50 protein-coding genes and 1 riboswitch (1 of these 51 cut by a window edge) are annotated in these 57,671 nt (G+C 42.1%); of the genes, 21 read left to right on the top strand and 29 right to left on the bottom strand.

What is annotated here, in order from left to right; genetic code table 11:
• On the top strand, positions 1-788 hold the final stretch of the coding sequence (locus TY87_RS05535; protein ID WP_100186302.1) for a methyl-accepting chemotaxis protein. 1,198 nt of this gene lie to the left of the window's left edge; only the last 788 of its 1,986 coding nucleotides appear in the window; the start codon falls outside the window, past its left edge; its stop codon occupies positions 786-788.
• Between the two features lie 82 nt (positions 789-870).
• Here the strand turns inward: TY87_RS05535 and TY87_RS22985 are convergent, their stop codons facing one another.
• Positions 871-1,173 carry a hypothetical protein gene (locus TY87_RS22985; RefSeq protein WP_440137617.1) on the bottom strand — a complete coding sequence of 101 codons (303 nt, stop codon included), beginning with the start codon at positions 1,171-1,173 and terminating at the stop codon, positions 871-873.
• A 168-nt stretch (positions 1,174-1,341) separates the two neighbouring features.
• Between TY87_RS22985 and TY87_RS05545 the strand changes: the two genes are divergently transcribed.
• The gene (locus TY87_RS05545) at positions 1,342-1,812 is read left to right on the top strand and encodes a hypothetical protein (protein ID WP_100186304.1); all 471 of its coding nucleotides are present in this window, start codon (positions 1,342-1,344) and stop codon (positions 1,810-1,812) included.
• Positions 1,813-1,919: 107 nt separating this feature from the next.
• Here TY87_RS05545 and TY87_RS05550 read toward each other — a convergent pair whose 3' ends face one another.
• From TY87_RS05550 to rarD, 4 genes are all read right to left on the bottom strand, one after another.
• Positions 1,920-3,299 (bottom strand): histidine-type phosphatase, encoded by a 1,380-nt coding sequence (locus tag TY87_RS05550; RefSeq protein ID WP_232617075.1) that lies wholly within the window; start codon positions 3,297-3,299, stop codon positions 1,920-1,922.
• A gap of 190 nt (positions 3,300-3,489) precedes the next feature.
• On the bottom strand, positions 3,490-4,296 hold the full coding sequence (locus tag TY87_RS05555; protein ID WP_072838596.1) for an ATP-grasp domain-containing protein: 807 nt from the start codon (positions 4,294-4,296) through the stop codon (positions 3,490-3,492).
• Between the two features lie 134 nt (positions 4,297-4,430).
• Complete coding sequence (locus TY87_RS05560; protein WP_084122171.1) at positions 4,431-4,868, bottom strand: hypothetical protein; 438 nt, start codon at positions 4,866-4,868, stop codon at positions 4,431-4,433.
• Between the two features lie 183 nt (positions 4,869-5,051).
• Entirely contained in the window at positions 5,052-5,966 is a 915-nt protein-coding gene (rarD, locus tag TY87_RS05565) for an EamA family transporter RarD (RefSeq protein ID WP_100186306.1), read from the bottom strand.
• A 172-nt stretch (positions 5,967-6,138) separates the two neighbouring features.
• Positions 6,139-6,320: riboswitch (FMN riboswitch) on the top strand.
• Between the two features lie 120 nt (positions 6,321-6,440).
• Between rarD and TY87_RS05570 the strand changes: the two genes are divergently transcribed.
• Positions 6,441-7,370 (top strand): DMT family transporter, encoded by a 930-nt coding sequence (locus TY87_RS05570; RefSeq protein WP_100186307.1) that lies wholly within the window; start codon positions 6,441-6,443, stop codon positions 7,368-7,370.
• Positions 7,371-7,410: 40 nt separating this feature from the next.
• On the opposite strand, the gene hsdR is transcribed toward TY87_RS05570, so the two are convergent.
• From hsdR to TY87_RS05590, 4 genes are read right to left on the bottom strand one after another with little or no spacing between them, the layout of a single operon-like run.
• Entirely contained in the window at positions 7,411-10,056 is a 2,646-nt protein-coding gene (hsdR, locus tag TY87_RS05575; RefSeq protein ID WP_100186308.1) for an EcoAI/FtnUII family type I restriction enzme subunit R, read from the bottom strand.
• A complete protein-coding gene (locus TY87_RS05580) occupies positions 10,049-11,407 on the bottom strand; it encodes an RNA-binding domain-containing protein (protein ID WP_100186309.1) in 1,359 nt (452 codons plus the stop codon). The genes hsdR and TY87_RS05580 overlap by 8 nt, the downstream gene beginning before the upstream one ends.
• Before the next feature lie 18 nt (positions 11,408-11,425).
• Positions 11,426-12,658: a restriction endonuclease subunit S gene (locus TY87_RS05585; protein WP_100186310.1), complete on the bottom strand. Its 1,233-nt coding sequence runs from the start codon at positions 12,656-12,658 to the stop codon at positions 11,426-11,428.
• Positions 12,658-14,142, bottom strand: a complete 1,485-nt coding sequence (locus TY87_RS05590) for a class I SAM-dependent DNA methyltransferase (RefSeq protein ID WP_100186383.1) — start codon at positions 14,140-14,142, stop codon at positions 12,658-12,660. The genes TY87_RS05585 and TY87_RS05590 overlap by 1 nt, the downstream gene beginning before the upstream one ends.
• Before the next feature lie 211 nt (positions 14,143-14,353).
• Between TY87_RS05590 and TY87_RS05595 the strand changes: the two genes are divergently transcribed.
• The 3 genes from TY87_RS05595 to TY87_RS05605 all read left to right on the top strand — a co-directional run bounded on the left by TY87_RS05595 (position 14,354) and on the right by TY87_RS05605 (position 18,772).
• Positions 14,354-15,562 (top strand): MFS transporter, encoded by a 1,209-nt coding sequence (locus tag TY87_RS05595; protein WP_100186311.1) that lies wholly within the window; start codon positions 14,354-14,356, stop codon positions 15,560-15,562.
• 236 nt (positions 15,563-15,798) lie between these two features.
• Positions 15,799-17,949 carry an FAD-dependent oxidoreductase gene (locus TY87_RS05600; protein ID WP_100186312.1) on the top strand — a complete coding sequence of 717 codons (2,151 nt, stop codon included), beginning with the start codon at positions 15,799-15,801 and terminating at the stop codon, positions 17,947-17,949.
• A 4-nt stretch (positions 17,950-17,953) separates the two neighbouring features.
• On the top strand, positions 17,954-18,772 hold the full coding sequence (locus TY87_RS05605) for a DUF547 domain-containing protein (protein WP_100186313.1): 819 nt from the start codon (positions 17,954-17,956) through the stop codon (positions 18,770-18,772).
• On the opposite strand, the gene TY87_RS05610 is transcribed toward TY87_RS05605, so the two are convergent.
• Positions 18,767-19,675: a LysR family transcriptional regulator gene (locus TY87_RS05610; protein ID WP_100186314.1), complete on the bottom strand. Its 909-nt coding sequence runs from the start codon at positions 19,673-19,675 to the stop codon at positions 18,767-18,769. The two genes, TY87_RS05605 and TY87_RS05610, sit on opposite strands and share 6 nt — an antisense overlap.
• Positions 19,676-19,804: 129 nt before the next feature.
• Between TY87_RS05610 and TY87_RS05615 the strand changes: the two genes are divergently transcribed.
• Positions 19,805-20,527, top strand: a complete 723-nt coding sequence (locus TY87_RS05615) for a sulfite exporter TauE/SafE family protein (protein ID WP_100186315.1) — start codon at positions 19,805-19,807, stop codon at positions 20,525-20,527.
• A gap of 4 nt (positions 20,528-20,531) precedes the next feature.
• On the opposite strand, the gene TY87_RS05620 is transcribed toward TY87_RS05615, so the two are convergent.
• The 4 genes from TY87_RS05620 to TY87_RS05635 all read right to left on the bottom strand — a co-directional run bounded on the left by TY87_RS05620 (position 20,532) and on the right by TY87_RS05635 (position 24,569).
• Positions 20,532-21,383: an ABC transporter permease gene (locus tag TY87_RS05620; protein WP_100186316.1), complete on the bottom strand. Its 852-nt coding sequence runs from the start codon at positions 21,381-21,383 to the stop codon at positions 20,532-20,534.
• A complete protein-coding gene (locus TY87_RS05625) occupies positions 21,383-22,231 on the bottom strand; it encodes an ABC transporter permease (protein WP_100186317.1) in 849 nt (282 codons plus the stop codon). The genes TY87_RS05620 and TY87_RS05625 overlap by 1 nt, the downstream gene beginning before the upstream one ends.
• 102 nt (positions 22,232-22,333) lie before the next feature.
• Positions 22,334-23,482 (bottom strand): ABC transporter substrate-binding protein, encoded by a 1,149-nt coding sequence (locus tag TY87_RS05630; protein ID WP_100186318.1) that lies wholly within the window; start codon positions 23,480-23,482, stop codon positions 22,334-22,336.
• Complete coding sequence (locus TY87_RS05635) at positions 23,472-24,569, bottom strand: ABC transporter ATP-binding protein (protein WP_100186319.1); 1,098 nt, start codon at positions 24,567-24,569, stop codon at positions 23,472-23,474. Before TY87_RS05635 ends, TY87_RS05630 begins: the two co-directional genes overlap by 11 nt.
• 197 nt (positions 24,570-24,766) lie before the next feature.
• Between TY87_RS05635 and TY87_RS05640 the strand changes: the two genes are divergently transcribed.
• The 6 genes from TY87_RS05640 to TY87_RS05665 all read left to right on the top strand — a co-directional run bounded on the left by TY87_RS05640 (position 24,767) and on the right by TY87_RS05665 (position 30,593).
• On the top strand, positions 24,767-25,564 hold the full coding sequence (locus TY87_RS05640; RefSeq protein ID WP_100186320.1) for an MBL fold metallo-hydrolase: 798 nt from the start codon (positions 24,767-24,769) through the stop codon (positions 25,562-25,564).
• Positions 25,561-26,610 carry a LacI family DNA-binding transcriptional regulator gene (locus TY87_RS05645; protein ID WP_072838579.1) on the top strand — a complete coding sequence of 350 codons (1,050 nt, stop codon included), beginning with the start codon at positions 25,561-25,563 and terminating at the stop codon, positions 26,608-26,610. Before TY87_RS05640 ends, TY87_RS05645 begins: the two co-directional genes overlap by 4 nt.
• Before the next feature lies 1 nt (position 26,611).
• On the top strand, positions 26,612-27,385 hold the full coding sequence (locus TY87_RS05650; RefSeq protein WP_100186321.1) for an inositol monophosphatase family protein: 774 nt from the start codon (positions 26,612-26,614) through the stop codon (positions 27,383-27,385).
• A 148-nt stretch (positions 27,386-27,533) separates the two neighbouring features.
• Positions 27,534-28,943 (top strand): bifunctional diguanylate cyclase/phosphodiesterase, encoded by a 1,410-nt coding sequence (locus TY87_RS05655; RefSeq protein WP_100186322.1) that lies wholly within the window; start codon positions 27,534-27,536, stop codon positions 28,941-28,943.
• A 134-nt stretch (positions 28,944-29,077) separates the two neighbouring features.
• Positions 29,078-29,578 (top strand): YgjP-like metallopeptidase domain-containing protein, encoded by a 501-nt coding sequence (locus TY87_RS05660; RefSeq protein ID WP_100186384.1) that lies wholly within the window; start codon positions 29,078-29,080, stop codon positions 29,576-29,578.
• Positions 29,579-29,849: 271 nt separating this feature from the next.
• Positions 29,850-30,593, top strand: coding sequence for an oligogalacturonate-specific porin KdgM family protein (locus TY87_RS05665; RefSeq protein WP_072838576.1), 744 nt, complete (start codon positions 29,850-29,852; stop codon positions 30,591-30,593).
• Between the two features lie 159 nt (positions 30,594-30,752).
• Here the strand turns inward: TY87_RS05665 and TY87_RS05670 are convergent, their stop codons facing one another.
• From TY87_RS05670 to TY87_RS05680, 3 genes are all read right to left on the bottom strand, one after another.
• Positions 30,753-31,676, bottom strand: coding sequence for a SphA family protein (locus TY87_RS05670; RefSeq protein WP_100186323.1), 924 nt, complete (start codon positions 31,674-31,676; stop codon positions 30,753-30,755).
• 265 nt (positions 31,677-31,941) lie between these two features.
• Positions 31,942-32,625 carry a 7-cyano-7-deazaguanine/7-aminomethyl-7-deazaguanine transporter gene (locus TY87_RS05675; protein WP_100186324.1) on the bottom strand — a complete coding sequence of 228 codons (684 nt, stop codon included), beginning with the start codon at positions 32,623-32,625 and terminating at the stop codon, positions 31,942-31,944.
• A 221-nt stretch (positions 32,626-32,846) separates the two neighbouring features.
• Complete coding sequence (locus tag TY87_RS05680) at positions 32,847-33,344, bottom strand: HPP family protein (protein ID WP_100186325.1); 498 nt, start codon at positions 33,342-33,344, stop codon at positions 32,847-32,849.
• 122 nt (positions 33,345-33,466) lie between these two features.
• Here TY87_RS05680 and TY87_RS05685 point away from each other — a divergent pair, with 122 nt between their 5' ends.
• On the top strand, positions 33,467-34,021 hold the full coding sequence (locus TY87_RS05685) for a TetR/AcrR family transcriptional regulator (RefSeq protein ID WP_100186326.1): 555 nt from the start codon (positions 33,467-33,469) through the stop codon (positions 34,019-34,021).
• A 28-nt stretch (positions 34,022-34,049) separates the two neighbouring features.
• Here TY87_RS05685 and TY87_RS05690 read toward each other — a convergent pair whose 3' ends face one another.
• The 6 genes from TY87_RS05690 to nhaC all read right to left on the bottom strand — a co-directional run bounded on the left by TY87_RS05690 (position 34,050) and on the right by nhaC (position 42,181).
• Entirely contained in the window at positions 34,050-34,907 is an 858-nt protein-coding gene (locus TY87_RS05690; protein WP_100186327.1) for a PA4780 family RIO1-like protein kinase, read from the bottom strand.
• 105 nt (positions 34,908-35,012) lie between these two features.
• Positions 35,013-35,921 carry a hypothetical protein gene (locus TY87_RS05695; RefSeq protein ID WP_072838570.1) on the bottom strand — a complete coding sequence of 303 codons (909 nt, stop codon included), beginning with the start codon at positions 35,919-35,921 and terminating at the stop codon, positions 35,013-35,015.
• A gap of 475 nt (positions 35,922-36,396) precedes the next feature.
• Complete coding sequence (locus TY87_RS05700; RefSeq protein ID WP_232617076.1) at positions 36,397-37,332, bottom strand: GGDEF domain-containing protein; 936 nt, start codon at positions 37,330-37,332, stop codon at positions 36,397-36,399.
• A 234-nt stretch (positions 37,333-37,566) separates the two neighbouring features.
• On the bottom strand, positions 37,567-39,195 hold the full coding sequence (locus tag TY87_RS05705) for a methyl-accepting chemotaxis protein (RefSeq protein ID WP_100186329.1): 1,629 nt from the start codon (positions 39,193-39,195) through the stop codon (positions 37,567-37,569).
• Between the two features lie 76 nt (positions 39,196-39,271).
• Positions 39,272-40,528 (bottom strand): DEAD/DEAH box helicase, encoded by a 1,257-nt coding sequence (locus tag TY87_RS05710; RefSeq protein WP_100186330.1) that lies wholly within the window; start codon positions 40,526-40,528, stop codon positions 39,272-39,274.
• Positions 40,529-40,696: 168 nt separating this feature from the next.
• Positions 40,697-42,181 (bottom strand): Na+/H+ antiporter NhaC, encoded by a 1,485-nt coding sequence (gene nhaC, locus TY87_RS05715; RefSeq protein ID WP_072838566.1) that lies wholly within the window; start codon positions 42,179-42,181, stop codon positions 40,697-40,699.
• Between the two features lie 743 nt (positions 42,182-42,924).
• Here nhaC and TY87_RS05720 point away from each other — a divergent pair.
• The 3 genes from TY87_RS05720 (at position 42,925) to TY87_RS05730 (ending at position 46,924) form a co-directional block, all read left to right on the top strand.
• Positions 42,925-43,650: a response regulator gene (locus tag TY87_RS05720; protein ID WP_269777502.1), complete on the top strand. Its 726-nt coding sequence runs from the start codon at positions 42,925-42,927 to the stop codon at positions 43,648-43,650.
• Between the two features lie 125 nt (positions 43,651-43,775).
• Entirely contained in the window at positions 43,776-44,576 is an 801-nt protein-coding gene (locus TY87_RS05725; protein ID WP_157789871.1) for a substrate-binding periplasmic protein, read from the top strand.
• A 2-nt stretch (positions 44,577-44,578) separates the two neighbouring features.
• A complete protein-coding gene (locus tag TY87_RS05730; protein WP_100186333.1) occupies positions 44,579-46,924 on the top strand; it encodes an ATP-binding protein in 2,346 nt (781 codons plus the stop codon).
• Here the strand turns inward: TY87_RS05730 and TY87_RS05735 are convergent.
• On the bottom strand, positions 46,921-48,213 hold the full coding sequence (locus TY87_RS05735) for an NAD(P)/FAD-dependent oxidoreductase (RefSeq protein WP_100186334.1): 1,293 nt from the start codon (positions 48,211-48,213) through the stop codon (positions 46,921-46,923). The genes TY87_RS05730 and TY87_RS05735 overlap by 4 nt on opposite strands.
• Positions 48,214-48,277: 64 nt before the next feature.
• Complete coding sequence (locus TY87_RS05740) at positions 48,278-49,228, bottom strand: bifunctional Delta(1)-pyrroline-2-carboxylate/Delta(1)-piperideine-2-carboxylate reductase (protein ID WP_100186335.1); 951 nt, start codon at positions 49,226-49,228, stop codon at positions 48,278-48,280.
• A gap of 156 nt (positions 49,229-49,384) precedes the next feature.
• On the opposite strand from TY87_RS05740, the gene TY87_RS05745 reads away from it, so the two are divergent.
• Positions 49,385-50,173 (top strand): AraC family transcriptional regulator, encoded by a 789-nt coding sequence (locus TY87_RS05745; protein ID WP_157789872.1) that lies wholly within the window; start codon positions 49,385-49,387, stop codon positions 50,171-50,173.
• A 176-nt stretch (positions 50,174-50,349) separates the two neighbouring features.
• Complete coding sequence (locus tag TY87_RS05750) at positions 50,350-52,020, top strand: GGDEF domain-containing protein (protein ID WP_100186337.1); 1,671 nt, start codon at positions 50,350-50,352, stop codon at positions 52,018-52,020.
• A 102-nt stretch (positions 52,021-52,122) separates the two neighbouring features.
• Here the strand turns inward: TY87_RS05750 and TY87_RS05755 are convergent, their stop codons facing one another.
• The 4 genes from TY87_RS05755 to TY87_RS05770 are packed head-to-tail and all read right to left on the bottom strand — an operon-like array spanning position 52,123 to position 55,551.
• A complete protein-coding gene (locus tag TY87_RS05755) occupies positions 52,123-53,418 on the bottom strand; it encodes a TRAP transporter large permease (RefSeq protein ID WP_100186338.1) in 1,296 nt (431 codons plus the stop codon).
• The gene (locus TY87_RS05760; protein WP_100186339.1) at positions 53,415-53,912 is read right to left on the bottom strand and encodes a TRAP transporter small permease; all 498 of its coding nucleotides are present in this window, start codon (positions 53,910-53,912) and stop codon (positions 53,415-53,417) included. The genes TY87_RS05755 and TY87_RS05760 overlap by 4 nt, the downstream gene beginning before the upstream one ends.
• A gap of 12 nt (positions 53,913-53,924) precedes the next feature.
• The gene (locus tag TY87_RS05765) at positions 53,925-54,938 is read right to left on the bottom strand and encodes a sialic acid TRAP transporter substrate-binding protein SiaP (protein ID WP_100186340.1); all 1,014 of its coding nucleotides are present in this window, start codon (positions 54,936-54,938) and stop codon (positions 53,925-53,927) included.
• 19 nt (positions 54,939-54,957) lie between these two features.
• Complete coding sequence (locus TY87_RS05770; protein WP_100186341.1) at positions 54,958-55,551, bottom strand: P-loop nucleotide/nucleoside kinase family protein; 594 nt, start codon at positions 55,549-55,551, stop codon at positions 54,958-54,960.
• A 215-nt stretch (positions 55,552-55,766) separates the two neighbouring features.
• Here TY87_RS05770 and TY87_RS05775 point away from each other — a divergent pair, with 215 nt between their 5' ends.
• Both TY87_RS05775 and TY87_RS05780 read left to right on the top strand, forming a co-directional pair.
• Positions 55,767-56,555, top strand: a complete 789-nt coding sequence (locus TY87_RS05775) for an IclR family transcriptional regulator (protein ID WP_100186342.1) — start codon at positions 55,767-55,769, stop codon at positions 56,553-56,555.
• A 36-nt stretch (positions 56,556-56,591) separates the two neighbouring features.
• A complete protein-coding gene (locus TY87_RS05780; RefSeq protein ID WP_100186343.1) occupies positions 56,592-57,248 on the top strand; it encodes a bifunctional 4-hydroxy-2-oxoglutarate aldolase/2-dehydro-3-deoxy-phosphogluconate aldolase in 657 nt (218 codons plus the stop codon).
• Positions 57,249-57,671: the final 423 nt, after the last annotated feature.

The raw sequence follows: 57,671 nt of genomic DNA on the forward strand, positions 1-57,671 counted from the left end.
ACATGGTGAAAAACCTAAATGCTATTCTAATGGATATTCAAAATGCTGGAGATCAAATTGCCGCTGGCAGTTCGCAAGTATCGATTTTCAGTCATTCTCTTGCAGAAGGCGCGACTCAGCAGAAGGATAATTTGCAGACTATTTCTGCTGCATTAGAACAGTTATCAGTACAAACCAGTGAGAATGCCGAGAATGCTCGAGAAGCTAACTTGTTAGCTGAGACAGCTCAAAGAGCAGTGGTTGAAGGTCAAGCTCATATGCAAGAAATGATTATAGCAATGAATGAAATTAAAGACGCAGGGGAAAGTATTGCAGGCTTTATTAAGACCATTGATGAAATCGCCGAGCAAACTAACTTATTGGCACTGAATGCGGCGATTGAAGCCGCTAGGGCTGGGGAGCAGGGACGAGGCTTTGCTGTGGTTGCCGATGAAGTACGTGGCTTAGCATCTAGAAGTACAGGTGCAGCGGCTGAAACGGCGAAGTTAATACAGCTATCATCGTCCAAGACTGCAAATGGTGTTTCTATTGCTGAAAATACCAATAAGTCTCTACAAGCCGTATTTGATGGCATCAATGAAACATCGGCTATTGTTGCGAAAATTGCATCTGCTAGCCATGAACAAGCTTTGGCAGTGAGTGAAGTTACGCAAGCAATGGTTTCTGTCGGTGACGTTGTTGAATTAAATGCAGCTGGTTCTGTTGAAGGCGCTGCGGCAGCGGAAGAACTGAGTAGTCAGGGTGCTGCGATGAAGCAAACTATGGCGCGTTTTACACTAGCAAGCTGATCATTATTTAGATTTTTTGTTACTCGAACACCACTAAAATCGTAGGTTTTAGTGGTGTTCTTCATGTTATATAAGCTAGATTCTAATCTGTTTGTGCGGAATGAGTTGGAGGAGAATATATGTTAGAACTAAGGCCTAATTGTGAGTGTTGTGATAAAGATTTACCACCATCAGCCGAAGATGCCATGATTTGTAGTTTTGAATGTACTTTTTGCCTCGATTGTGTCGATACTAAGCTTCCTAATGGGCGCTGCCCAAACTGTGGTGGTAATTTTGCACCAAGGCCAATTCGCCCAGCTAATAAATTGGCAAATAATCCCCCCTCAACGAAACGAGTGATATCGGGCTGCAAAGCCAGATAATCTCGGTTTAATATTGAAGACATTATATTATTTGTGTGTTCTAGTCGTTTAGATCAGCGAAGTATTGTTGATAACTATTTACGATAAGTTTTTGCTTAAATCAGTCTTGGTGTTACTTTATGTAAACGGGCTTAGTGCTATCCGTTGAGCATTTAATCCGCAATACAAAAATAATAAAAAGGAGAAGGGCTGTGAAAACGAAAAACCACTTAATGCTTGTCCTCAGTTTATTTTTTTCGCCTGCGATGTTTGCGGCGAATCCTTCAATTAATGAACTTAACTCTTGTTTAGCTCTGGTAGATTTTGTCGACACTACATTAGACAATTTTTCCGATCACTATACCTTGGATGATATGGCAATCGTTCATAGTGGCTTATCTGCTTATAAAAATTACCTTAAAAATGATGTTATTACGCCAAAACTATTAAGCATGTATGGTGGTAACGAGATGCAAGCCAAGTTGATGCAAAAGCTGTTTGATCGCCAAAGAGCAACTTTTTTTAAACATCTTAGTGAGCGTTATTCAGAGAAAAAATTGTTTACAGAATACGCGGCAGCCATCAATGATTGTTCGGCAAATACTCGTATTAGACCTGAAGTCGCAAAGCCATTAAATACTGCTCTTGATAAGATGATCATAATGGCAAGGCAGATTCAGTAGCCAATGGTTCTGTTGTAAAAAAAGTTCAAGCAATAAAAAAACAGCCATGACATTTTTTGTGTTATGACTGTTTTTGATTATTAAGTTTGGCGTTTTCTGCCTAGTTATTATTTACCGTAGCATCGAGTTAACTCAGAGAATTGATAAAAATAACTTCCAGTAGAAATTGGCTTACAGCTGTCTTTAAAGGCAATTTCTTTTTCGTTATAGAGCATTTTCACCAATAAGCTGCCAGCTTGATTACGGTAAACATCCCACTGAATATTCGCACTGTATGGCGATACCCAGCCACCACGCCAAGGGCTAGTTTGCAAGGTATAGCCAGTGTCACGAGACACTCCAGTATCGCTGCCTTTTAATTGCATTTGTGCGGCAAATGGAATGATGGTTTCAGCATGGGCAAAGCGTATTTTTGCTGCTTTGGTATTTGTGCCGTCTTGTACGCCCTTGATCTCATTGAAAAAATCATCTTCTAGCACGGACGCCATTTTATAGGTGATATTGGTATCAGCGAAGCTAGGACCTTTTTCGTAATAATCTTCACCATCCAAAACATAAGACAGCCACTGAGATTCTTTTGGGGTGACGAACTGGGTGAAGTTCCATGGCTGTGTGCCGGCTTCATCGGCTAAGCCTGGTGCAATCAGGTAAAGGTTGAAAAGCTGTATTGCCGCTTCTACATCATTATAAACAGTTGGCTTTTTCTTACCGACTTTGACGAAAGACAATTGACCTGCTTCAAGCTGATCGACAAAGGCAGGCGAATAAACGCGTTCTAGCATTTCTCGCGCGACTTGATGTGATTTTGGCTGGTCAAATAAATGATCGACTGCCGCGCGTAGTTGAGGATTTTCCTCGACGTAGTCTTGGTAGTCTTTGTTGTTGTCTTGCTTGTGGAAGTATAACTGAGCTTTGTTTTTCACAGGCTTGCTGATGAGAGGCGTCAAATCTGGATTGACGTTTTCTAAGCCTTGAACGAATGCTAGACCACTGTCTCTTGCGCGATCTTGTCCTGAATATTCAAAAGAGATTTGTTGCTGGTTTTGCACTGCTTGGTTTAACAAACTGGCGTTGCGTTGTGCCATACGCTCACCGATTTTAATTTGCTCTTGATTGCCCAATTTAGATAAGTTGCCGTAGCCCATTTTGACGTTGGCTGCCATTAAACGCTCGATTTCAGCACCCAAGCGTTCGCCAAGAGGAGTCAGTGCGTCTTGTTCTTTGGCGGCTTGCCAGATTTTTAAACTGATGTCGTCATATTTCGGGCTAGAAAGTGCACGAGAACCGTGACGAGCGACTAACTCAGTGTAAACCAGTGTGTAGCTTGCTGGAACTGTACTGTAGTTTTCTACACTGTCTTGCGGAACATAAACGGATTTTGTTCCATAAACATAAGTATCAGAAGGATTATTTGATGTTGTGCCAACAGAACTGCAGCCAGCTAATGCCAACATGCCGATTACAGGAAGAAATGCTCTAGTATTCAAAGGAGTGCCCTTAATAGGATAATTGAACTGTGCTGTCAGTTTATCTGTATTTTGTGACGCGACGATGACGCAATTCTATTTCGAGTACTTTAGCGTATTATTTTATGAAGGTAAGATCTTTACTCAGTAGTAGTGCAAAGATCTCAAGGTATGACGGTGTAAGTACACCTTGGCATGATCAAAGGCGTTGTTAAAAACCGCTTGGTTGATCAATTAACATAGCGGTTGATAAAAAATGTTGTTCATTTAGATAACTGAGCAGTTCGGTATTCACATCTTGTTGGATAGTTGGCAGTCCTTGGTTGCCAAAAATACGGTTTATCTCAATCACATAGGGCACAGATCCAACCATAGCGATATCGAACCCTGCGTGGTTGATGTCTAGAGATTGAGCCAAATAAGTCACTAGGTCTTGAGCTTCTTTTGGAATCAATGCAACTTCCACCTGTCCGCCTTGGCTAATGTTATTGTGAAAACCATTGTCTGATTGTAGTCGCCAATAACCACTAACGATTTTGTTTCCGACCCAAATAACACGCATGTCTCTGTCTATTGGCAAGTACTCTTGCACATACAAAACATCAGTTTTAGCAACATAATCTCGCCACTGACCAATGGTTTCTATTAAAAATACACCATTGCCCATGCTGCTGCGTGGAATTTTAGCCACAAAAGGTGATGGCATTTCGTCCCAGATTTTCTCCGCTTCATAAGGTGTATTAGCAGAAATAACCGTATAAGGATGTTGTTGTGGTGCAACAGTACGAAATGTTCGTGTCATTTCGACTTTGTCGTGACCAATCATGTATGACGCAAGGCTTGGGAAAATACGTTTTTTCAGTCCGTAAACCAAAGCCGTAAGTTGCCAATATTGTGGAAATAGCAGCCAATCAGCTTCTTTGATTTCCTCCAAATGTTCGTACATCGACTCAGGTTTAATGTATTTAACCTGGGGTAAGTGGAGGGTTCTTAGCGCGTCAAACGAGATGATCTTCATTATGTATAATCAGTAGCCAAACATGCCGCGATTGTGAGGCTTGGAGGCTAAAAAAGAAACAAAAAATGCCATGATTTTAAATAACTTATGGTGCTAGATAATTCATTTTTTTGATCATTTTTGTTCTAAAAAAATTAATGTTCACGAGGCGCGTATTTTAAGAAAACACCAAGGGAAATCAGTAAGAAGCCCGAACTAGCGACAATTGCCACTGGATAATACAAATTACCCGCCATATCGAGTTGGCTGTATTTGATCACCATAATCAGACCTTCTAATGCCATCGCAACACAAACCGTGCCGATAAAACGCGGTAATGTGCGTCTCAGTAACACAATAACGTCATGTTCATTATCACTGCCGTATTCTTTGTTGATGACCATCGCCAGTTCAAATACCGCAATGGCGATGATGTTGGAATTGATAATTTTGATGATGACTTGAGTAAGGCTCTCACCGTGACGATACTCGTTTATAGCGCCGCCAAAGCTGGCAATGACTACAAAACCGGCAAGTGTGAAAAAAATAGCCGCAAAGGTTTTGGCAAAGGTCTTTTGGACATTAACATGCATAGTAAGAACCCAACTTATTTAAAGATGATCTTAACAATAGGGTTTTGTGAGTGAATAAATAGGTCGATCAATGCGTTACCGCGAAGCTTCCTTGTTGATGACGGGGAATCGTCAATCTTTACGGATTGTTCTGACGTATCTGAGTTGGCATGACTCACTATGAGTCATGCCTTGGGAGTAGAGTTATATCTCGCCATTACTATCAATAAGCTTCGCCACTTTGGTTTTACGAAGACGGCGAATTGAGTCCACAATTAGCATGGCAAGAGCAGACCAAATCAGTACAAAAGTGGTGAGTTTTTCTGGGCTGAGCGGCTCGTCGTACAAAAATACCGCTAAGATAAACATTCCCGTGGGACCTATGTATTGGAAGAACCCAAGTGTTACTAGGCTCACTCTGTTAGCTGCTGCCGCGAAGCACATGAGTGGAACCATAGTTATTGGTCCAGAAGCTAATAGTAACCAATTTACAGTGCTGCTGTTGTCAAACATATTGGTGCTTGGTGAGTCGCTGAGTATTAAATAGGCGAGAGCAAAAGGTAATAAAATCGCGGTTTCAATCGCCATACCCGTAAAGCTATCGACGGCGACTTTTTTACGTACCAAACCATAAAAGCCAAAAGTAATGGCCAGAGCCAAAGCGATCCAAGGCAATGAACCAAATTGAATGACCTCAAAAGCAACTGCGCAAAAACATAAAACAACGGCCGCTTTTCGTACCCTATCTAGTTTATCTTTAAAGAAAATCACGCCTAATAAAATACTAATAAGCGGGTTAATGTAATAACCCAAGCTGGCACTTAGTATCTTGTTGTTTTGTATAGCCCAAATAAAGATACCCCAGTTAAAGCCAATAAGTACTGTTGAAATCAGCATGGCTGATAAGGTTTTAGGCGAGCGCAGCACAGTTTTTAGCGCGCTGGTATAACGTAGCAGAATGATTAATACCAAAACGATCAGGCATGACCAAATAATACGGTGAGCGAGGATTTCCTGAGCCGGGATAAATGACATTTCCTTAAAATAGATTGGTGCAATGGCCCATAAGGTAAATGCTGTTAACGCGTATAAAATGCCGCTTTTAGAGGAAGTTTGCATTGAAGTGATCCCGTTCAATGAATTATTTTTGGATAGAGAGTGTATATGAATGCGAGACAAGTGGTCACATTTTTTATTGCATTAGAAATAGATTATTTCATTAGCATACATCTTGAGCTTATTGCCTAAGTAGGGTGATAGGTTTAAAGTTAGACAGTAAATTTTTACATTAATCGAACTTCGGGGCGGGGCGAAATTCCCCACCGGCGGTGATTTGATAAGATTGAAAAGTCTATCAACAGCCCGCGAGCGCCTTGTTTCTTAACTTAAGACATGTCTTTTAAGTAGCAAGGGTCAGCAGATCTGGTGAGACTCCAGAGCCGACGGTCATAGTCCGGATGATAGAAGATCGACCAAGTCTTAGTTACGCCTAATTTCTTTAGGCGTTTCTGTGCTGTGCTTTTTTATGTGCAGCGCTTGGTACTATTCGTTCTCATCACCCCTGTACATCTTATTATTTGGAGAAACCAAAAGATGGCAGGAACATTCTTTATCATGATCGCGTGCTTCACGTGGGCGCTTGATACCTTAATTCGTTACCCCTTGCTGGGTGCGGGTTATTCCACTCTGCAAATTGTCCTAATCGAACACCTTACCTTAGTGCTGTTTGTCGCACCTATGTTGTGGCGCTATCGCCATGTTTATCGTCATATGTCGATAGGCGGCTTTTCGTGCTTGTTTTTTATTGGCGGCATTGGTTCAGCAATGGGCACCTTGGCGTTTACCGAAGCTTTCCATTACCTGAATCCAACTGTCGTTATCTTGCTGCAAAAATTGCAGCCAATCGTAGCGATTCTGCTGGCGTATTGGTTACTAAAAGAACGCATTGAAGGGCACTTTGTTCAGTGGGCGGCGGTTATATTATTGGGCAGTTTTGTGATGATGTGGCCGGATTTACGTCAACTGGGTGACGCGCAATGGCATTATTCAAGCGACACCACGAGTATCCTAAAAGGTTATGGTTATACCTTAATTGCGGTCATCGCATGGGGCGCCGCGACGGTTTGTGGCAAGTACTTGTCTTATCAACACATGCCAGCGAACGCGATTATGTCGGGGCGTTTTGTGGCGGGTTTATTGGTGTTATTGCCGATGGCGCTAGCGCAGTCTGATACTCTAGTCGCAATGAAGTCGATTGACCTTGGCCTAGCTATTGCGATGGCCCTGCTGAGCGGTTTTATCGGCATGTGGTTCTATTACCAAGGACTTAAAACCGTGCCGGCGCAACTCGCTACCTTGGCTGAGTTGTCTTTCCCTGTCTTCGCCGCCGCCATCAACTGGCTATTCCTTGATATGGGCCTAACGGCTTATCAAATCATCGGCGGTATGATGTTAATTTTAGGTAATATTGGCTTGCGGATGAAAGAGTTAAGAAAGGCGGAATTAACGCCAGTGGCTCAGTAAGAGGTGTTTTGACTCTCTTACTGACGTGACATGCTCGTATCTATTCGTATAAATAACGCTGAAAACCAATAAAGGTGTCACGTATCGCCGCTGGGGAGCCAAACTCTGCGGCGGCGTCACTGATGGTGTTGTATTTTAGCTCGACCAAGCTGCGCATTTTCTTAGCGGCTAATTCTTGTACGCCATCTTCTATGTATTTATCTAAAATGAACTCGATAAACTCGACTTGTTTGTAGGTGAATGCCTTGGAAATACTGGGTTTCGCATTGAATACACGCTCTTTGCGAGTGTGAGTGTCTCTGGCATAAGCCACATAAGCTAATAGGTCATACACGTCACTGTCTTTGGCATCGATAATATCTTTCATGCTATCGAGTTTTTCATCGTCGTAACCTGCTTCATGCAAATCCGTTAAAAGCTTTTCACGCGTTGTCGGGTCACTCCAAATGTTACGCAATTCATCTTCATTACGGAAAAAGCGCGGTAGATCACCAAACATTTCACCGATAAATTGATAAGCCGTCAGCATATCGCCATTCGCGCCCATAAACAAAACACTTTTCATGTGCTGTATTTGACGTGTTTTACCATCTGTTAGCGTGATGACTATTTTTTCTGGTTTGCTGGGCTCATCGTCATCATCCGTCGCACAGCTGCAAGGCGTATTTCCACAGTTTTGACAAGGCCCATCTGATCCTTCGGAGCATTGGCAAGGAGATTGTTGGCACATATCACACGGCTCGTCTAGCGTATCAATTTGGCAATTACATGGGTTAAAGCCACAATCCAAACACAGACAAGTACAAGGATTAGTATGGCAAATATCGCAAGGTTCTGCGTCTATTTTGCCTTCAGGAGGCAGCGGTTCACCATCCCATTCAGGATCGGAAAAGTTATGATGCGCTTTGACAAAGTCGTAGATGGTGAAAAAGGATTTGCCATCGTACATTCGCGTACCACGACCAATAATCTGCTTAAACTCAATCATGTTTTTGCATTCACGCATCAGCACAATATTGCGCACGTTACGTGCGTCTACGCCGGTCGATAACTTGCGTGACGTCGTTAATATGGTCGGTATGGTTTTTTCGTTATCGCAGAAGGTACGCAAGTCGTTATCACCCGCTGCACCATCGTTGGCCGTAATACGCACGCAATAATTAGGGTTTGTTGTCCACTTTTTTGCACGAGCGTATTGGTTAATATAATCGCGCACTGTGCCAGCGTGTTCTTGGGTGGCACAAAATACGATGGTTTTTTCCTTCGGATTAATATGATCCATCCAATACTGCACACGCTTTTCTTCCCGTTTGGGGATGGTGATAATGCGGTTAAAATCGCTTTCTTTATAGACTCTGCCAGGTTCTGGTTCGCCTTTAAAACTGACTGCATCGCCCGGCGTGTAAACATATTCATCCATGGTGCCGACAATGGGATACACCTTAAACGGTGTTAAAAAGCCGTCATTAATGCCTTCTTTTAAGGTGTAGCTGTAAACAGGCTCGCCAAAGTATTTATAACTGTCGGCATTGTCGGTGCGCTTTGGTGTCGCGGTTAAACCCAATTGCACGGCGGGAGAAAAATAGTTAAGAATATCACGCCATGAGCTTTCATCATTGGCACCGCCGCGGTGACATTCGTCGATGATAATGAAATCAAAAAAGTCTTCTGGGTAGTGTCGGAAATTACAATCACTGGTATCGGTGAATAATGGTTGCTCGAAGTCTTCGCTTTCCAGTTCTTCTTCTGAGTCTACATTCCCGTTACTGGCTGCATTCGTTGCTGAATCAGTCATCAGGGTTTGGAAAATCGCCATAAAGATACTGGCATTTTTAGGGACGCCTTTGGCTTTTTTTATTTCACTCGGCGTAATCCTTACCACCGCGTCTTCACCAAAAGCACCAAAGTCATTGAAGGCTTGTTTGGTTAAGACATTTCGATCGGCAAGAAATAAAATACGTGGACGCTTTTTAGCCTTACTTGGATTCTTTGCTGCCTGCAAACTCCAGCGGCTATGAAATAGCTTCCAGGTGATTTGAAACGCAATACAGGTTTTCCCTGTGCCTGTGGCGAGAGTCAGTAAAATACGATCTTTGCCTTGGGCAATGGCCTCTAAAGCTTGGTTGATGGCATTTTCTTGATAATAGCGCGGTTGCCAATCGCCTTTCTTTTCAAAAGGGATTTGGGAGAAACGCTCGCGCCATGTGCTGGTAAACTTAGGTTCTGCTACGCCGTTATTATTGCCACCACTGAAGGCCGCCGCCCACATTTCCTCAGGGCTTAAATAACGGTCTACTTGCTTCTCTTCGCCCGTTACCATGTCTATTTGGTAAATTTCATGGCCGTTGGTGGCATAAGCAAAACGACACTGTAAACGCTGAGCGTAGTCTTTTGCTTGGCGAACGCCTTCGGTGTAACTTAGGTTTTCTCGTTTCGCCTCAACCGCGGCTAATTTACGACCTTTAAACTCTAATACATAGTCGCACTTTAGGTTTGCAGCACGTTTACCGCCCCCTAAAATACGGCCAGCGGTGATCTCTACTTCACGACGAATGACACTCAGGTCACTAGCTGTCGGATCAATAACATTAGGATCACTAGCATTAGGGTTAATAACGCCCCAGCCGTCTAAGGCCAATTTAGGCGAGATTAACTCAGCACGGGTTTCAGATTCGTTTCTAGTCATGATTATCGTCCGTTGGTTTGACCGTGACATAACGCTGTTTAGGGCTTCTGGGTTTGTCTGGAAGGGTCATTTCTAGTTGCCCCGAATCGAGCAATGGTATTAACAGACTATCCCTAAAATGCTCTCGGTGGCTGACCTCTAAATGCGCCATCATTTCTTTTGTCGTTCTTGGTTCTACGCAATAGAGTAATAGTGTTTCAGCTTGTCCGGTAGCTTGTCCGGTAGCTTGTCCATTCATCGCTAGCGTTTGGCTAAAGGGCAAAACTAAACGAGTAAAGTTGTCGGTGAAGTAAAAGGCGTCTTTGCTGTAGCTTTGTAATATACGCGGTATGCCAGAGCCTAATTGCTCTACTAAATCCACGTCTCTGAACACCCGCATGAGTTCTTTGTTTTGCGGTACCGAATAGCCCATAAAGAATTCATCTTGGCTAAAGCCTTGTGGCAAACTGCCTGCGGAGGTGATTTCTAAACGATCCGCAAACAGCTCAAATTTAGGCGGTACATCGCGGCTGTAGGCATTATGGATAATCGCATTAATCACAGCTTCACGAAGCGCAATTGGGTTTAACAGCTTGGTTTCGTTACGGGTGCTATCGGTAATGGTGGCGAGGGTTTTGTTTTCTACCTTGAGTTTTTCTAGCACGGCTTTGGTCGCTTTGATCAAACAGCAATAACCGTATTCTTCGTTTTCGATTAGATTAATCCGATCCAGCCCTGAGTATTTCGCCACCTTGATCGACATGCCATTGTCGTCGGCCAATAAATAAGCCGCGTAGTTAAAATCGCCTTCCGTGGTTAATAGCTCTAAGTTGCGGGCAAATTGCTCGTTAAGAGGCAAATCGCGCTCTTGGTAATAGATTTTAAGCTGTTCAAAGTGTAGGTCTTGATTGCGTGAACGCATATTGCCAATCGAATTACGTGTGCGGGTGGCAAATAAGGTTTCGATCATGCGTTGCGGCATCGGCTCCGCTGCCGAGCCAATACGAATAAAACACCCTTTGGGTGACATACCTGCTTTGCGTAAGTAGTAAGGCTGTTCTGAACCGCGGGCGACGACGATTTTGATAATGCTTTTTTCTTGATAGCGTTCGGTCAATACATCGAACAAGCCCATTGTCGAAGGGCTGATATTTTGTTTAATGCGGTCTTTAATTTGTAATTGCAGTTGGTCTAGCTTGTTTAAATTCAGCCCTTGACCATCGTCGTCAATGCCAATGTAAATCAAGCCGCCGTCGTGGGCGTTTAAAAACGCCACCACTTCTTTTTCTAGTCCGTCCGTCAACTGGCGTTTAAATTCCACTCGCTGACCTTCGACTAAAGGCGGTTGATTTACATTGATGGTGTTCAGCATTAGATCGTCCTTATCTAGTTACTCGATTGTGTTGGTTAACTCACCGCTAAAGGCTTTTTGTAAAATGGATTTCTTGAGCTCGTCTATGGCGTTTAGTTTTTTCTGATAAATAGCTTTTAATTTAGTCACTTCATTTCTGAGATTATTCATGGTTGAAACAAGTATCTTTTGTTGCTCAATATTTGGCTTATTAAAACTAAACGACTGAATTTGCTTACCACTAATATGTGGAACTCCAAGTCCTGTTTGAATTGATAAAACGTAAGATTCAAACAGTTTACTGCCTACTAAATGATATAGATAATCTGAATTTAGAGAATCTAGAACTCGTAGTCGAGCAACCCGTTGGACTAATAAAGCCGGAAGGTCTTCTGAAGTTATTTTAGAAAACTTCATACCTGCTTTGACCCAAGTTCGGTCCATTGCTATTACGATATCATCAACCTCAAGTTGATACTTTTCATAATCGGAAACAGTATCGTTTGACCATCGTTTAACATCATCCCAGCGTAACTTCCCTTGGACGATATTATCTCCACGAATGAGAGGAGTGCTATCGGAATGAGTCACATATTCTTTGCTTTTAAATGCAAAGCCGGTTAAGAGATCAATCTCAGCACCTAAAGTTGTTTCAATCCACCCTTCACCTTTTTGACTGAAGATCTGTTGTAGATAGCTATCAAATAACTCGCGGGCGTTTTTTAAGTTTTGTTCGGTTTTGACACGAGTTTGTTCTAAGTCGGCAAGCGCAGTGTCGAGGATTGACACGATACGTTTTTGTTCGGAGATTGGGGGGAAAGAAATCGAAAAAAGTTTTATTTCTCGTTGGTATAAATGTGGAGTAGTTGCCCCTTCAATCCGTTCTTGAACAATGCGTTGGAATGATGGGCTGCATAGTTTGTAGTACAAAAACTTGGGCTCAATACTTTTTAATGCTCTTATTAGTAGTAGAGAAGAGTTAATTGTTGTTGGCCCAGGGATTTCTTTTATAATCCCAACTTTTCCTATTCCTGCACCATCCTTACAAATCAAAATATCATTTGGTTTGATCATGATTTCTGGACTTTCTTTATATCGTTTATCACTGATATGGAATGCATCTCGGAAATCTACAAAATCACCATAATTCAAAGAATGAACGGATAAAAAATAAGGCCCCGACTCAGTATATTCCTTAGCTGTCAGTCCTTTCCACCCAATGCGGCCAGCTGTATATGCAACTTCAGAAAGGTTTTTTGTTTTCCAATCCATCACAACAACTCCTGAATTTTGGCTAAAATCGCTTCGGATTCTTTATCCAGTGCGATGATGTCTTCAATGATGGCTTTCGGTTCACGCAGTGGTGCAGTTTCGGCGATGTTGGGGTTTTTCACCGATAAATCATAAGTGGTTTGGTCTATGTCGCTGATGGCGAGTGACCACGATTGAGCCGTTTCACCTTTCGCTTTATCGCTCGCGGCTGTTTTTTGCAACTCAACAAACTCTTTTAAATCATTGTCGTTTAGTGGGTTGGTTTTGCCCATGTTGCGGCCAACGTTGAGTTCATAAAACCAAGTGTTTAAGGTGGGTTCGCCTTTGGTGAAAAACAGTACCACGGTTTTCACACCAGCACCGATAAAGGTACCGCCGGGGCAGTCGAGTATGGTGTGTAAGTTACAGTTTTCCAGTAGCTCTTTACGCAGTTTGATAGCGGCGTTGTCGGTGTTGCTTAAAAAGGTGTTTTTGATGACGACCGCTGCACGGCCACCCGGTTTGAGCATTTTAATAAAGTGCTGCAAAAACAAGAAGGCGGTTTCGCCAGTTTGGATCGGGAAGTTCTCTTGTACTTCTTTGCGTTCTTTGCCACCAAAGGGAGGGTTGGCCAATATAATGTCGTGCTGGTTGCTTGGCTGAATGTCTATGAGGTTTTCAGACAAGGTGTTGGTGTGTAACACGTTAGGCGCTTCGATGCCGTGCAATATCATGTTCATGATGGCAATCACGTAGGCCAGTGACTTTTTCTCTTTGGCATAAAAAGTACGAGTTTGCAGGATGTCTAAATCGCTGGTGCTTAACGGTTTCTTCTCTCGGCCACCTTGACGAAGGTAATCAAAGGCTTCACATAAAAATCCAGCCGAACCGGCCGCGCCGTCGTATATGGTTTCGCCAATTTTTGGTTGCATCACATCGATCATGGCGCGAATTAACGGACGCGGCGTATAGTATTCACCACCGTTACGGCCTGCGTTGCCCATGTTTTTGATTTTGGCTTCGTACAAATGGCTCAGTTCGTGTTTTTCATCTTGTGAGCGAAAGCGTAATTGATCGACTTTTTCCAGCGCGTCACGCAGTGAATAACCACTTTGAATTTTGTTTTTGATTTCACTAAAGATTTCGCCAATTTTGTATTGAATGGTGTTGGCGTTGTCGGCGCGTTGTTTGAAGCTTTTTAGGTAAGGGAACAGTTCGCCGTCGACGAAGTCCATTAAATCGTCACCAGTTAAAGCATTGTTGTGGTCAAACTTGCCTTCGGCGTCTTTTGGCGCCGCCCATGCGCTCCAACGATAAGGTTCGTCGATGATGAATTGGTAAGTTTCCATCATCATTTCGGCTTCTTGGGATCTGGTAAATTCAAGATCGTCGAGGTATTTTAAAAACAGCATCCATGATGATTGTTCGGTGTAATCTAGCTCGGATGAGCAGCCTGCGTCTTTGTGGAAGATGTCGTCGATGTTTTTAAATACTTGTTCAAACATTAATGTCCCTAGTGAGCGTTCGCTCTTTTTCTCAATAATGGCGAGATTGTACTTTAGTAGATATAAGTTTTCCTTTTTTAATTCCGCAAATACCTGCCCATCTTTGGTGCTTTTTGCTTTAGAATAGCGGCCATAATTTGTCCGTAAGGTCAGCTTTAAGTGCATCTTTCATTAGTGGGTGGCTTAATTATCATTCTAATAAGGAAGCGAGATGCCAAACTCCTCTTTTAAGTCATCAATCACTGAGCCTAAAACCCAGTGGTTGAACGTTATTTTGCTTTGGGTGGCGGGTATTGCCGCTGCGATGCAGTTTGCGAAGTTCTCGGTGTCTTTCGATGATTTACTTGCGCATTATCAAGCTGGTGCAACGTCAACTGGTGCGGCATTGTCTGCGGTTGGCATTGCTGGGTTGGTGTTCGGTGTGTCGGCGGGCATGATCGCGAGTCGTGTCGGTTATTTGAAGGTGTTGGTTGGCGCTTTGTTGTTGGGCGGTGGCTTATCGCTGGTTCAGTCAACTTTGCCGCCTTTTAATCTGTTATTCATAACTCGAATGCTGGAAGGTTTTTCTCAATTAGGTGTTGTTGTCGCGGCACCAACTTTGATAGCCAAGCTGAGTGCGCCGCAGCATAAATCTTTGACTATGGGCATTTGGGGTACCTTCTTTGGTGTCGCGTTTGCTTTGTGTGGTTGGGCTGGTAAGAACATTTTAGATCAATATGGCTTGCAGACGTTATTTTTAAGCCATGGCGTTTTTATCATGACAATCGGTGTGGTGTTGTTCTTCAAGCTAAGAAAAAATCCAGTGCTGGACTTGGTACCAGTGACGGAAATTCAGGATGGCTTCTTTAAGCAGATGATAAAAATTTATCGCAATCCTCGCGCTTTATTGCCAAGCTGTGTGTTTTTGTTTTATACCTGCACTTTGGTGTCTGTGTTGACCTATATTCCCGGGTTGATTGGCGATTCGTCATTGCAGAAGTTGATGTTGGTTGTGTTGCCGTTAATCAGTACCAGCGGTACTTTTTTGGCAGGCGCCATTGCGCAATATCTGATGCGGCCGCAGCGTGTTGCATTGATGGCGTATTTTGGCGTGGCAACTAGCGTGATTGTGTTGTCATTCATCAGTGGTTCTGCTGAACTCTTCTGTGTTGTGGTTGGTGTGATGGTGCTGTTTCTTGGCATGGTGCCGGGTTCTGCGTTGGCTATGATTCCAACGCTTGCTCGTAACCCAAGTGAACAAGCGCAAGGTTATGGCTTACTTGCTCAGTTTGGTAATATTGGCGCAACTGTTGGGCCACCGACGTTTGCAACGGCAATCGCGGTTTATGGTCTTTCTGGCTTGGTCGTATTGATCTTGTGTATTTGCTGTTTTGGCGTGTTGTTTAGCCTGTGGGCTGGTCGTATTAAAGCCGTCGTTTAGTTCGATTCCTTACCTTTCTCGGCAACGCTTTTTCGTAAGCGTTGCCGTCTTTAGCTGCTATGCCGTGCAGCTTTTCTGCTTTTGCTTTACTCTCTTATTTATACACTTTTGGGTTTATTTTAGAAAATACGCCAAGATGCTGTAATAATTTACACTGGAGTCGAGTCTAATCTTTATATATCGATTCTTGTCTTGGCTTTCACCGTGAGTTGAAAGGCTCTTTTGGAGTTCTACTAATGAAAAAAATTGCATTGCTGGTATTGATTGCAGCATTGGCCACGGGCTTTTTCTATTTCGATTTGAATCAGTTATTAACACTAGACGGTTTGAAATCTGGTCTTACGCAGTTTGATGCTTGGCGCGACGAAAGCCCGTTATTGGTTGGTGGGGCGTTTTTGTTGTTGTACGTTATCGTTACCGCTTTGTCTTTGCCCGGTGCGGTGATTATGACCTTGGCGGCAGGCGCGTTATTTGGCTTGTTGTGGGGAACCGTGATCGTGTCTTTTGCTAGCAGCATTGGTGCGACGTTGGCGTTCTTGGTGTCACGTTATTTACTGCAAGACATGGTGCAGTCGCGTTTTGGAGGACGTTTAAAAGCCTTCAACGAAGGCATTGCCAGAGATGGCGCCTTTTATTTATTCACCCTTCGTCTTGTGCCGATCTTTCCTTTTTTCTTGATTAACTTGCTGATGGGTTTGACCGCGATTCGTGCTTTCACCTTTTACTGGGTGAGCCAAGTTGGCATGTTCGTCGGTACTTTGGTTTACGTGAATGCTGGCACGCAATTGGGTCAGTTAGAGAGTTTGTCGGGCATTTTGTCGCCTTCGTTATTATTGTCTTTTGTGTTGTTGGGAGTGTTTCCTCTTATCGCGAAAAAAATAGTCGATGTAGTGAAAGCGCGTCGCGTTTATGCTGGATTTACCAAGCCAAAATCCTTTGATCGTAATTTGATTGTTATCGGAGCAGGTGCTGGTGGCTTAGTAAGTGCTTACATTGCGGCAACAGTTAAAGCCAAAGTCACCTTGATTGAAGCTAACAAAATGGGCGGTGACTGCTTAAATTATGGCTGTATTCCGAGTAAAGCATTAATCAAAAGCGCGAAAGTAGCCCATCAAATGCGCCATGCTGAAAACTATGGATTGAACAGCAGCGAACCGACGTTTTCGTTCAAAAAAGTCATGCAACGTATTCACGATGTGATCGCAAAAATTGAACCTCATGACAGTGTTGAGCGTTACAGCAAAATGGGTGTCGATGTGGTGCAAGGTTATGCCAAATTGATCGACCCTTGGACGGTGGAAATTCAATTAAATGAAGGCGGAACGAAACGCTTAACGGCGCGCAGTATTGTATTGGCAACTGGCGCTCGCCCTTTTGTGCCAGATTTGCCCGGCCTAGAAGACGTGGGTTATTACACCAGCGATACCATGTGGGAAGCCTTTGCTAAATTCGATGAGCCGCCGAAGCGCCTTGTTGTGTTAGGCGGCGGTCCTATTGGCAGTGAGCTGGCACAAAGTTTTGCTCGCTTGGGGTCGACAGTGACGCAAGTTGAGCGCTCGGCTCGCATCATGGGAAGAGAAGACGAAGAAGTCTCTGCTTTAGCGCAAGAAAGCTTAATCCAAGATGGCGTGATTATGCTGACTTCGCACAGTGCCGTGCGCTGTGAAAAAGAAGGTGAAGCAAAGCGTTTGATTGTTGAGCACGAAGGACAGGAGTCGGTGGTTGAATTTGATGCGCTGATTTGTGCGGTTGGCCGCGAAGCGCGTCTTGAAGGTTATGGCTTGGAAAACCTTGGCATTGAAACCAAAGGCACCATCGTTACCAATGATTACCTTGAAACACTTTATCCGAATATTTTTGCCGCAGGCGATGTGGCTGGGCCTTATCAATTTACTCACGTAGCGGCTCATCAAGCTTGGTACGCCGCGGTGAATGCTTTGTTTGGTACTTTTAAAAAATTCCGTGTGGATTATCGAGTGATTCCTTGGACGACTTTTGTTGATCCTGAAGTGGCGCGAGTCGGTTTAAGTGAGCAAGATGCCAAAGACAAGGGCATTGCCTATGAAATGGTGCGTTACGAACTGGATGATCTGGATCGTGCCATTGCAGACAGCGCCGCAAAAGGTTTTGTGAAAGTACTGACAGTGCCGGGCAAGGATAAGATTATAGGCGTGACGATTGTTGGCGAGCACGCAGGTGATCTACTAGCAGAATTTGTGTTGGCGATGAAACATGGTATTGGCCTGAATAAAGTCCTCGGCACGATTCACACTTATCCAACTTGGGCAGAAGCCAATAAATACGCGGCAGGCGAGTGGAAACGTGCGCACGCGCCACAGCGCATTTTGAATTGGCTGGAAAAATACCATACCTTGCGTCGAGGTTAATTCGATGAAAAAACTTCGCCTATTGGTTTTGACTCTATTGAGCTTCGTTTTTGTTGGCTTGCTCAGCGCTCAGGTGAGCGCGGCAAACGGATTTGACCATAGCCGATGGGACACGTTGCTAAAACAGCATGTGCTGCCGCTCAATGGCGGTCAGGCAAGCCAAGTGGATTACCAAGGCTTTGCCGATGATAAGCCCGAACTGGATCGCTACTTGGCGGCTTTATCGAAAGTGAAAAGCGGCGAGTTTGATGCTTGGCCGAAAGACGAGCAATTGGCGTTTTTGATCAATGCTTATAATGCGTGGACGGTGGATTTGATCCTAACCAAATGGCCTGATTTGGATTCGATTAAAGATCTGGGCAGCTTTTTTCGTTCTCCGTGGAGTCAGTCTTTTATTCCGTTATTAGGTGAAACGCGTTCTTTGGATGATATTGAGCATAATTTGATTCGTGGCTCGGGTCATTACCAAGATCCACGCATCCATTTCGCGGTGAATTGCGCCAGTGTCGGTTGTCCAGCGCTTCGCAATGAAGCTTATACGGGCAAGCATTTAGAGGCTCAGTTAGGCGAGCAAACTCGGCTTTTCTTGGAAGATCGCAGTCGAAATCGAATAGATAACGGCAAGTTGGCGCTTTCATCGATTTTTAAATGGTATCGAAAAGACTTTGAAAAAGGCTGGCAAGGTTATTCGTCGTTGGAACAGTTTCTGGTCGATCACGCCGCCGATTTGACTTTAAACCCTGAAGAGATTCAGAAGCTAAAAGACAAAGATATGACTATTAGCTTTTTGGATTATGACTGGGCGTTAAATAAAACTTTATAGATCTGTTCTAGTGACATTCGAAAAGTTCTTCATCATTTCCCAAAAAAGATTCGCCTGATAACTTTGTGTTTGATGGCGTAAACGAATCATAAAAATAGGCAGCTGATTTTGTGAGGTGAAATTTTCTACTTCCATTGGCACCAGCTGACCATTATCTAATTCCGACTGAATGCAATGCTTTGGCATTCTCGCCCAGCCAAGGCCGTGCAACAGTATGGCTTTTTTTGCTTGAAAGTCATTCACATACCAACGCTTGCCCGTCGGTAGTACGTATTGATGTCCGTTCTCTGGTGCGTTTTCTGCCGTATTCGTCACTAAAATTTGTGGGATTGAATACAGTGACTGTTGTTTTATTTTGGCGTCGTTTGCGCTGAGTGTGGCGAGTAAATCGGGATTGATCACGGCCATCATAGTGATTTTATTTAGCTCGATAAAAGCGTGCCGGTCATCGAGTCCGTATCTTGGGCCAATGGCGATTTCGCATTTGTTCTTGGCGAGTTTTTCTTGTACGCCATAGAGATGATCTGTAGTGATGTCTAAGGCAATGTCAGCATGCTGAAGCTGAAAAGCTTTGATTCGGGACATGCAGTCATCGTCTAGCGCCATTTGGCTTAAACAGAGCTGTAGTGGCGCTTCTGTACCTTGTGCGAGGTCGTGACCTAAGTTTTCCAGTTGTAAAACTTGAGACATGAGCTTTTTGCTTTGCTGGAAAAAAGCATGACCTTCGGCGGTCAGCGTTGGGCGATAACTGTTACGATCAAATAATAAAATTCCGTATTGTTCTTCTAAGGCTTTTACGGCCGCGCTAATCCCCGGTTGAGTCTTATGGATCGAATCGGCCGCAGAGCGAAAACTTCCCGTTTCGACCACAGCAATAAAGGCTCTTAACTGATCCAGTTTCATAAAGCTCACTACATGATTAGTAATTATGATCGTTTTAATAATAAAACGAGATTATTTATTGTTCATTATTTGCCGTATTATTGCACGCATAAACGAATATTTTCGTTGTTAGAAAATAAGGAGTAAGACGTGGATACTGCAATTGTCGTGCTATTTTTAGCGGGATTGATTACTGGCTTTTCAAAATTTTCCGTAGGCGGGATGGGGTTGTTGGTACTGCCTATTTTATTGGTGGCATTCCCGGGACCCGAGGCATTGGCCGTACTGTTGCCGCTTTATATCATCACCGACATCATGGCCGTTTGGAGCTATCGCTCCAAAGTGAATTGGTCGGTTTTGGCGCGCTTTTTACCTTTGGCCTTTCTCGGTGTTTTTGTCGCCAGTCACTTTTTGGCCAATATTGATGGAGAGGATTTTATTAATTTCTTGGGCTTTATGATCATCGCCATGATCGCACTGGGGTTATATCTGGATTTCCGTCCTGCAACCTTTATGCAAAAGCCTTGGGCGGCCTACTCCATGGGCTTTCTTGGCGGCATTGTTACCATGATGGCAAACGCTGCTGGGCCGCTTTTTAGTCTATTTTTGTTGGAACAAAAGCTGGATAAAGAGACCTATGTGAGCACACGAGCCTGGGCCTTCTTTATTATAAACCTTGCTAAACTGCCTTTTTACATGGCTCTTGGATTGTTTTCTCTGGAAAGTGTTCAAGTCAGTTTGTACGGACTTCCAGGTTTGGCGATCGGTTCTTTTATTGGTTACCACTTCCTGAAAAAAGTGAACCCAGTGCAATTTAAGTGGCTAATTCGCATAATGTCAGGCATTGCCGCCGTGAAGTTGTTTCTTTTTTAGTCATTTATTTTCCCAGTTTGGATAGCATGTCTGGTCGCATAAATTTATTAATAATGATCATAAATAAGATGGAAGGCACGAGCAGAATTAAAGCAGTTATCGAAGCGATCTGGTAGTTTCCTTCCATGCTAGCGGTGTAAAGCAAAAGCGGTAATGTACTGATATTCGGTGAACCTACGAAGAAAGTGCCAGTAAATTCGTCTAATGACTCTAAAAAGACAAAAATACAGCTGGCTATTAACCCCGGCGCTGCTTGTGGCAACACAATATGGAAGAAGGTATAGAAAGGCCCAGCGCCTAGATTTCTAGAAGCGCGTTCTAGCATGGGATCTGTCGAGGAAAATGCCGCCACACTGATCCAAATGGAAAACATTAAACCATGCACGCTATGGACCAAGATCACACCCAACAAGGTGCCATTCAAACCGAAGTCATAAAATAGTCGGGCTATGTTCATGTACACGGTTAGATTTGGAAACGCCTGAGGAATTAAAAACAGTAACATCCAAAAAACACGCAACGGCATACTGCGTTTTGACAACGCATAACCCGCAGGTACTGAGACGATCAAACAAACCATTACGGTTAACACTGCAATCAACAAACTAGTAAATAAAGACCCTGAGACATCGCTGTAAGGATTAAACACTTGCTGCCAATACTTAAAACCCCATTGGCTTGGTAGTGCATGAGGAAAGTACCAGCTTTCTGTTACGGTCCAAATCAGTAGGTTCATGATTGGCCCAAATATCGCCAATGCGAGCAACAATATAAAAACACATTGCAGCCAGAAACTTATGCGCAAAGAACGTATGTTTAATGTCTTTAGCAAGTTGCTGTTTAGTGAATAAATCATCAGTTCGCCCCTTTTTCTTTTAGATTTTGGCGCAGATAAAACCAAGCCAATCCTGCGCAAATACAGTACGACACTAAACCTAGTGCGTTCGCGACGTGATAATCGCCATAAGAATTAATACGGAACGCCATGTCCGCGGTCATCATAGTGGGCGAGCCCGTTCCTATCATGAGAGGAACTGACAATACCGACATCATGGTGACAATGGATAAGACCATAGCGACACCAAGCGTCGGGACGATTTGTGGCAAGATGATTTGAAATAAAATACGAAAACGTGACGCGCCTAAATTACGCGCAGCTCGTATTTGAGAATCGTCTAAGGCGGCCATCGCGCCTGAAATTAACAAGGTCGAAAAAGCCAATTGCTTCCAAACAAACGTAATAATGATGCCGCTCCAACCAAGAAAAGACACGGTATCCATGGGGGTTAATAAACCAGAAGCGACAAAAGCATTGTTCATTAAGCCATTTTTTGCCAAAAAGCTTCGCATCATTTGCGCGGTAACAATAAAGGGAATGAACAAGGGTAAACGATAAAGAAAGCCCAGTATTTTAGACAAAGAACGAAAAGGCGATAAGGTAATTAGCGCAGCGATGGTAATGGATAAAACTGCTAAGATAGCGACTGAGATCAGCACAATGATGATGGTGAAGAGGATGTCTTTTGAGTAAAGCTCGAAGGCTTTGTTCAAATGGGTGAGAGTGAATTCGCCGCTGTCTAATGTAATGGCCGAATAGAGTGAGAAGCACAAAGGGTATAAAAAGAAAATACCAACCATGAGCGCTGCTGGGGCGATTAACCAAAGATGATTCTTGAGTAGATTGGGTGATGTCGTTTGACGCATGTTTATTTCCAATAACCAACACGAGATAAAATGGCCCCGAGCAGCTTAATTTAGAGTATCAGCGCTCAGGGCTTATGTTTAACGTATTTCTGTCACTATTATTTAGTTAGAAACGTTACGCTCGTAACCTTCTTTGATGTCATCAAAGTACGGCCCAATCGGGAAGCTCTTACCATATTTTGATAAATCGCTCGGTGTGATTTCCGCGAACAGTTTTTCCCATGTCGCGTTATCAAGCTTGGCTTTTACATAGTTAGCGTCGATCCCTGGATACCAGTTAAATTGCTTCACAATACCGTCGGCTTGAACTTCTGGGCTGGTTGCTAATTCAATGAATTCTCGTGCCAGTTGTGGGTGCTCAGCTTTGGTTGGTGTTACGTAGTACATTGGCTGCCCAGGCATACCCGGAGCAATCAGAGAGAGCTTTAATGATGGTGGAATCTTGCCTTGCTCTTTCCAGCTGTAAAACATGTCTACCCACACAGGCCCCATGAAGATTTCACCACGGTTTAGCATGTCTAATGTGCCAGCGTTACCAGGTGTGAAGGTGATGTTTTTGTTGAACTCTTTAAGTTCGGCAAAAGCTTTGTCCCAAGAAGACTCAACGCTTTTGTCGTATGGCATAGAAGACAATTTGTTGGCATCTGTGCCATAAGCGTAAATCCAACCGGTCACGAAGCTCACCCCAGACATGCCGTTTTTTATGCCGTTGTAACCAAAAGATTTAGGGTGTTGCTGTGTCCATTTCACTAATTCATCGTATGACTTAGGTGGTGTTGTAATAAAGTCGCTGTTGTAAGCGATGGCGGTTTGGCTATGGAACATAGGCATAACGTAACCGTCGACATCGATACCTAGAGCATTTGTTGCGCTATCGCGGGAAACCATTTTGCCTGTATTGATATCGCTGCGGTATTTTGAAAGCAGGCCATTTTTGACCAGTTCACCGCCAATTTGTTGATGCACTACGGCTACATCAATATCCCATTTATCAAGGCCACTATCATTTTGAGCCGATAACTTTTCCATGATTTTGTGGGAACCTGCATCACCAGGACCTGTACCAACAACGTTTACCTTAACGCCTGGGTGAGTTGCCTCAAATTTTGGCGCAAGGTACGTTTTCACATAATCCACCATGTTTTGACTACCAGCAGAGGCCACATTGAGCGTGGTTTCTGCATGTGCAAAACTGGAAAATTGAGTGAGGCCGATAGCGGCAAGTACGGCGATGTGAGTTTTAGCAAACATGATTCATCCTCATTGATTTGGCAGAAACGATATTGGTTTTTTGATGGTCAGAATGTTTCTCTTTTTTAGCGAAAACATGCAGAGCATCGATGGGAATACGTAAGGTAACGGGAGTGTGCTCAGGCAGATTCTGATCGTGATCAGCCTGTATGGTGTGCTTCCCGCAGCGCACACTAATTTGGTAGTTATTGCCAAAAAAAACACTTTGTTCGACCTGGCCGCTGATAATTAAACCTGTATTGAAATCAGTGCTTTCGGACGTTGGCTGCGCTGATAAAACAGCACTTTCGCTACGAAAATAAATATCTAGTTGATCTGCATGGTTACTGAGGTTTAGGCTAAAAGCGTCATCATGAGTTGGCCACTCGATATGATTCTCCGCGCCCATAAAGTCGGCGACAAACGGCGTGCTTGGGTGATGGTAAATTTCTTCCGGTGTGCCGATTTGTTCTATTTTGCCTTGGTTCAATACGGCAATTCGATCTGCCATGACCAAGGCTTCTTCTTGATCATGGGTCACAATGAGCGAGGTGAAGCCAAGTTGCTTTTGTAGCGCTTTAATTTCGTGACGGACGCTTAATCTGACTTTTGCATCGAGATTGGACAGAGGTTCATCTAACACCAATACATCGGGTCGGATCGCTAAGGCACGAGCCAATGCCACTCGTTGACGCTGTCCTCCTGACAAGGCGGTGACTTTCTCATGGTCTAAGCCATCCAGCTTTACGATGCGTAATAGCTCGGCGACTCGAACATCGATATCTGCTCGCTTGGCTTTTTGAACTTTTAATCCGTAGCCAATATTTTGCGCGACTGTCATATGAGGCCACAGGGCGTAGCTTTGAAAGACCATAGTGATATTGCGTTTTTCGGCAGGCAACTGAGAAACAGCACGATTACCCGCAAAAATTTCGCCATGGCTAACAGGAACAAAACCGCATAGCGCATTGAGGAGTGTCGTTTTTCCACAACCGGATGGTCCAAGTAATGCAATCATCTCGCCTTGCTCAACGGTTAAATTGATGTTGTCTAATATCAATTTTTTACCGTAACCTGCCTGTAAGTTTTTTATGTGTAAGTGCGCCATTCCTTCTCTTTACTCCAAACCGATAAAAGGTCGATAAAATGAGCGCCGGTAGGTTTTTTTAAGTTTTTTTCAAAAAATGAACACGTGTTCAGTGTTTTGTAAAAAAAATGCAATCTCTAACCGACATTATGGTGGCCTACTTTGTCGGATCTTTATGACAATTTAATTAAGCTAAAAAGACATCTTGGTGAGACAGTATGAAAATTGACGTGATTGGCAGTGGCAGTGCGTTTTCAAAACGCAATAATACTTCCTCGATTAGAATTATAGATTGTCAGAAAAACCAATGGCTTATCGACTGTGGGCCGACGGTTCCACGAGCCATTTGGCAACGCAATATCGATGTGAATGATATACAGGTAATTTATTTTACTCACATTCATCCTGACCACAGTTCCGGGCTAGCTGCGTTGATTAATCAATGGAAAAGTTTTAAACGTACTGAACCTTTGACCATTTTTTGCCAAGCAGAACAGCGCCAACCTCTTCAAGCGCTGGTGGATTTGGCTGTGTGGCCAGAAACTCATGTGTGTTTCGATATTCATTGGCAGGATATTACTGACGGATTCGAATGGAAGCATTGGCAAATTCGTACCGCGAATACCCAACACGAAATGTCGAACAAAGCGATTCGTATCACTGTTGATGAAAAAACGCTGTTTTACAGTGGTGATGGGCGTCCTACCTTAGCCAGTCAAGTGCTTATGAAAGGGGCTGATATCGCTTTTCAGGAATGTGCGTCTTTTGCTGCATTACCAGATGACTCCTCTCACGGTGATTTACCTGATTGCGAACGATTGCTGGTCGATACAGAAGTCAAAGCGTTAGGTATTTATCATTGTTTTGATGAAGCGATACCGAGCTTGCTTAATGCGCTGGCTGATATTCCTGACATGTTTTTGAGTCGAGATGGTTTGCAACTGGATTTAGATAATCTCGATCTCAGCGAGAAGACCTTCAATTTGCTTTCCATAGGGCAAGGAGACAAGTTGTGACAAATTCTAGACGTGGTCGTTCTGCGTCAGCCGAGGATGTTGCGAAGCTTGCTGGCGTGTCGCGTGCGTCGGTGTCTCGAGTGTTTAGTGATCAAGGAAATGTCGCGAGAGAAACCCGTGAAAAAATATTACAGGCGGCAAATGAGCTTGGTTACCAAGTCAATTTTTTAGCTCAAGGCTTAAATCGCAAACGCAGTCAGTTAATTGGCGTGGTTGTAGCGCGTTTGAGCGATCCTTTTCGTAGCAGTTTGTTAGAAGGGTTGTTGAGTGAAATCCAAAGAAAGGGCTATCAAGCGTTGGTGACGGAAGTTCGTGATGCCAATGAGCTGGAAATGACCATCCGACGCTTTACGCAGTTTCGAGTCTCGGGCGTGGTCGTAACCTCCGGTCAGCCTCCTGCTGATTTGGTCAAAGAGTGCGTTCAACACAATATCCCTGTGGTTGGCATTAATCGTCACATGGACATTCCTTATGTGGACTTCGTTTGTTCCGACAATAAAATGGCGGCTTCTCTTGTTGCCGAGCAGTTCATTCGTTGTGGTTGTAAATCTATTGGTTGGTTGAATTATAAGGAATCTACTTGGTCTGGTATCAATCGTGGCAAGGTGTTCTACCAAGTAATGGTTGAAAAAGGCGCTTGCGATGAGAGTGATTTACTTCAGATTACAGCCGAGATGGATGGTTACGAAGGTGGAAGGCAAGCGGCTCATCGGTTTTGTGAGCAAGGCAAAATAGTCGATGGTGTTTTTTGTGCTAATGCTCAATTGGCCTGCGGTTTTTTAGATGGTATGCGCGAAAATGGCTTCGATGCGCCTGCTGATTTTCACATTATTGGCTTTGATAATACACCGCAAACTGCGCAATATAGTTACCGCCTGACAACTATTCATCAGGATGTCTTGGAAACCGCAAAGCGTGTTTTATCTCGCTTAGAAGCCAGAGGGCAAGATCCGCATATTGTTCAGAGTATAGAAGAGATCCCGGTCAAATTGGTGATTAGAAATACGTCGCCAAACTTTGAGCCGACCATGATAAGGGCAAAATAACATGCAAGATGAATATCAGGTTTTAGAATCCGCGATCAAACAAGCCGGACAACGTGCTCAAACCATTCGTCAGTCGGGGCTGTCAGTGACTACGAAAGGCCGGCAAGATTTTGTTTCACAAGCAGATATAGCCGTTGAAGACGAGTTAAAACAAGTGATTCGCTCCTTGTTTCCGGAAGATGGTTTTTTAGGTGAAGAGAGTGGTTTGATTCAAAGCGTAGATGCAAACACCAGCGGTGTATGGGTAATCGACCCGATTGATGGCACCACAAATTATGTTCAAGGTATGGATTATTGGTGTGTTTCGGTCGCTTATGTAAAAAATAACGAGATCCAGGTGGGCTTTGTTTATGCGCCTGATCGTGATGAATTTTTCATGGCAAAAAAAGGCCAAGGGGCGTATTTAAATGGTGCTCGGTTAGCTATTCATGATCCTGAAAAAGGTCAGGCTATTATTGGTTTGGGTCGTTCTAATCGTCGACCCGTACAAGAATATTGCGATCTTATCTTGATGTTAGATACACAGAATGTTGAATATCGACGTTTTGGCGCTGGTGCTCTTATGCTTGCTCATGTGTCATCTGGGCTTGTTCATGGCTATTTCGAATCTCATCTTAATAGTTGGGATGCTTTGGCGGGACTGTTGTTAATCAAAGAATCAGGCGGGCAGGTAACAGATTTTCTTAATAATGATGGGCTGCTAAGTGGTAATCCTGTTTGGGCTGCGAGTCCGCAGTTATGGGAGAATTTGAACAAGCTTCTATTTTTGGTATAAAAATCTAGAGCAGGCAAGGGCTGGTTGTTTTCGTACAAAAAGCACACAAAAAAGCTTTTTTACAAGCTTGTTATTCGTTAGGTTGTTCCGTATTACTATGTGGTAGGCAGTAACTTCTGCATTAAGCACGCTATTCCACGGATATTGTATGAAAGACAGCCAGAACAATGAGGTTCGGTTAGAGGATATTCTAAATACCACGCCAATTGCTGTTAGTTGGTCAAGTTTGTCTTCTGGTCGTATTGAATATATCAATAAAGCATTTAGTGAGCTTTTTGGTTTTGTTTTGGGTGATATTCTTGATATCGAAAGCTGGTTCTTACGTGTTTCTCCTCAACCTGAATATTACCAAAACGTCATTGCACCTTGGATTCATGAATACCGTGATAATGCATCTGCGCATGACTTAAGCGCTACACTGTTTTGCAAAGATAACTCTGTTAGACATATCAGTATGTGTTTTTCCACGATTGGGGATAAACAACTTTGGTATTTTAATGACATCACAGATCATTGGGTGGCTGAAGAGCGATTACGTGCCCGCAGTGACATGTTGGAAATGGTGGCTAAAAGTTCTGCACTAAAAGACATTCTTAATGTGATTGTTAAGCAGATTCAACAAGAAAGCCCGCTTTCGTTATGCAGTGTGTTGTTGTTTGATAAAGACGAGCAATGTCTAAGGTTGGGTGCAGCTCCTAGTTTTCCTGATGTTTATAACCAAGCTATTGATGGTGTGAAAATAGGCTTAAATGTTGGATCTTGTGGTACCGCCGCGTATTTAGGGCAACGCGTCATTGTCGAGGATATTTATGATCATCCCTATTGGGCGGATTATATTCAGCTCGCCCGTCAAGCCGAAGTCGCAGCTTGCTGGTCTGATCCTATCATGTCGTCAAAAGGGGATTTATTAGGTACTTTTGCCATCTATAAACGTTTTTCTTCAACACCTTCAGAAAAAGATTTTGAATTGATTAATTTTGCCAGTAATTTGGCGAGTATTGCGATCGAAAGTTTTCGGGCACAAGAGGCACTTCAAAAAAGAGCGTATTTTGACCATTTAACTGAATTGGCAAATAGGGGCTACTTTTTTCAGCAATGTGAAACGCTTCTTAATCAGTCGAGAGAGAAGCATTTTCCGCTCGCTATTTTAATGATGGATGTGGATCATTTTAAAAAAGTAAATGATGAGTTCGGCCATAAAACAGGGGATTTAGTGCTACAAATGCTTGCACAGATGAGTCTGTCGATTCTCAGGCGAGACGATCTTATTGCTCGAATCGGTGGTGAAGAGTTTGCTATTTTACTGCCGTTCACTGAAAAGGACGAGGCTATACGAATTGCTGAGCAGTTAAGGGAGTCAATAGAATCAAGTATGGTATTGAGCCTTGATCATCAGGAAGTATTTTTTACGGTATCATTAGGTGTGGCTTGTCGACAGGATGGCGACTGTACGGTAGATGATATATTGAATAAAGCGGATAAGGCCTTGTATCAAGCCAAAGCGGCTGGAAGAAATTGTGTGTTCTTGGCGATGCCTCAAAGCAATACTTTGTTTTAACTGGTTTTTCTCTTTTCTATAGCACTATCGATGCTCTTCATTAATGGTTTTTTAGCTCTAATTCTGCCAAAATCTCCACCCTTTTGAACCGTTTAGCGACAGAATATATGAGTCAAAATAGTCAGGTTAATGACATGAAAAACTACCTTGGAGCCTATAGCCCTCAAGTTCAACAGCAGGCGCAAAGTTTGTTGGAGGCGGAAAAATCAGGTGAATGGTTGCTAAAAAAATACCCTGACGTTCATGGACTTAACGGAACTCGTGCTCTGTATGAATACGCAATGGATCTCAAGAATGAGTTTATGCGCAGCTCCCCGCCAATCAGTAAAGTCATTTATGACGATAAGATACACATCATCAATAATGCCCTTGGGTTGCATACTTTTGTGTCTAGAATGCAGGGCAACAAGTTAAAGGCGAAAAATGAAATTCGTATATCGTCTTTATTTCGACGTATTGCTGAACCTTTATTAAAGATGATTTTGGTGCATGAACTCGCACATCTCAAAGAAAAGGATCACAACAAAGCCTTTTATAAGCTTTGTTGTTATATGGAGCCAGATTATCACCAATTAGAGTTTGATTTACGTCTATATCTCAGTCATCGAGACCGCTTCGGTGACCTTTGGTCTTGATGGCCTTGCTGTAACTATATCTTCAATTTCGAATAGATCCTGCCCTGAAGAACTGCCTTCATAAGAGAGAATGGTTCTCGATTTCTTGATTTTCTTATTTTTTACACTTTCTTTGTAAACCTCTACATATCTAGCTTCTAGATTGAAACTACCTTATTTTTAAAACGATGTTTTATTATTTTAAAATTTTCATAGCAAAAATACTTTCAAAAAATCAAATAAGGGTTTAAATTAAAACTTCAACCCTATAAAAATAAAACGGTGTTTTGATATGAAGATTAAAATTGTATCTGCAGCAGTCCTGATTGGGCTAACCAGCGTTGCAGCTCATGCAACAACGATTAATATTCGTCATGAGTACGTTCCTGAATACGATGGACAGGATCAAGAAAATAAAGATCGTATTGAAGTCAGTCATCGATTTGCCAATGGCATTGGTTTTGGTGTAGAAGCAAAATGGGGCAGCGCTAAAGGTGCAGGTCCTTTTGATGAACTAAGCGGCAATGGTCAGCAAACGAATATCAGCTATCGCTATAAAATCTCTGACACGCTTACTTTAACTCCGCAGTACAAGTGGGAATCAGGCTCTGACAAAGTAGGTCATCAGTTTAATTTAAGTCTTGGTTATAAAGTAAATGATGATTGGTCTGTTGGTTTCCGTCATCGCTATCATTACGATAAGTTAGCTGATAAGACGAAACAAAACTCTCATTACAACCGTTGGACTTTCTCTACTGGGTACAAAGGTATTGAGGATTGGGGTTTTGGAGCATCAGTTGATTACACTTTCAACCAAGAAAGCTCAGGCCCAAGATGGAAAGGTGACAAGTCAGGCTTTTCTGAAGTTAATTTCACCGGCGAATACAAAGGCTTTAAAAGTGGTTGGAGCCCATTTGCAGAAGTTGGTATGAAACCCTATAAATCTGGCGATACCTACAGTTATAAAGGCGCGCAGGTTAAATCTAATGATAGCTGGCGCCCTGTGTATAAAATTGGCGCTAAATACAGTTACTAAGCGAACTAGCCTTTAATTCAAGCACTGTAAAGGCCTATTTTTCTTCCCTTTTAGATAGGCCTTTATTTGCTAGTATCATTGTATGTATTGAACGCATAACGACGGAAACAGAAAGGGGATAACTGCCACCGTGTTATGGTTCAATATTTAGCGAGAGTATTAAAAGCTTTGGGAAACTAATAATGCTGCTGTATAGCCTTGTGTACGGTTTTTTGCTTTGAACTCTTTGTAAGCATGGAACGAGACAAAAGGCAGGCCTGGCCTGAAGAAACTAAGCTCTGGTCCTATTGCTACCACTTCCCCTTTGTTGCCATTCACAATATTGCTGCTTGCTGGTGCTTTGTCATCGGTTAGTTGTTTGTAGTAAAAACCACCTAGCCCAACTGTCCAATCAGTTAAATGCTGACCAATAGCAAACTCATGCCGGTATTCAATCCCGCTTGTGTAGTTGGTGTCTTTGTTTTCAGTATTGATGTCTAACTGGAAGCTAGAGGAAATTTCAATTTCACTGTCTGTCATGTAAGTGAAGTTAAATGCAGGAGAAAAGGTCCAGTGATTTAGGCCTGTTGTGATGGTATCGTCTTTGCTGTAATGACCCGTTGGAATTTGTATTTGCAATTGTGTATTGGTTGCTAGATTTTCTGATGGATGCCACTGCAAAATGTAAGGCACAATTTGAATATCAGCGATACTAGAATCTGATCCGACTACCGAAATATTTGAATTAGGCACTTTGCCGTCAATATCTAAATCCAAAAATGGGATAACGATTCCGTATCCATAGTTGGCACCTTGAAACTGGGTATCTGTCATCTTTATGTAAGTGAAAGATAGCGCCTTCACTGTTTGTGAAAAGTCACTTAGATTTTCGTCGCCCTTACCATTTAAATTTTTATTTGCTTTGTAAATCGATCCTCTTATAGAAAAAGCACCGATATCTGTTACTGGAGGCATATAGCCAGCGCTAAAACCATAAATGCCTGGAGCTGTACTTGGTGCACCATTTTCAGTGGCGAGTACTGAACCTGATATGACTAGGCCTGCACTGATACCGACGATTGAGTTTAATTTAAATCTATTCATACATTCCTCTTTTATTTTTATTAGTTGTAGTGGAGAAGCATGCCTAGAGTTGAGTATTAATTCATATCCCATATAGGATAGTTGGTGGTTTTAATTGTTTATCTTTGTAACTAATTAGAATGGTTTGTTTATATGAAATGTTTATTTCTGTCTTATAAGGAGCGATGAAAACTAGGGAGAGTAAGGAAAATCTTGATACATGCAAAACGATGGGGCTTCCGATTAGATCAGAGGCTCCATCGTTTATCATAAAAATATTGGGTTTTTATTGGGCACCATTTCCTTGCGCGTTTGGCATTCTGAAGTCGGGTTTTACCTCTGTTATTTTCTTGGTTAGATAGTTTAGTAGCACGCCATATAGGGGAATAAACAAACCAAGGCTGATGATGAGTTTAAAGCCAAAATCCGCCAGTGCAATTGCTTGCCAATGTTGCGCCATAAATGGATCTGGGCTTTGGTAAAAGGCGATACCGAAGAACGCCAATGTGTCCAAGCCATTACCAAATAAAGTCGATGCCGCAGGTGCAATCCACCACTGCTTAAGTTGGCGTAAGCGATTAAATACTTGAATATCAAGTACTTGACCAAGTAGATAAGCCATCAAGCTAGCAATAGCAATTCGTCCGACAAATGTATTTAGTGATGACAAAGCCCCGAAGCCTTGAAACTCGCCTTGAGCAAACACAACTGACAATACATAAGAAACGATTAGCGATGGAATCATGACTAAGAAGATGATTTTTCGAGCTAATGCCGCGCCGAAGATTCTTACTGTGAGGTCTGTTGCTAAAAAGATAAAAGGGAAAGTGAACGCACCCCAAGTGGTGTGGAACCCTGATACCGTGAAGGGAATCTGAACTAGATAATTGCTAGAAGCAATGATTAGTAGGTGGAACATCGCAAGGTAGCACAGTGCCTTGCCTTTTTGCGCAGATGTAAAAGTACTCATATTGTGACCTTTTTCGTTTGATTGGGGTGAGGGAACCCAAGTTTAAAATTTAATGACGCTTTGCTTTGACATCTGACCGTAAGGTCAAATGCGGAGCGGAATTATACATGATTCATTTGGTTAAAAAAGCACCAAATGTAATAAATCGCATTTGATCAGCTGAAAGTTCGTGAAAAAAAACAATTACCGTGTCTTTTAGTGTATTAACCCTTTGTATGGTTTCAATTCTTTGACTTTAGTGGATAGCCAATACGTGAGATCCAGTTGTGGTAGCACCAGCCGAACAGAATAATAAGCAAGCATCCAGATAGAACCGGTGAGAGTAAAAACCCCCATGACACTTTCAGTGATAGTACTAAAAGAGGGTTCGCGCCTGCCGGAGGATGAAGTGTATTGGTTAACATCATCAAGGAAACGCCGACTCCAACACTTATTGCCATGGTTAATGGGGTTACATCCCAGAATTGTAATGCGATTAATCCTATTGTGGTTGTTAATAAATAACCGCCCAGAATATTTTTGGGTTGAGCTAAAGGGCTTTTAGGTAGGGCGAACAGGATAACCATAGTTGCGCCAAAAGGCGCCATCATACCAAGATACTCTGGTGCAAGCTGAGCGCCTTGGGCAATCATAAAGATACACAGTGTTGCTCCAATCCCCGCTAGGCAAATAGTAAAGAATCTCGATTGATAAAATGAAGTGAAAAAGTTGGATAGCATGAACGGATTCCTCTTGAACGTTGTTTATCGTCGGTAAATACAGGTAGACCGATTTGTCTCTCTAATGGTAGACAAGTCTGTTCACTCATGTCAATATTCTTTTTCGACTAGGGAGAAGTGAAGTGACTAAACCTGACTTATTAATACACGCCGCGTTTAAGCTTTTTTATCAACATGGCATTCATGCTGTGGGAATAAATCTGATTTTGTCGGAAACCGGTGTGGCAAAAAAAACGCTCTATCATCACTTTAGTAGTAAAGATGATTTGGTTGAAGCTGTGCTGATTTACCGAGACCAGATCTTTATGGATTGGCTAACATCCAGAATGATGGCGGCTGGGGAAGGAAAAACCGCTGTTTTAGCCTTGTTTGATGCGCTTGATGATTGGTTTCATGACAAAATTGAGGTGTTATCGCCATTTAAAGGCTGCTTTTTCGTAAAAGCCAACGGGGAGTTTTCTGATCATGTGGTTAATGAAATATGTCAGCGTCATAAGCAAAATATTACATCTTTTATTCAAGCGAATCTTGTGGGTTCTACAGGTAAGTTGGCTCCAGCTGATTTGGCACAGAGTATAAGTGTGCTTAAGGAAGGAGCGATTGCACAGGCGTATGTAGCGGGTGACCTAGATGCTGCTAAGAGAGCAAAAGCAATGGCTGTTGCTCTCTTAGGTTAATCTAAAAAATCTGTACCTAAATTGCTAATTAATCTTCGTCGTCTGAACTGTTAATACGAGCTAAACGGTCTTGTTCTTCTTCGAAGGCTTCTTTGATTTCTTGTAGTACGGAATCGACATCGGCTTCTTCTGTTGGCTCTTCGAATAGACCTGTCAGTTCGGTGTGCGGCGTTAATTTACCAGCTTCAAATAACGCCCAGATTTCTTTGGCGTATTTGGTCTCAAGAAGTTCTGGCGCGAACATGCCGTAATAATTGCGCATATTATTTACGTCACGTTCTAGCATCCATTCGGCATTATTATTTGCTGCTGCATCAACGGCCTGAGGAAGATCTATAATCACAGGGCCGTGAGAATCAACCAATACGTTAAATTCAGATAAATCACCGTGGATCAAACCAGCACACAACATGCGGACAATATCTTTGATGATAGTATCGTGATCTCGTTTGGCTTGCTCTTCTGTCAGTACTACATCATTGAGGCGTGGTGCTACTTCACCGCTATCATCGGTAACGAGCTCCATCAATAAAACGCCATCAAAGCATCCATAAGGAGTTGGAGCGCGAACACCAGCAGCCGCTAATCGATACAAGGCATCGACTTCAGCGTTTTGCCAAAGGTTCTCTTGCTCATCTCGGCCAAATTTAGAGCCCTTTTCCATAGCTCTAGAACGACGGCTATTGCGGACTTTTCTGCCTTCGCGATATTGCACAGCCTGTTTAAAGCTGCGTTTACCGGCTTCTTTATATACTTTTGCGCAACGGATCTCTGATCCACAGCGTACTACGTAGACAGTCGCTTCTTTTCCGCTCATTAATTGTCGAAGTACTTCGTCTACTAAGCCATCTTCGATGAGTGGTTGTATTCTTTTAGGGATTTTCATGCGGCTCGTTATACAGTGATTAGATGACAAATGAAACTACCAGAAATAGAAAATAGACTTTATCGCTGGTATAGCGGAATCATTTCTACCTTGCAATTAACAAGGCTATTCGTTGGAATCTCGCTTTTTATATTCATTCCTTACTAAATACTCAACCATCTCGTTGATTTTCATGTTTTTTTCTTCAGCCAGTGCATTTAGCTTTTGCTTGGTGTTGAGCGTCATGCTGATGCTGTAAGGTTTTCTACCACTCGATTTTTCACGAAATTTTTTCTGACTCCAAGCCTTTTTCATTTTATCAATGATTAATGCTTTACGGTCTACGTTATCAGATAAATCGATAGTAGCAATAACTGCAGCTTTTTTTTCTGCTTCTGTGGTCGGTATCCAAGCCTGTTTTAGAGGTCTTTGAGTAATATTTTGCAGATAAGACCAAGCCCAGACCCATTGTGATGGATTATTTCCTTCAAGCCAATTGACGATCGTTTCATTAAAACGAATTTCCTGCCATTTCGCTTTCAGTTCTTCGAGTAGGTCTTGCTGTTGTTGTGTATCTGCTTCGCCATGATAAAAAGCATCCAAGATATCCATGTGTCTATCAGCAGCATTGCTTCTTTCGGTATTGAACGCTTTTCCTGAAAGCAATAAGAATGGGTTTTCTTTCGTTGGATCTTGTTCTGATTCGGTTTCTGACTTTTTTGTAGTGCTTTTTAAGTAACACCATGCCCAATTGCATAATCTTTCGTCTTTTTTATCTATCCAGCGGAAATAATTGGAAGGGAGTTGGCTTGCTTTAAACGCAGTACGCATTTGAGTTGCAAAGTTCTGCGGCGCTCTTTTTTTGTTGATTAGATTTTCTAATTCTTCATTCAGCTTTTTTATACGCTCAGCTTGCGAATTACCGCGTAAATTTTTCAAAGATGCGCTTCGAATATTTTTGAGTAAATAGTCATTATAAAAAGTGCACTCTCTTTCAGACGAAGCATCAAGAAAATCAATATTATCTCTAATCATAGCTTTTTATTCCTTTTTGATTTTTTCTTATTCTAAAATGCTATCTATTACTGTGTAGTATGTTTCGTAAATCTTACGTGTATTTGTGTAACCTTACAATAATTTTACAGTGTATTTATTGATATTATAATGATCTCTTAGTCTTTTTTTGATATTAAAATTCAATGGGTTTTTACAAAAACGAGAGCTGTTCTCTATAGGAAGTATGTTTAAGGAAATGGATAGAGGGCTTGAGGTTTTAACTGTGTTTTTCGATAACTAATGTTAAGTGGATCTCTTTTAGTTGAGTTGGATGGAGTTATTAGAAAAGGAGGACGGAGCTAAAAATGGGCTGAACTGGAAATAGTAATGGAATAATAGCTTTATATATCAAGATGTTTTTGTGCGTAGAGCGATTCTTATGTTTGCTAGAAAGATAAGTTTTTTACTAGATGGAGGTGGGTAGGTGGAAGATATTTAGTGAGAAAAATAGGAGCTAAGTGTTACTCGTGCGAATGGTATTGCGCCCAGATTGTTTAGCTATATAAAGGTGGCTATCAGCGATTTTGAATACAGCCTCTTTTGAAGAAGCTTCATATGAGTATCCAATGCCAATGCTTACCGTAATGTTGGATATGTTGTCGATGACGAGGTTACTGACTGCTGTTCTTAAGTTTTCAGCTAGGGTCATTACTTGCTTTGGCGTTCTATTCAAAGTAAGGACAATAAATTCTTCGCCCCCCCAGCGACCCAGAACATCGTTAGGATGAACTGTTCGGCTGAGTTTACCTGCTATGCTGCTAAGTACTTTATCTCCCGCCAAGTGACCATTTATATCATTGACCTGTTTAAAATGATCAATGTCGATTATTAGAATTGCGTAATTCTTCTTTTGCTCTGTTGAATCTAGATTAAGCTCGTTAAAAACTTTTTCAATTCCTCGTCGATTTAGTACTCGAGTGAGTAGATCGACATAAGCATAGTTTTCGAGTGTGTCTGCTCGTTCTATGACTTGGTCGGTTTTGACTCTGAGTTTAATCACTGTCCATAGCAAGAAAATGTAAATAAGGTGTGCAATGGCAATATTTAAGACAACCCCCATTGTGTCTGCCATTGTGTGGTATTGGATGATCGCTATGTAATGGCCAATGATGGTTACAACAAAGACGATGATGGTTGTGGGGGCGGCTTTTTTGACTTCGAGAAAGAGATAAGCAATGACATAATTTAACCCCAACCACTGCGCCGCGTTTGAAAACAAGCCATTAGCAGCCATGTGATGCCAAATACTTGAGCTAATTAGATAACCGGCAACGATAAAGTAGACAAAAAAATGTAGGCTTTGATGATTGATTTTAGTGGTGATACTAAGGATAAAAACAAGGCTAAAAGCACCTATGCAAATAGGGTAAGCTGCAGCGTCAAAGGACACAATAATTCCGCTTGAAGCATCAATTGTCCATATTGCACTAAAGCCTAAAATAGCGACAACAAGCATTCTTCGAAACAATGTTGGAGACATTGATGAAGTGTTAAGTTGCCTATTTGACGTGCTTTGGAGTTTCATTGCACAAGTAAACTCTGCATATATAGGCCTTATATTTCATATTAAAACCGACGCGCTAACAAGTATTTGATAGCTCTTTTCTTGTTAACGCAGCCTATACTAAACGACAAACCTATTTAATTCATTTTTTAACGACAAGCTTGAATTTTGAAGACGATCTGCTGCTTCGGCAATTTCCTCTGTGCTGTTCCTGTTAAAGATGGCTTGGCTTTCCACATTAGACATTAGTGATAGCACCTGGTGAATATCTCTTAAGACATTAGTTACATTCCCAGAGGTGAATTGCATTTTTTGACGAGTGTCAGACATGGTTGTTGAACTCTCTGTAATGCTGTTTAGCGACTGAGAAGATTCCTCTAGTAGCTGATTAAACTGGCTTTCGCTGTTTTTCATTTTGTCAGCAACCTTGCTTATCGCTGAGATGATACTGCCAATGGCGATACCAGTATCATTCAAACTGCTTTGAGTGCGGATAGCAAGTTGGCGAACTTCGTCAGCAACAACCGCAAACCCTCGTCCTTCCTCTCCTGCACGTGCCGCTTCAATTGCGGCATTTAGCGCTAATAGGTTGGTTTGGTCTGCTATACCACTGATAGAGGAGAGGATTTTATTAACTTCTTCTGCTTTATGCGAAAGTAAGTTTAATTCGTCAGAAAGTTGTGATTGAGACAATGCTGTTTCATTGATGATTTCGGTTACTTTACCGAAAGCATGCTGCCCTCTTTCTAAGGAAGTAGTTGCACTCTGAGTATCTTTTACCGCCGTTGTTAAATCAGAGTCTGATACTTCTAATAACTGACTAGTCGATACCGCATGCTGGTGGGCTTCATTGACCGCTGATGCAATTTTTTGTGCTGCTAAACGGATTTCTTTACTGCTACCTTGAAGTTGGGAAGATACTGTGGAGTTTTCAATAGCCGAATTAGTTGATGCTGATAGCGTTGATTGAAGCTCTGAAATTAAATGGTTGAAGTCTTCTAGTAATAGACCAATTTCATCTGAATTGGTTTTGGAGCGTAAGGTCAGATTACGTGTTGTCGCAATAGTGCGCATTAGTACTTGAGCTTCGGCGAGAGGCTTCAATATATGAGAAACAAGCCAATAAATAATGGTCGAGGAGATAATAAATATTATAAAGCCGATTATGCTAGATATTATTAAGGTTTTTTGTAATTCCGCTTGTATCCTAGATAGCAGTATATCTGCGCCAGCTACAAATTTTTGACCGTTCTTTGTTGTATAAGGAATAAATATAGATCTGAATGTTCCCCACTCATCTGTATATTCGTCGAATATTGGCTGTGTTCCATTTTGAGAGAATGCCTTTAGTAGCTTGTCACTTGGATCTTCATAGGATGGCAAAGGTGCGGGCAGTTTATTGCTTTCGACTTCTTCTGGATCGGGTGTGTCTAATACAAATACAATATCGTCAGACGTTTTAACCATGGTGTAGATATATTCTACATCTGAGAATTTTAGAACATTGTAGGCTTTTAGTTGCAGAAGGTCTGATTGAGCTACAGTGAAACTACCATGAGAAATTTGGTCGTAAATATCTGCATCCGCTAGTTCTGCCGCGGTATTTGCGGCAAACATGAGATTACGATCGACCTGATCATATAAGTCTGTTTTGCGAACATCGTAAAGATAAGCTGTATAACAGATACTGGCTAAAGCATTGAGTAGAAGAACTGTTATTAACAGGCGAGACTTAATTGTTGTAAACATGTGATTTCCCTATCGAATACGAAGCTGACAGCTGATTTTTACCTAATAATTATTAGAATAATAACAACGAATTACTTTATTTTGAACGACGTTTTTTATTTGGTTTTTTGTCTTTTGAAGGGTGTATGCCTAGCGCTTTTGCTCTTAATTCTTTTTTAGATGGCTCGCGCTTTTTCTGGGCGTTGTTTACTTTGTTTAGGTCTGGTTCAAAACCTGGTAGCCACTGAGGAACGAATTGCTCACCAACTAGTTTTTCAATGTCTGTTAGTAGATAGCGCTCTTTTTCAGAAACTAGGGTAATGGCAAGGCCTGTTGAACCAGCACGACCAGTTCGGCCGATGCGGTGAATATAGTCTTCTGCGTTGTAAGGTAATTCGTGATTTACGACATATTGTAATTGCTCTATGTCTATACCTCTTGCTGCAACATCAGTTGCTACGAGAGCACGTACTTTGCCTGCTTTAAAATCTGCCAATACGCGATCACGTGCACCTTGGGATTTGTCACCATGGATGGATTGAGTGGCAATACCATCTTTTTCCATTTCTTTGGCTAGCTCGTCAGCGCCTTGTTTGGTACGAGTGAAAATAAGTACTTGTTGCCAGTTTTTAGATCCTATGAGGAACGACAGTAGGGCACTTTTTCGATCTTGATCTACCGCGTAAATCGTTTGCTCGACATGAGTTGCCGTGGTATTTCGGCTGTTCACTTCGATTAATTGTGGGTCTTTTAATAGGGTTTTGCTGAGGGCGAAAATTTCGTCATTGAAGGTGGCGGAGAAAAATAAAGTTTGTCGAGATTCAGGCAGTTTTTTCAATATTCTTTGAATATCAATGATAAACCCCATGTCTAACATGCGGTCTGCTTCATCTAATACTAGGGCTTGTAACTTGCTTAAATCAATCAGGTTTTTCATGATGAGTTCAAGTAAGCGGCCTGGGGTTGCAACCAACACATCACAGCCTTGTCTCAATGCATCGAGTTGTACATTTATACTTGCCCCACCATAAGCGACAACCGACTGGATCGGTAGTTTTGCGCTGTATTTAAGGAAGCTAGCATGAACTTGTTGCGCCAATTCGCGAGTAGGCGTGAGTACCAGCACTTGAATGCCTTCAGCAGTATTTGAGTCTTTAGCTCGTAGAATTTGGTGTAACAGAGGTAAAGCAAAAGCAGCCGTTTTCCCTGTACCAGTTTGCGCTCCGGCCATAAGATCTTTTTTCGCCAAGACGGCTGGAATAGCGGCAAGTTGAATGGGCGTTGGTGTTGTATATCCCAGCTCTGTTACTTGCTGAATAATGTCTTGATGAAGTCCTAAAGACGCAAAGCTCATGGATGTCTCGCTTATTTTTAAGGTGCAAATTGAGGGCGCTAGTGTAGCACTTTGCTGACATTTCAGAGTTGTTTTTTGATTTGATTTTAGAAGGTTATTGTTTTTAGAAGACAAAAAAGCAGAACCTCATGAGTGCTCTGCTTTTTTGTTGATTTGAACATCTGGCGATTACTTAGCGGTACCGTAATCCATAACCAGCTCGTTGTTTTTCTTCCATCTTGCTTGTTCTTCTTCCGTTGCTTTTGGAGAGAAAAATCCTAGCTGAGCATAGATGAGGCCTAGAACGGGAGAAATCCAACATGCGAAGGCTAGTGGGATATAAAGTAGATTCTCGAAATTGCCATCGCCAATACTCAAACCCAATGCGCCGATAACGAAAGCACCGCCAGCATTCCAAGGCACAAGAGGAGAAACTAAGGTGCCGCCTTCTTCGATTGCGCGAGAAAGGTTAAGCGTTGAATACTTCATTCCGCGATATACTGGCGCATACATACGACCAGGTAGAGCGATGGATAGGTAAGGGTCGCCTGCGACAAGGTTGGTTGCAACCGATGTTAGTGTGGCTGACGTCTGAACACCTTTGAATGTTGTTACTTTAGTCATGATGGCGCTGATAATGGCTTCTAGACAGCCTGTTCTTTCAAGTGCGCCACCAAAACCGAGTGCGATCAAAATCAAGGATATAGTCCACATCATAGATTGGATGCCGCCGCGATTTAGGAGGCTGTTAATCGCATCAGAGCTTGTGGTGATGGAGTAACCGCTGTTCGCATAAGTTAAAATGTCATGGATGCCTGCGCCTTGTGTAAACACTGCAACAATTGCACCTGCAATAACACCCGCGAATAAAGATGGAATCGGCGGCATGCGTCTAACAGCAAGTACAATAACGACTAAAGCCGGAGCCAGTAACCAAGCAGAGATTTCGAAGTTTCTTTGTAGGGACGATGTGATCGCAGTGATGCGTTCAAAAGAACCATTGTCGTTGTCGATTAAAGTAAAGCCTGCGATTAAATAGATAACCAAAGCAATTAACATCGCTGGGATAGTGGTTGGCATCATGTTTTTGATGTGGGAAAACACATCAGTGCCTGTCACTGCTGGTGCTAAGTTAGTGGTATCGGAAAGAGGTGAAACCTTATCACCGAAGAAGGCACCAGATACAACTGCGCCGGCAGTCCAGTACATTGGAATTTCAAAACCTGCACCAATCCCCATTAGGGCTAGGCCGACTGTGCCGACTGTTCCCCAAGATGTACCCAAAGATAGAGATACAACGGAACAAAGAATCATTGCCGCGGCTAAGAATATTTGTGGTGATAGTAATGTTAGTCCGTAATAAATCAAAGTAGGGACGGTACCGCTGGCAATCCAAACCCCGACCAACATGCCGACTAAAATCAATACGGATACAGAAGGCATAGATACGTGGATTACATGAAAAATTCCTTCTTCAATTTGCTTCCACTTTAAGCCCTGTTTAATACCAACTAACGCTGTAATGGCTAAGCCAATAGCAAGAGGTATATGCGGTGTGAAATCACCAAAATAGAAGATTTGCACGCCGAGTAAAGCAAGAGTGAGTATTACAGGGACAAGAGCAAGCGCAAGGCTTGGCTTCTGTGTCTCTGATTGTTGTGTGCTGACAGCCATATGTTGTTCCTTTTTTCTTTTTTATTGAGTTCGGATAAAGGAAATTGACATGGTGAAATGTCATATTCCATTTTTCTTAATTAATGTTGTAGCAGGAAGGGATAATTAATTCACAAACAAGTCGTAATACTTTGTATGAACAATGTGAAATAGAAATAGCGAAAAATGCCTTGTTAAATCCGTATTTGATTAGGGAGCATTAAATATCACGAGTATTTTTTTAATGACTTGATGACAAAAAATATGGCGAGAAACCTTATTTAAAAACCATATCGAATGAGATACTCATATCTATTGCTCTATTACTGTGCATGATAAATCGGTCAGTTAATCCTAAATAAGGTAGAAAGAATCATCAATGATGACGTATTGATCAAGGGATAAACGAAACTGCACCAAGACTGAGCTGAGCACAAAAAATGCTGTGTTTTGTGGCTTTGTTATCACTTCTTAGAAAAAGCGAATATCAGCATATATTTGCTCTGTGATAGCTTTCGTTACGAAATGGTTTTATTTAATGATAGGATTGAAATTAATATTAACAGCTGTTTACATAGTGCGGATCTATTTACATTTCGTTGATATTTTTTAGAAATATTATGCTCTTATCTTTTCTTGGCTTAATTGTTATAGTTCATTGAACAGGTCATGAGATGGCTTGTTTAACATTAAAAATAACGATAATAAAATGATCATGAAACACTTGATTTAACTTTTACCTTTTGTAGTACTTAGCTATGTTAATGTCAGACATTAAAATTCTCGTGGTTGACGATTCTAGCGTAATCAGAGAAACACTCGAAAGCTACTTTGCAGAAGAAGGCTATACAGTCTCAGGGGCTGATACTGCTGAAGCCGCTGAACAGTTATTGAGTGAGCAAGAATTCGACCTTATTCTTCTAGACATTCGTTTACCTGGTAAAGATGGATTGACTCTGACCCGCGAATTACGGAGCCGTTCAGAAGTCGGAATTATTTTAGTAACAGGTAAACAGGACGATATTGACCGCATCATAGGGCTAGAGTGTGGAGCCGATGAGTACGTTTGCAAACCTTTTAATGCACGAGAAGTCTTGGCTCGTGGTAAAAACCTCATTCGCCGCGTTAGGAATCAGAGAGAGCTTGCTAAAAAACCAATAGAAGAACCCGTTTTTCGTTCGATTGGGACATGGCAATTAGATACATCACGCCGTATTTTGCTTAAGTCTGACCGCAGTGTGAGCCAATTAACCGAAGGTGAATTTCAGCTTTTGTTAGCGCTTAAGGCAAATGAGGGGGTTGCCTTAACGCGTGATCAACTTATGGACCGAATCAAGAATCGCACATGGAACGCTACAGATCGCACTATTGATGTTTTAATAGGCCGAATTCGCCGTAAGTTAAGCGAAGACCCGCATTGCCCACAAATGATTATTACCGTTCATGGTGTTGGCTACCTCCTTAGTAATAACCCTCAAGACGATTTGTAATGCGAGCGGTGATAAGGCGATTATTTGTGGTGAATGTTAGGAAAAAAAACGTTCACCGCGCAACACTCTATTATAGGTTTGAAACGTACAGCAGAGCTCTTTGGTTATGTTTCATCTGGTTTAGTATGTTGTTTTCTTGGAATGCTTTAGCAGAAAATAGTGCCTCGGCAGAAAAGGCGCTGTCGCTAAATGGCTTATCTGGATTAACAATAAAAGTGTGTGGGAACAGTGCTTATCCACCGGTTTCATGGCTGAATGCCGATGAAAAAATTGATGGCGTTAACGTTGCTGTTATTAGAATGTTATTAGAGCCACTTGGTGTGACGGTTGATGCTCGTCAAAATAGCAATTGGCGGCGTTGCCTCAAAGAAGTTGAGTTAGGCAACGTTGATATGCTGTCAGGGTTCAAAACCACAAAACGCCAACAGTTTCTTACCTACCTAGACGCTCCAGTCATTCGAGAGTCGATTTACCTTTATTATCCTATTGAGCATCCACTGGTATTTAAAGATTGGAAAGCCTTGTCTGGCTTGCGCGTTGGATTGTTAATGGGCGACAGTTTTGGAAATGAAGTGGATGCTGCTCTACATGAATATCCAAACTTAGAGCTTGTCTCCACTCAGGATCAAAATCTATTAAAGCTGGCTGATAATCGCTTAGACGTTGTGCCAATGGGAAAATTGTCAGGTCAATTGGATGTTCATCGACTCGGTCTAGAAGGAAAAATAGGTCATACAAAAACGGATGTTAGCGACTTTTGGTACCTTGCTATTTCCAAAAGGTCTCCTTTAGTAAACTGGCTACCGTTTTTAAATCAGCGCTTAGATAAGTTACTAAAAGAGCCGGATACAGTGTCTGAATTGGTGGAACGCTATCGCCAAATTTACAATACTGATCTTGGTTTAAGTGGGGAGTTTGACTACTAGTTATGCGCCAATTAATAAAGTTTGCATTAATCCCTAATCTATTACGCTATAAGAAAATGCACCCGCTGGCATACCGTATTTTTATCAAACTTTTGTCATTAAGTTTGTTGCTGGCACTTATCTCGACGAGCGTTCAAGTATTCAACGAATATCGACGTGAGCGTGCTTCGATGCAGCAGCAAACTGATTATATTACTTCATCGCATATTGAAGGTGTGCGCAAAGGTTTGTGGGATCTTGATAGCGAACAATTAGAATTGCAGCTAAAAGGCATTATGAACTTCTCCAATGTGAATGCGGTTACCTTGCATTCTGCGGATTGGCAAGATGACATCATAGTCGGAGATAAAGACTCGATTGTGAACAACAATAATGGTACCACTTTGCCTATTTACTACATTGACCGAGATGGCAAGCAGACGCAGCGCATGCTTGGCGAGTTAACGGTATATCATGATATGGCGGCTATTCAGTCAAAATTGCTGCGATCTGCTATCGAAATTGCGCTTTTTCAAAGTCTTCTTGTGTTAATTAATGGGGTTTTGTTGCTGCTTATTGTGCATTTTATGGTAACGCGGCATTTGGAATACATGGCCAGTTATACCCGCTCTATCGGTGCTGGAAATCTCAAAAAAAAGCTTATATTGCCGCATAAAACACCGCGCTCAGAAAGTGATGAAATCGATTCTGTAGTGAATGCGATGAATGACATGCGGGAAGCAATTTTAGCGGATATCAAACAAAAAGATGTGATCGAAGCTGAATTACGTTATCACCGAGATCAGCTGCAAGAGCAAGTTAGCCGCCGGACTCGACGATTACAAGACGCTAAAGAGACGGCTGAAAAAGCGAACTTAGCCAAGAGTCAGTTTTTGGCCACCATGAGCCACGAAATCAAAACGCCGTTGAATGGTATTTTGGGTATGGTGGAACTACTACAGAGCCAGCCTCAATCTTCTCAGAGTCACGAGAAGCTTTCCGCGATTTACCAGTCTGGGGAGGCACTATTAGAAATTCTCAACGGTCTATTGGACTACGCTCGTCTAGAAGAAGGTATGTATAGTCCGGAGATTCTGCCGTTTTCAATTAGCGAGCTAGTAAATTCCACGAGCTTGCTGTTTTTGGCTCAAGCCCAGCAACAGAATACGCAGCTGAATGTACAAATTAGCGATCAATTACAGGATCGCTACCAGGGAGCCGTTGGTGCGCTACGGCAAATCTTATCGAACCTTGTGTCCAATGCCATTAAGTTTACTCGTGATGGCTCTGTAACCATTTCTGTGATGCCTGCGGAGGAGAATCCTGAGCAATCTAGTGGTGTACTTATTGAAGTAGAAGATACGGGAATGGGCATTCCTGATCGTTATCTTTCGCATATATTTGAGCGCTTTAGCCAAGCTGATGAAAGTGTCACACGACAATTTGGCGGTACAGGATTGGGGTTGGCCATTACGGCCCAATTGGTGAGGTTACTCGAAGGTGAAATGGGTGTAGAAAGTGAGGAAGGCCGTGGCAGTGTCTTCTGGTTCTATGTGCCATTAATTGCGATAGATAAAGCCGATATCGCGTCGGTCGAGGCTATTGAACCGCCTCGGAAACTAGCGCCTATGTCGATTTTACTGGTTGAAGATACGCCAATTAATCAAGCCGTTACTACGGAACTATTGGAGCAGGATGGACATCAAGTGACACTCGCTGTGGATGGCCAAGAAGCGCTTTATAAAGCAAACAACAGTCACTTCGATTTGATTCTGATGGATATTCATTTACCCTCGTTAAGTGGCTTAGATGTTGCGGATCAAATACGCAATGGTGGCCAGATAAATGCTCAAACGCCTATCGTAGCGCTTACTGCCAATGTTCTGCCAAGCAATGTGAAACAATGTCATGATATTGGTATCCGAGCCGTTATTCCTAAGCCCTTTAAGCGTGAATTACTCTATCAGGTAATGGGGGAGCAGCTAAACCTCAATAGCCAGATAGCACTAGATCAGCAAGCGAGTAGCGGCTTGTTAAACATCAGTCTTATTTACTCTCATCTAACGGCGTTGGGTAAGCAGCGTTTACAAAAATTGGTGTCGCTGTTTTCGTCGGCGATAGAGCGAGGTTTGGATGAGTTGACTGAAATGAATGCGCAAAAAGATTTGTACGAGTTGGCAGACATTACTCACCGTTTAGCAGGTGATTCTGATGCTGTCGGTGCACAAACCTTAGCAGCGGCTTTCCGCGAATTAGAAAACCACTGTAATGACAGCACCAAGATGGATTTTAGTGTTGAAATAAACGCATTGAGACCACTTTATGAAGAGACGTTAGATTTATTGTTAAACGTCGTTCATGGCCATTAAAATCGGTCGACTTGCAATGCCTTCATTGGGATTCGCGTTGGACGCATTTCTATTTTTTCCAGTAAGAGCTCTGCACTTATCGCTGCCTGTGTAATCCCCAAATGCTGATGACCAAAAGCAAAAGATAAACGAGAATAAAGAGGGTGCTGGTCAATTACCGGTAAGGAGTCTGGCAAAGAAGGCCGATGCCCCATCCATTCGCTCGACTGAAGGTTAGGGTTATCGAATAGCTTAGGTAGCAAGCCTTTGGTGTGTTCGCGTAAAACCTGATAACGCTTTTTGATTGGTGGTAAATCCAACCCTCCGATTTCGCTCATACCTACCGCGCGCAGCCCCGCTCCTAAAGGCGACAAAACTAACTTTCGGTCTGCCGATAAAATAGTGTGATGTATGCGTGTTTTATCGTTGGGGAAAGTTACGTGATAACCACGTTCAGCTTCCAATGGCACATGAATTCCGACCTGTTCTAGCAACGTTTTACTCCAAGCACCAGCGCAAATGGAAACGCGATCAAACGTCTCTGTTTGTTGTGTCGTTCCTAACCTAATGCTGTCTTCATAAGGTTGAATGGCGTTCACTCTGGCGCTGATAAAGCTTCCTCCACGTTTTATAAATGCATCGAATAATGCTTTGCAAACATCATAAGGGTCCGACAACCGATGAATTTCTGGGAAGAAAACCGCATGGCTGAGCGTTTGGGATAGTTCAGGCTCTAACAAGGCTAACTTGTTCCCATAGACTAATTCACAGGAAATGTCGTAGCTGTGCATTTTTTCAATCAATTCTGAGGCTTCATCACGTTTATCGGGATTTTCCCAAACAACCAAATGCCCACCTTTGATGAGAAGAGCTTCCGCGCCGATGTCGGTTAAGGTGCGTTTCCAAGCGCCAACAGATTCTTTATTTAGCTGATGTATTATCTCTGTTCCGCGTTGCGCCTGATCTGGTTGAGCTGCTTTAATGAAACGCCAATACCAAGGCGCAGCTTTTGTTATATAGCGTATTGGTGTACAGATTGGTCCTTTTGGATTTAACCAAAGCTTGGGAGCAGATCTAAGTACCTCTGGTGTTCCCAGTGGGTCGATGATCTCTGTAGCTAAATACCCAGCATTGCCTGAGGACGTAGATTTACCCGGAGCCTTATCGTCAATCAATGTGACTTTATGGCCTCGCCTTTGAGCTTCTAGTGCCACACATAAACCGACGACACCCGCACCTACGACAGCAAAGCTGCTTGTGGTCTCTGGTTTTTTATTGTCCAGCGTAGGTGATTGGGTGTTGTTTTCCATTGATTTTCTCCAAAAAAGTGCGTATTTGATGTTGTTAAGTCGATTGATTTTTGACTAAAAAATGTTATGAGTTCTGATACGCCAGAATTGCCGCGGCTAAATCTTCACGGGAATCACCTACAGATTTGAATAAAGTGATGGCTTGATCTGGTTGGCGAAGAGATGATCTGCCTTGATGAGTGTTGCCACAAAGCTCAGTTAACTCCGCGTGAATGTCGTCAGCCGAGATAGTTCCTTCTCTAATTGGTATGATCAAATCACCTGTTTCGGATAGGGCGCCAGCTCGAGTATCGACAAATATTTCTGCTTTTTGCATAGCTAGGTTATCTACTTCGCGCATGGTTGGAGTGAAGCTACCGACTAAGTCTACATGCACGCCAGGCTTGAGCCATTCGCCTAGAATGATTGGCTCGTTAGCAAGTGTGGCACAGCTGATGATATCTACGGTACCTGCGATTTCTGGAAGTTGCTCTGTGTTACAGACGCGAGCATCAATGCCTTGGTTTTGTAGTTCGGCGACAAACTCTACCGCTGTCGATATAGTTCGGTCCCAAACCCAGACTGTCTCAATAGGACGAACACTACAGTGTGCAGGAACAAGATGATGGCCCATTCTCCCTGCGCCAACCATCAACATAGAACGAGAATTTGGACGAGATAGAAAGCTAGAAGCCAAAGCTGATGCCGCTGCAGTACGTATGGCTGTTATCACATTGCCATCCATTTGTGCCAAGGTTTGTCCTGTGTTGCCGCAACTTAAAGTGTAAAGACTGGTTAATCCTGGTAGGCCTTTTGCGTTATTACTCGGAAACACGCTGACTTGTTTTACGCCTAAATATTTATCTTCAATCCATGCGGGCATCAGTAGCAGGGTGGCTTGGGCTTCGCCTGGTACGTCTATAAAATGGTGGTGACGAACAGGAGACTGAACGTCATCAACAAAAATAGCGCGCAGAGCGTTGATCATTTTTGGCCATGTTAAGCGTTCACGTAAGGTTTCGGCTGAAATTTGCATGTTACGACTCCTATCTATTGAGTGAAGTGTCATCCTAGCAAGTTGGTTATTCCTTTAGTTGTCCAAAACTATGACGATTAATACCAAAGCTATGCAGTGCCATAGGGAGCTGCTATAAATATAGTCGTTATGATATTTAAGGTAAGCTGTAGTGCTATGAACAGTGAAATTCGTCACAATTTGATCTCGACACAGCAAGGTGAGCATCTGCATGATTTTTCTCAAATCCTGATCGGATGGAAAGGAAAAATGACATGTGAATTGCCTCAATCTTCGGGAGCGTTGGGGCGAGGGCATTTTGCGTTAGCACCGAATAACATTCCGCACTTATTTTCTGGGCAGACTAAGGATTGCGAGCTGCTGGTGGTAGATATGCATCGCCAAGATCCTTTAATGACTTACATTGCAGAAAGTTCAGGTTCTTCTCTGGATATTTTATTATCTTCAGCGCCATTTTTTTCCCAGTTACCTGTTGAATTGATTGGCTGTCTTGAATTTACCGCCAAGCAATTACAGCATGCATCTGAACAAGTAAGGCGTCGAGTTAGCACGCAGATGTTGCCTATGGTGCTGCTGCAAGTGACTGATATCGTCAGTGAGCAAGACTGTGCGTGGAGAAGTGTTGCCCATCAACGATTAGACTTAGTGATTCTCAACGGTTTGATTGATAGTAAGTCTGATCAGACTTTTAGTAATGAATGGCTTGCGCATTATTTCAATATGAGTGAAAGCCATTTTTATGTAGTGTGTCAAAAGCAGTTTGGTATGAGTCCACAAAAATATATTTTGACGCGTAAACTGCAACAAGCACATCAACTAATTATGACATCATCGATTCCCATTGCCATGCTTGCGGAAAAATATGGGTTTTCTAATGCTTCTTCGTTCTCGCGAGCTTATCGCAAAATTATAGGTTTTTCGCCAACACACAAGCGTAGTAAATAGTTATTGTTTCACTTTATAAAATAGGTCAGCTTATATTTTTTTTGTTACAAAAGTGCTCTTATTTTTTGATGGATAATAGTGTCTTATGTGCCAGCTATAATTCATAGGCGCATTTCTTGCTAGTGTAGTAAGTGTTCTTGTCAGTTTTTGTTTTAATTATATGGAATCTTGTTGACATGGCTATTAAGTCGCGCTTTTTAATATCGACTACTCTAATTTTGTTGCTCACAGGTTTTTTTTCTTGGCTTTCAATGAGAGTTTTGGCCGAAGATATTATTGTTAGCTGGGTTGAGCGTTATGCCGAGAAACAGGTTCAATATGATAAAGTGCGAACTTTATTACCACTGATTCAAGAAGTGAATTTATCTAAAGAGTTTGCTGAGCTTGAATCGTTAAAAGAGTGGGCTAAACATCCATTTAATGACGCTTTAAAACAGCAAGCGCTTTATGATACAGAAGCATTTCGACATCGCTTTTCGGATAAATCTTACTTCATCGCCTTAAAAGGGAATGAGCACTATTATTATAGTGATGGTAAGGAAGCATCTAATTTTGATCCTTATCGGTATACACTTCACGAATCTAATCCTGATGATGCATGGTTTTACCAAATCATGGCGAAAAAGCTCAATCTACATTTGAATGTAAATCCAGATGTAGAATTAGGGGTTATTAAGCTTTGGAGTGATGTCTTAATTCGTGATGGTGATGACGTTTTGGGAGTGGTGGGGACAGGCTTAGATCTTTCAGGGTTCTTACGTCAAATGGTTGAAAAACAAGATATTTATTCAGCCATTGTTTTTACTAATAATGAAGGCTCTATTCAACTTTATCAGAGAGAAGAATTAATTGATTATTCTTCTTTAACGAAACAATCCGAAGATAAGAGTTTAGTTTTTCAGCTGCTGGATGATGAGCAATCTCGCATGCAGTTAAAGCAAACCTTGGAAATGGCAAAAGAAGCGCCTAATCATGTCAAAACCTCTCCTGTGTATAAAGATGGTGTTCGCCAACTCGCGAGTGTTGTTTACATTCCTGAAATCGATTGGTTTCAAGTGAACTTTATTGATATCAATGCTTTCCTTCCTCTGACAGAGTTTTCAGGGTTGCTAGTCGTGTTTTTCATTAGCCTTGTATGCGCTTTAATCGTGTTCTATCTATTGCTCACATTGATTGTGACAAAGCCATTGTCTGAGTTGGATCTTTCTATTGGGTCATTGGATAAAAAACAGTATCGAGCGCCAAAATTAAACCGTTTTGCTGGCCTAGAAATCAAAAAACTGGTTTCCCATTATCAGAAGATGTCGACATCTCTCTTGGAGTACCAACATGAATTGGAGAATAAAGTTGCGGAGCGAACAGAGGCATTGAGTCGCCTTGCTAAGCTTGATCCTTTGACTGAGCTATATAATCGTCGAGGCTTTGAAGTGCACATGACCGAATATATGCAGCGTTGGCAGAAAAACCACCATTCATTTGGTCTAATTAATGTGGATGTTAATCGTTTTAAATTAGTTAATGATTTACATGGGCACGCTGCAGGGGATCTAGTATTACAGGAAATTGCTACCTACTTAACCAATGTTGTAGGAGATAAGGGTGAAGTGGCTCGCTGGGGAGGGGATGAGTTTTTGATACTCGTAAAGCAAAATAGTGATCAAGACCTAGTCACTATATCTGAGCAACTACAGAGCGACCGTGAATCACTTGTTATTCGGATTAATAAGCAAGATATTACGATTCAATTTAGTGTGGGTAGTGCATTGGTAGAAGATAATGACACATTAGAAAGCCTATTACACAGAGCGGATAAAGCAATGTATGCGGTTAAGTTCAGTAATCGCTAATGGTGCCGCTCTTATTTAATCTGGTATCTGATAAAAAATCCCAGCAGGTGATTTTATTTACCTGCAAGGATTAAATGTAATAACGACAATTATTAGGACTTTTTATCCTGCATAACCAAACAGTCTTGGAACAAACAAGACTAAATCTGGAAATACTGTCATTACGACCAGAGCAAATATAAGAACGCCGGTAAAAGGTAAAACACCTTTTATAATATCCGCAAGTGGAATACGTGTTGTGCCATTGATAACAAACAGCAATATGCCGTAAGGCGGAGTAATCATGCCTATCATCAGATTTACGAGAGTAATAACACCGAAGTGAACGAGATCAATGCCTAATTCACGGCAAGCTGGTATTAGTAGCGGCACAATAACTAACACAACGGTCGCTGTATCAAGCAAGCAACCGAGCAGTAGAAACAGTATGTTGACAGCGATTAAGAACTGTAACGGTGATAAATCCCAAGCAACTAACGTATTTGCTACTGCTGTCGGTATATTTTCAGTAGACACTATGTAGTTGAAAATTAGTGCCGCGCTAATTACGAGTCCAACGGAGGCTGATGAAAGGGCGCTCTGTTTAAAGACATTAACCAACTCTTTAAAGCTAATAGAGCGATATACGGTAGCCGCCAATAGCAGAGCATAGCCAGCTGCAACAGCGGCCGCTTCAGTTGGTGTGGTTACTCCACCATAGATACCATAGAGCAGGATGGCTGGCATCATCAGAGCTGGAAAAGCTTGCCATGCGACTTTTGGGATGTCTCTAGCTGGAATGCGAGGCTCTTTTTGGATGTCGAGCTTACGTGCTTGATAGGCATTAAATGCCATCAAAACAACACCCATAAATAATCCAGGAACAAGGCCTGCGATAAAAAGATAGCCAATTGATACGTCCGAAACTAACGCATAAATTACCATGGGAATAGAGGGAGGGATAATCGGACCAATAGTTGCTGATGCAGCTGTTATTGCCGCTGCGTAACCTGGCGGGTAGCGGTTTTCTTTGGTCATCATTTCAATGACAACTTTTCCAACCCCTGCGGCATCTGCAACGGCAGACCCTGACATTCCTGAGAATATGAGGCTGGAAACCACATTTACATGGCCAAGGCCGCCGCGTAAGTGACCAACCATAGCAACGCAGAAATTCAGTAAGCGCTCCGAAATGGTTCCCGCATTCATAATATTAGCCGCGACGATAAATAAAGGAACAGCAAGTAAGATAAAGCTGCCGTAAATTCCTTGAATGATTTGTTCGCCCGCTAGCGCAATATCTTGACCACTTGCGGCTAAATACGCGATAGCACCTATAATCATGGAAAGTGCAACAGGAGCGCCAAACGCTGCTAGCGTAAACACAACTAATAGACAAAGAGAAAATTCAAAGCTCATGACGGGTTCTCGTCAGAAAATAAGGAGTTTAATCGAGGGAAAATTTGGGTTAAGGCTGACCAGCTATAGCGAAGCACAATCACAATCATGAATAGGCCATAGATACTGAATATATAATTTAAATGGATTCGTAAGTTGGCACTTTTCTTAATCTTATAAAATGATATGTAGTCCCAAGTAGGGAAAAATGCATAAGCCATGCCTCCCGCAATACCGAGTGCCGCAATAAGTGCTAGTACTCTCTGTATCTTCCGTGGCGATACCGCGTAGAGGACATCGAAACGGATGTGATCTGTTTCTTTTAGGCAAAAAGCGCTAGCCCAAAATACTAACCATAACCAAAGGGTAATACAGACTTCTTCAGTCCATGCCAGAGGCATATTAAAAAAGTAACGGCTCACAATTTGTACAATGAAAGTGATAAACATAGCAGCGAGCATGGCTGCTGCTATGTTATCTGCCGTACTTTGTAAAACGCGTAAGACTCGTTTCACAGTAATTGGCCTCTATTTAGTGGTTCCAAGAGCATTGATTTTTTCAAGCATGCCCTTCGGCCAGCTTTTTGATAAATCAGACTTCAAGTATTCATTTTGTACATGTTTACGGAATGCTTCTAAGTTAGGCTCGTAAACTTTTAAGCCCTGATCTTTGAAGAACTGAACTAAGCTTTGTTCAAGAGCTAGTTGCTTTTGGCGAGCACTTTCTGCTGCGTTATCGGCAGCTTTTTGAATACGAGCTTGTTCTGCAGGAGAAAATTTATCCCAAGTAGATTTTGAAATAGCAATGTAATTGAAGTCTACAAGATGGCTGGTTAAAACAATTTGCTTAGTGACTTCAAAGAACTTGGCATCTTTATCTGTAGGGAGAGGGTTGTCTTGGCCATCAATTGCTCCCGTTTGTAATCCTGTGTACACCTCACTAAAAGGCATTGGCGTTGCATTTGCGCCAAGTGAATTACCTAAGAACTGCCAAGACTCTGTGCCAGGCATACGCAGTTTAATGCCTTTTAGATCTTCGGGAGTTTGTATTTCTTTATCAGTGCGCAAGTTGACTTGTCGACGACCCAAATACATTACAGATAACAATTTTACGCCTAACTCTTCTTCCACTTTTTCTTTAAGTGGCGTCATAAAATCGGCATTAAATACGCGTTGTTGATGTTCTGCATCTTGCATGACATAACCAGCAGTAAAAATAGAAAATTCGGGGAAAAATTCTGAAATTTGCTGTGCAGATGAGATCGTCATATCCAAATTGCCGCGAGCCATAGCTTCAAGCTCAGTGCCTTGTTTGAATAGGGCTGCATTCCAATGAGGTTCGAAGGTTGTAAAATCTTGAATTTCTTTGCCAAACACTTCGGTCATAGCAATAGCGCGCTGATCGGTTGGAGATGTCGCTGCGGAAAGGCGCAACTTCTCTGGTGCGGCTAGGGTAGACTGTGCTAACAGAACTGACGCGAGTAGTGTTGTTCCTGCTATCCAGCGTTTAGTTAATTTCATTTGCATAGTGGGCTTTTTCATTTTCTGGCTCCATTTTTTATTATTGATTGTCTGACTTGGGTGTTGTGTTTTTTATGTCTTGAACAAGTTGTTCTACATTCGGAGAAGCAGAACTATTATCGAAAGAGAATTTGTTTACATGATCCCAACTGCAGGTTTGGTTAATGATGCGTTGAGAAAAGCTTTCCCAGTTATCAAGTTTCCACAGATCGCGTTTTTCACCTCTTTGTATTAGGCGTTCTTTAGTTATGTCTAAGCTTGCTGTGACTTCAACTACGCATACATTAACATCAGCCCAATTTAGAGCTTCGCGCTGATTTTTTATGAAAGAAGGGTCGTCAAAAAAGCTTATAAACGGGGCGTCTATTACAATAAACTGGTTAGAAGATAAGGTATCATTAGCTGCTTTAAATAACGTTTGGTACTCCATTGGCATTATCTTCTCTTTATACAGAGTAGAATTTTCTCGAGCGTTGGCTGATTCGCCATTTAGTTCAAGTAGGAGTCCAGTAAAGCCATTGCAGATGGTATCTTTATCCAGATAAGTTGCGCCAAGGCTGTTTGCAATAGTTCTAGCTACTGTGGATTTTCCAGAGCCTGGAAATCCTATTGTTAGGATAACAGTATGGTTCACTTATTCAACCTCTTCATTTCGCATATAAGAACATTGTTCGTATATGCGAATGTGGGAAATCATTATTGATTGCTTTATTGGCGATCAAGTATATATAAACCACAAAAAAAGTAAATTGAGTTTGTTAATTGAATGGATTTTAAGTAAATTAATAACACTCATGTTCGTATATAGGAATCAAGTTCGCGTATGCGAACATAGTAACGGTGTAATATATGGAAACTATCAAGCTAAATAAGTCGGCCGAACGGGTCGTGGATGTATTGTTTTTACTATCAAAAGCTGATCAGGCGTTAACGCTAAATGAGGTTTGCAAGGCATTGAACTTGCCTAAAAGTAGTGCGTTTGAATTGTTGCAGACGCTAGTTTATAAGGGCTTTTTGGAAATAGAAGATGCTCGATTAAAAACCTATAAACTAGGGATCGGGTCATTTGAAACCGGAATTGCTTATTTATCAAAAATGAGTGTTTCTCAGCTGGCCCGTCCACTTTTACAAGAGTTGAATCGACAAACTGGTAGTACGGTATTTCTTGGTGTTGAGGACAAAGGCAAGATTGTCTATTTGGATAAAGCCGAAAATTTTTCAGTAATGCGACCTACTGCTAAGCTGGGATCACGCCGTTTTATGCATACAACGGGGCTGGGCAAGGCATTGTTGGCGGCACTAGATGATGAAAAAATTCACTATATCTTAGGGCTTGATGAATTGCTTCCTAAAACAGCCTACTCCAATGTGGCTATGCAGGATGTTTTGAAGGATATTCAAGAAATTCGCGCTCGGGGCTATTCGATAGATAACCGAGAAGACAATATTGAAACTTACTGTATTGGTTCTGCCATTTACGATCAATGGTCTCAACCTATTGCCGCAATTAGCGTTGCTAGCATGTACTCCACCATGAATTCAGAGCGAGAGCAAACTATCATCGCATTGGTAAAAGAAACAGCTTTGAAGCTTTCACAGCAATTAGGCTATGGAGGAAATAAGCTGTATGCAAACTAATGTGATGGATACTTAATATTTCTAAGGACATAAACAATGTGGAAAAAGTTTGAGAACCTAAAAGCCATTGCTGACACTGGCATTCTATTAATTATTCGTCTAGATGACGAGCAAGAAGCGTTGGCTGTAGCTGAAGCTGCAATTGCTGGTGGCATTAGAGCGCTAGAGGTGACACTAAGTGTGCCAAATGCGCTTGGAATCATTTCCACATTGTCTAAAAAATACAAAAAACAAGGGATCCTTATTGGTGCCGGCACTGTTTTAGATGCTGAAACTGCAAGAGCTGCAATTCTTGCCGGTGCAGAGTTGCTTGTTAGTCCTCATGTTACAGCAAGTATGATTCAAGTCGCTAACCGCTATCAGGCTGTTAGTGTTTGTGGTGCTTATACGCCGACAGAAGTTGTTGTGGCAATGGAAGCTGGTGCTGATATTGTCAAACTGTTCCCCGCCGATATGCTTGGGCCTCAATACGTAAAAACAATCCGAGCTCCATTGCCACAAGCACCTTTAGCGCCAACAGGTGGTGTTACTCCAGAAAATGTTGGTGAGTGGTTGGCTGCTGGGTGTGTATCCGTTGGTGTTGGGAGCTTTATTTCCAAAGCGGCACAAGGCACAGGCGATTACTCTAAAGTTACTGAAGCTGCAAAAGTATTTCTTGCTGCTGTAGCAGAGGCGCGTCAAGTTCAAAAATAAGCAAACTTGAATAGAAATGTAGACTATTTTGTTTTTATAAAAATCTCAGCTGTGTGCTGGGATTTTTTTTTGCGCGAAAAATGATGTGTTAACAATGTTTTGGATGGACGATTTACGTTAGGTGTCGGATCAGTTCGGTAGCTATTGCGTGTTTTTTTATATTTCATAATCATGTAATTAAAAAACATAACGCCATTTTCTTCAGTATTTTTTACTTAATTCGGCTAATTTTAATTATTTTGCATATCTCGTTTTTTTTAAAAAATCATTGCATATCAAATGGTTAAATTACTATTTTTTAATCTTAAAAAATTAAGTAAAAAATAAGAATAATTCTTGATGTTGTTTTGTTGTAATAAAGTTACCGAAATGTATTATTGGTTACGAAAACACACGTTTTTTGTTAATGCTCTATTTATTATA

The organism is Marinomonas sp. BSi20584, from assembly GCF_002792415.1.
Classification (GTDB): Bacteria; Pseudomonadota; Gammaproteobacteria; order Pseudomonadales; family Marinomonadaceae; genus Marinomonas; species Marinomonas polaris.

Coding starts and splice junctions, on each gene's coding strand:
- TY87_RS05750 (WP_100186337.1), top strand. CDS start 50,350: ATGGCTATTAAGTCGCGCTTTTTAATATCGACTACTCTAATTTTGTTG.
- TY87_RS05665 (WP_072838576.1), top strand. CDS start 29,850: ATGAAGATTAAAATTGTATCTGCAGCAGTCCTGATTGGGCTAACCAGC.
- TY87_RS05675 (WP_100186324.1), bottom strand. CDS start 32,625: ATGAGTACTTTTACATCTGCGCAAAAAGGCAAGGCACTGTGCTACCTT.
- TY87_RS05725 (WP_157789871.1), top strand. CDS start 43,776: ATGTTGTTTTCTTGGAATGCTTTAGCAGAAAATAGTGCCTCGGCAGAA.
- TY87_RS05680 (WP_100186325.1), bottom strand. CDS start 33,344: ATGCTATCCAACTTTTTCACTTCATTTTATCAATCGAGATTCTTTACT.
- TY87_RS05730 (WP_100186333.1), top strand. CDS start 44,579: ATGCGCCAATTAATAAAGTTTGCATTAATCCCTAATCTATTACGCTAT.
- TY87_RS05755 (WP_100186338.1), bottom strand. CDS start 53,418: ATGAGCTTTGAATTTTCTCTTTGTCTATTAGTTGTGTTTACGCTAGCA.
- nhaC (WP_072838566.1), bottom strand. CDS start 42,181: ATGGCTGTCAGCACACAACAATCAGAGACACAGAAGCCAAGCCTTGCG.
- TY87_RS05695 (WP_072838570.1), bottom strand. CDS start 35,921: ATGATTAGAGATAATATTGATTTTCTTGATGCTTCGTCTGAAAGAGAG.
- TY87_RS05585 (WP_100186310.1), bottom strand. CDS start 12,658: ATGGATTGGAAAACAAAAAACCTTTCTGAAGTTGCATATACAGCTGGC.
- TY87_RS05610 (WP_100186314.1), bottom strand. CDS start 19,675: ATGAAACTGGATCAGTTAAGAGCCTTTATTGCTGTGGTCGAAACGGGA.
- hsdR (WP_100186308.1), bottom strand. CDS start 10,056: ATGACTAGAAACGAATCTGAAACCCGTGCTGAGTTAATCTCGCCTAAA.
- TY87_RS05555 (WP_072838596.1), bottom strand. CDS start 4,296: ATGAAGATCATCTCGTTTGACGCGCTAAGAACCCTCCACTTACCCCAG.
- TY87_RS05620 (WP_100186316.1), bottom strand. CDS start 21,383: ATGATTTATTCACTAAACAGCAACTTGCTAAAGACATTAAACATACGT.
- TY87_RS05720 (WP_269777502.1), top strand. CDS start 42,925: ATGTCAGACATTAAAATTCTCGTGGTTGACGATTCTAGCGTAATCAGA.
- TY87_RS05710 (WP_100186330.1), bottom strand. CDS start 40,528: ATGAGCTTTGCGTCTTTAGGACTTCATCAAGACATTATTCAGCAAGTA.
- TY87_RS05775 (WP_100186342.1), top strand. CDS start 55,767: ATGGAAACTATCAAGCTAAATAAGTCGGCCGAACGGGTCGTGGATGTA.
- TY87_RS05560 (WP_084122171.1), bottom strand. CDS start 4,868: ATGCATGTTAATGTCCAAAAGACCTTTGCCAAAACCTTTGCGGCTATT.
- TY87_RS05600 (WP_100186312.1), top strand. CDS start 15,799: ATGAAAAAAATTGCATTGCTGGTATTGATTGCAGCATTGGCCACGGGC.
- TY87_RS05655 (WP_100186322.1), top strand. CDS start 27,534: ATGAAAGACAGCCAGAACAATGAGGTTCGGTTAGAGGATATTCTAAAT.
- TY87_RS05640 (WP_100186320.1), top strand. CDS start 24,767: ATGAAAATTGACGTGATTGGCAGTGGCAGTGCGTTTTCAAAACGCAAT.
- TY87_RS05625 (WP_100186317.1), bottom strand. CDS start 22,231: ATGCGTCAAACGACATCACCCAATCTACTCAAGAATCATCTTTGGTTA.
- TY87_RS05670 (WP_100186323.1), bottom strand. CDS start 31,676: ATGAATAGATTTAAATTAAACTCAATCGTCGGTATCAGTGCAGGCCTA.
- TY87_RS05580 (WP_100186309.1), bottom strand. CDS start 11,407: ATGCTGAACACCATCAATGTAAATCAACCGCCTTTAGTCGAAGGTCAG.
- TY87_RS05740 (WP_100186335.1), bottom strand. CDS start 49,228: ATGCAAATTTCAGCCGAAACCTTACGTGAACGCTTAACATGGCCAAAA.
- TY87_RS05780 (WP_100186343.1), top strand. CDS start 56,592: ATGTGGAAAAAGTTTGAGAACCTAAAAGCCATTGCTGACACTGGCATT.
- TY87_RS05605 (WP_100186313.1), top strand. CDS start 17,954: ATGAAAAAACTTCGCCTATTGGTTTTGACTCTATTGAGCTTCGTTTTT.
- TY87_RS05705 (WP_100186329.1), bottom strand. CDS start 39,195: ATGTTTACAACAATTAAGTCTCGCCTGTTAATAACAGTTCTTCTACTC.
- TY87_RS05595 (WP_100186311.1), top strand. CDS start 14,354: ATGCCAAACTCCTCTTTTAAGTCATCAATCACTGAGCCTAAAACCCAG.
- TY87_RS05570 (WP_100186307.1), top strand. CDS start 6,441: ATGGCAGGAACATTCTTTATCATGATCGCGTGCTTCACGTGGGCGCTT.
- TY87_RS05630 (WP_100186318.1), bottom strand. CDS start 23,482: ATGTTTGCTAAAACTCACATCGCCGTACTTGCCGCTATCGGCCTCACT.
- TY87_RS05660 (WP_100186384.1), top strand. CDS start 29,078: ATGAAAAACTACCTTGGAGCCTATAGCCCTCAAGTTCAACAGCAGGCG.
- TY87_RS05590 (WP_100186383.1), bottom strand. CDS start 14,142: ATGTTTGAACAAGTATTTAAAAACATCGACGACATCTTCCACAAAGAC.
- rarD (WP_100186306.1), bottom strand. CDS start 5,966: ATGCAAACTTCCTCTAAAAGCGGCATTTTATACGCGTTAACAGCATTT.
- TY87_RS05735 (WP_100186334.1), bottom strand. CDS start 48,213: ATGGAAAACAACACCCAATCACCTACGCTGGACAATAAAAAACCAGAG.
- TY87_RS05635 (WP_100186319.1), bottom strand. CDS start 24,569: ATGGCGCACTTACACATAAAAAACTTACAGGCAGGTTACGGTAAAAAA.
- TY87_RS22985 (WP_440137617.1), bottom strand. CDS start 1,173: ATGTCTTCAATATTAAACCGAGATTATCTGGCTTTGCAGCCCGATATC.
- TY87_RS05745 (WP_157789872.1), top strand. CDS start 49,385: ATGAACAGTGAAATTCGTCACAATTTGATCTCGACACAGCAAGGTGAG.
- TY87_RS05690 (WP_100186327.1), bottom strand. CDS start 34,907: ATGAAAATCCCTAAAAGAATACAACCACTCATCGAAGATGGCTTAGTA.
- TY87_RS05650 (WP_100186321.1), top strand. CDS start 26,612: ATGCAAGATGAATATCAGGTTTTAGAATCCGCGATCAAACAAGCCGGA.
- TY87_RS05765 (WP_100186340.1), bottom strand. CDS start 54,938: ATGAAAAAGCCCACTATGCAAATGAAATTAACTAAACGCTGGATAGCA.